Genomic DNA, 56136 nt, shown 5'->3' on the forward strand with positions numbered 1-56136 from the left:
AAGCCAGTTCAACTGAACTTGGCTTTTTAAAATACGCGATAAACATAGGGATTGTCAGGTTGACCGACCTCTTTAACCTCAGTCAAATTGAGGATAGGGAGGCTCTGTTTAAGATTTTGATAATAATCCACAGTGATGGTACCAGTGACTTTTACCCAGGTATTATCCTTGAAGGTTTGGTCACTTCCTGTTGTCGCCAGTCCGTAAACACCTGAATCGGCGATACAGTGGATAATACCGAAACGGAAGATGAACTGATAACCCTTGGTCTGTGGATCATTGTAAACAAAGCCAGTATAGGTGACCTTCTTGCCCACAAAATCGTTAGGATAGAGGTAGATGAGCTCCATAACTTCCATGTAATTTTCCGTGGTAATCTGGATGGTCTCACGTCCCTTGTACTTGGCTAGCTCCTTGGTCATCTCCTTCTCATAAGCAGAGGAGGTGAAGTAGGAGCTGGTGTCTGGCTTCAAGTACTGGATAGTCGTTCCCTCTTGGTCGGCCTGATTAGGATCACTCCCTGCCGCCAGTGGAAAATGATACCCCTTAGCTGACACGGTATTGGCATCTAAGGTAACTGTTGGCACCAAGAGTCCCGTAAGGACTGGAAAGGCCAAGAGAACGATGCTGGCTACCTTGGCTACTCGACCTGACAAATGCGAGTGAACCTTCATCTGCTTCATCCAAACAATGAGTTGAACCACAGCGAGGATAAAGGAAAGCACCATGGAAATGTAGGCCAAGTAGGAGTAGTGGATATTAATGTACTGGTTGAGCTTGCCAGAAACTTGCAAGTACATGACCAGCTCAAAATACCCAGATAAGATGAGAAAACGTAACATTAAATCACCCCCAATACCAGACAGTAAATGATTGTCACCAGACTTGCGGTTCCTACGAAGAGACCAACAAAGCGTGTCTTAAACTGGTGTTTCATCATGATTAGGTTCTTGATATCAACCATAGGACCGATGATGAGAAAGGCCACTGTTGGTGCCACTCCAAAACTAGAGAGTAAGGAAGCCCCGATAAAGGCATCCGCCTCCGAACACAGTGAGAGGATAAAGGCCAAAAGCATCATGATGAGGATGGCTGTCACCGAATTATGACCGATGGTCGTAAGAATACGGGTCGGTAGGTAGGTCTGCATCCCTGCGGCCACCAGGCTCCCGAAAATCAGGTAACGCCCAGTGTCGAAAAATTCATCTACCGCATGAATCAAGGCTTGAAAAACTTTCTTACCAGCTGACAAACCACTATAGTCGTGCACATGACTGGCCTTACGATTGTCCTTAAGAATCTGGTCATCCACCACAAAGCCAAGCAAGATTCCCAAAATCATGGCAATCAAGAAAGCTCCGACGAAACGTAAAAGCACGTAGTACCAAGAGTTCCCAAAGGCCGTATAGGTCGCAAAAAGAACGACTGGATTAATGATAGGAGCAGTCGCCATGAAAGGAATAGCCGTGTAGCTAGGCACTTTTTTCTCTAAAAAGCGCGTGATAATGGGAACAATCCCACACTCACAAGAAGGGAAAATAAAACCAATTAGAGTTCCAAAGAGAATAGCCAGGATCTTGTTTTTCGGCAGGAAGTTTTGGACCTTTTCAGGAGTCACGAAGACTTCGATAAAGCCAGACAAGATGCTTCCCAGTAAAACGAAGGGCAGGGCTTCAATAATAATAGATAGAAAAACTGCCAGAAGCTGCAAAACGCTATCTGGTAGTTGATGAAAAATAGCCATAACTATTATTTCTTCTTATCTTCTTGAAGACGTTTGTCCTTCTTAGGATCAGTTCCCGCCTTCTCAAAATCAGGGATAGCCGCAAAAGATGCCATCATACTTTCAAGTTCATTTGTTTTTTTCTGAATAACCGCCATAAAAAGCCTCCGAGTTAAAATAAGATACTAAGGGCGTCATTTCTAAGAGAAAATTAGGGCATCGGCCGAAGAAGCTCTGCTTCTAGGAAGATGCATCTATTTTCCGAAAGAAATAGCCCGAGTTCAGTTGCAAAAAGATACTAAGGGCGTCATTTCTAAGAGAAGATTAGGGCATCGACCGAAGAAGCTCTGCTTCTAGGAAGATGCATCTATTTTCCGAAAGAAATAGCCCCTAACAATAGGTCTACCTTTCTATTATACTACCTCTTGCTTAAAAATTCTCGCTTCAGCTACAAGGTTTTCTACCCAAGCAAATCTCCTATCGTGGTATAATAGAACTTATGGAAAATCGTAATCTAGACACATTGGCTCAGGAATTGGGCTTAAAAAAACAACAAGTTGAAACAGTTTTGGAATTGACCGCAGAAGGCAATACCATTCCTTTCATTGCCCGTTACCGTAAGGAAAAAACAGGCAATCTGGATGAAACGCAAATCAAGGCCATCATTGATATGGACAAGTCCTTGACGGCTCTTCAAGACCGTAAGGAAACAGTTCTGGCCAAGATTGAGGCTCAGGGTAAATTGACTGACCAACTCAAGTCAGCCATTGAAGCGGCTGAAAAGTTGGCGGATGTGGAAGAACTCTACCTCCCCTATAAGGAAAAACGCCGCACCAAGGCGACGGTTGCTCGTGAAGCAGGTCTTTTCCCATTGGCTCGTCTTATCTTGCAAAATAGTCCCAACCTCAAGGCTGAAGCTGAAAAGCTGATATCTGAAGCCTTTCCAACAGCTGATAAGGCTCTTGCGGGTGCTGTGGATATTTTGGTTGAGGCCTTTTCTGAGGACAATAGCTTGCGCTCTTGGACCTACAACGAAATCTGGAACAACAGTGACATCACTTCAACCCTCAAGGATCAATCGCTGGATGAAAAAGAAACTTTCAAGATTTACTATGATTTTGAGGATAAGGTGTCTAAACTTCAAGGTTACCGTACGTTAGCCCTTAACCGTGGGGAGAAACTAGGCGTTATCAAGGTAAGCTTTAAGCACAATCTTGAGAAAATGCACCGTTTCTACAGTGCTCGTTTCAAACAAAAAAATGACTATATCGAGGAAGTTATCAATCAATCTCTCAAGAAGAAAATCATTCCAGCTATGGAGCGTCGTATCCGAAGCGAATTGACTGAAGCAGCAGAAGATGGTGCTATTCAACTTTTCTCTCAAAATCTTCGAAGCCTCCTTCTAGTATCGCCACTTAAAGGCAAGATGGTACTTGGTTTTGACCCAGCCTTTCGTACAGGGGCTAAGTTGGCCGTGGTTGACCAAACTGGTAAGCTCATTACAACGCAAGTTATCTATCCAGTAGCTCCAGCAAGTCAGGCTAAAATCGCACAGGCTAAAAAAGACTTGGCTGACCTCATCAAAAAGTATGCCATTGAGATTATTGCGATCGGTAATGGAACAGCAAGCCGTGAAAGTGAAGCTTTTGTAGCAGAAGTCCTCAAGGATTTCCCAGAAACTTCTTATGTCATTGTCAATGAAAGTGGTGCCTCTGTCTACTCTGCATCAGAGTTGGCCCGCCATGAGTTTCCAGATTTGACGGTTGAAAAACGCTCTGCCATTTCTATTGCTCGTCGTCTCCAAGACCCATTGGCCGAGTTGGTTAAGATTGACCCTAAATCAATCGGAGTAGGCCAATACCAGCACGATGTTAGTCAGAAGAAACTGTCTGAAAATCTTGATTTCGTCGTTGATACCGTGGTTAACCAAGTCGGTGTCAATGTCAATACGGCAAGTAGTACCCTCTTGTCACACGTGTCAGGACTCAACAAGACCATCTCTGAAAATATCGTTGCCTACCGTGAGGAAAATGGTGAGATTGCATCACGTGCTGAAATCAAAAAGGTCCCACGTCTCGGTGCCAAGGCTTTCGAACAAGCAGCTGGTTTCCTCCGTATCCCAAATGCCAAGAATATCTTGGATAATACAGGGGTCCACCCAGAGTCTTACCCAGCGGTAAAAGACCTCTTCAAGCAGTTGGATATCACAGATTTGGACGACTCTGCCAAAGAGAAATTGAAGGCTCTTAATCTTAAAGAAACAGCAGAAGAGCTAGTGCTTGGACAGGAAACCCTTAAAGATATCATCGCTGACCTTTTGAAACCAGGTCGTGACCTCCGTGATGATTTTGAAGCACCAGTACTTCGTCAGGATGTTCTTGAACTCAAAGACTTGTCAGTCGGACAAAAACTTGAAGGGACAGTCCGAAATGTTGTGGACTTTGGTGCCTTTGTGGATATCGGTGTCCATGAGGATGGACTTATCCATATCTCTGAGATGAGTAAGAGCTTCGTTAACCACCCAAGTCAGGTCGTTTCTGTTGGGGATTTGGTTACCGTGTGGGTATCAAAAGTTGATTTGGAGCATGAAAAACTCAACCTCTCCTTGGTGAATCCACGTGAATCTAACTGATTATGTTAAGACTGTTTCTATAGAAGATTTTGGCTGGGAATTTAAGCATCAAGCCTTGTGGAACAAGCGTCTCCGGACCACTGGAGGGCGGTTCTTTCCCAAGGATGGACACTTAGATTTCAATCCAAAACTCTATGAGGAACATGGTCTTGAGACCTTTCGAAAAATCGTCCGCCACGAGCTTTGTCATTATCACCTTTATTTTCAAGGTAAGGGCTACAAGCATGTTGATAGAGATTTTAAGGACTTACTAGCCAAGGTTGAAGGCCTTAGATACGCTCCAAAGATGCAAGGTCAAAAGGAGAAGTACTACCTCTATCAGTGCCAATCTTGTGGTCATATCTACCGTCGCAAACGCCGTGTCAATACACAGAAGTTTGGATGCGGTCTGTGTCGAGGCAAGCTCATTTTTCTAAATCAGTCCTAGGGCTGATTTTTTTAATTTAAAAAAATCATATAATTAAATCAAAGAAATGATGGGAGAAGAAGACCATGTCAAATCGTTTTTATAAAACACGAAAAAATAGACTCGTCGCCGGTGTTGTTGCAGGTTTGGCAGATAAGTTTGGTTGGGACCTAGCTTTGGCTCGTATCTTGGCTGTTATTCTAATGGTTTCAACGCAGTTTGGAATCTTTCTATACTTGGTTTTAGCCTTTCTCCTTCCTTACAAAGAAGATATTTATCCCGAAATCAAACTCAAGGATGGACGTAAACGTAAAAACGCTGAACCTGTCGAAGACGAGTGGAATTGGTGAGTAAATTATAATAGAAAAGATCTATGATTGGCCTTAGTGCTAGTCATAGGTCTTTTTTGCTTTGAGAACCGCATTGAAAACCTTTTTATGATACAATGAAACTAGTAAATAATCGGAGGAAATAACATGATAGTAACTGTTAAAATGCTGGTTGATAGGCTTAAACTCAAGGTTGTCTATGGAAATAAGGAGCTTTTGGCAAAAGCGATAACAACAGCTGATATCTCTCGTCCTGGTTTAGAAATGACGGGGTATTTTGACTATTATTCACCTGAACGACTTCAGTTGGTTGGGATGAAGGAGTGGTCCTACCTTAAAACCATGACTGATTACAACCGTTATTCTGTTTTTGCGAATATGTTTAAAGCGGAAACTCCAGCTGTTATCGTGGCGCGTGGTCTTGAGATTCCGGAAGAGATGCTTCGAGCTGCTAAGGAAAATGGTGTAGCAGTTCTTCAAGGACGAAACGGCACATCGTCGCTTTCAGGTGACATGTCTTGGTATCTTAACTCGCAATTAGCTGAACGAACTAGTGTCCATGGTGTTTTGGTAGATATCTACGGGATGGGAGTTCTTATTCAAGGAGACTCTGGCATCGGTAAGAGTGAGACAGGGCTTGAGTTGGTGAAACGTGGTCACCGTCTTGTCGCTGACGACCGTGTGGATGTTTATGCTAAGGATGAGGAGACTCTCTGGGGTGAGCCCGCGGAAATCCTCCGCCATCTTCTTGAAATTCGTGGGGTTGGGATCATTGACGTTATGAGCCTTTACGGAGCTAGTGCTGTCCGTAATTCCTCTCAAGTTCAGTTGGCTATTTATCTTGATAATTTTGAAAATGGCAAGATCTTTGACCGTCTTGGAAATGGCAATGAAGAAATTGAATTGCAGGGCGTTAAGATTCCACGTATCCGCATTCCTGTTAAGACAGGACGTAACGTTTCAGTCGTTATCGAAGCTGCAGCAATGAACTATCGTGCTAAGCAAATGGGATTTGATGCAACCAAAACCTTTGAGGACCGTTTGACCAACCTCATTAGTAAGAATGGTGAAGACTGATGTTAGCTACCATTGATCCAATTGCCCTAAGACTTGGTCCAATCAGTATTCATTGGTATGCCATCTGTATTGTATCTGGTCTTTTACTAGCCGTTTATCTGGCTCAGCGTTGGGCTCCCGAAAAGGGAATTGACCCTGAAAACATCCTAGATTTTATTCTTCTTGCCTTTCCTATAGCCATTGTTGGTGCAAGGCTCTACTATGTGATCTTCCAGTGGTCTTACTACAGTCAGAATCTTTCAGAAATTGTTGCGATTTGGAATGGCGGAATTGCCATTTATGGTGGCTTGATTGCAGGTGCAGCTGTCCTCTATTGGTTTTCGAAACGTCATGCCATTGCTGTCTTGGATTTTCTTGATATTGCATCACCTGGCGTTATGATTGCTCAGAGTATCGGTCGCTGGGGAAATTTTGTTAACCAAGAGGCTTACGGAAGAGCAGTTAGTCATCTGAATTATGTCCCAGAATTTATTCGCCAGCAGATGTTCATTGATGGGAGTTATCGTGTACCGACCTTTCTTTATGAAAGTCTTTGGAACTTAGTCGGATTTATCACTATCCTAGGACTAAGACGCTTTTATAAGAAACTACGTCAAGGAGATGTGACCTCATTTTACCTTATCTGGTATGGTCTTGGACGTTTTGTCATTGAAGGTATGCGTACCGATAGTCTCATGTTTGCTGGCTTGCGTGTTTCTCAATGGGTCAGCATCGCCATTATCATCTTGGGTGCTATCTTACTATATTTGCGAAAGCAACGTCCAGAGGCAGATTATAAAATGAAAAACTAGTCATACCGCTCAGACTTTGTTATAATATAATGAAAATTATCATAACAAAGGTTACTGGAAACTGAAGAATCTATTTCAGTTTTCTTGTAGTAACCTTTTAAAAAGGTCAAAGGAGTCCTAAACTATGGCAGAAATTGCATTTCTTATTATCGCAATCGCACTTGCTGCGTTCCTCATTGCATTAATCCCTACCCTACTTCGTACCCGTCATGTGGTTAAAGAAGTTGAAGAAACAGTTGCTGTGCTTCGTACAGATATCAATGTAACCCTTCATCAAACAAATGAAATCTTGGCTAAGGCAAACGTCTTGGTTGAAGATGTTAATGAAAAAGTTCAAACCATCGATCCTCTCTTTGTAGCAGTAGCTGAGCTTTCAGAAAGTGTCTCTGACTTGAATACTGAAGCCCGTTACCTCGGTGCTAAAGCAAGTGCAGCAGGAGCAAGTGTCGGTAAGGCAGGTTCAGCCTTTGCTATCGGTAAGGTTGCCTCAAAACTTTTTGGTAAAAAAGACAAGAAAAAATAAGGAGATCTTTTCATGAGTAAATTTTTAAATACCCTAATCATTGGTGCAGCTTCTGGAGCTGCAGCAGCATACTTCTTTACAACTGAAAAAGGTAAAGCTGTTAAAGCACGTATTGATGAAGAAATCGCTTCATTCAAAGAAGATCCTAAAGCTTATCAAAATCAAGTGGTGGAAAAAGCTAACGACTACAAAGATTTGGCAGTCGATACTTTCCAAGACTATAAAACAAAATTTGAAAATGGCGACATCACTGCGGATGATTTGACAAAAGCTGTCCAAGAAAAAACAGCTCAAGTTGCTGACTTTGCAAAAGAGAGCTTTGAACTTATCAAAGAGAAAACTGCTCAAGTAACTCCTGAGCAAGCAGATGTTGAAGCAGAAACAAAAGCTATCGTTGATGATATCGTCATTGATATCAAAGATATCTCTGAAGAAGCAGCAGAAGCAAAATAAAAAGAAAGCCCATGAGGCTTTTTTTAGTACGAAAAAAACGTTGACCAAACAGTCAACGTTTTTGTGCTTTATAATACTCGATTAGGACATAAATGCCTATCTGACCAATGACGCTGATGGTAATTGCCCAGAAGAAGGCCCAGAAGGTAGCCACCTGTGCTACCAAGAAAAGGAAGGCAACTAGGACTGTTGAAACACAGAAGCTTGAGATACGTCCAAAGAAAATCATATCTTGTAGCTTAATACTATTACTATTTAAAGTTTGATAATCTTGGTAATTCGTCGTTTGAAGACGCTCAGTCTCGAAATCTTCGATGTGATCAAATTGACGGTGTAAGTTGTCAGCCATGTCTGCCTCCTTTCTATATAAAATATCTAAATCACTTTTTCGTGTAGGTTAAAATACTTAGTCAGTATTTCACTATTTAGAATCTCATTAATAATACCATAAAAAATTTATATTGCAAAGTTTTTTTTGATTTTTGTGAAAATTATAGTATTTAAAAACTAATTTAAAATATTGAGATACATAGTTTTGAACCTAAAAATTCTAAAAAAATCAAATCATTTGTGCTATAATGTGAGTTATGGAAAAAATTGTAATTACAGCGACTGCTGAGAGCTACGAGCAAGCACGTGAGCTCCTAGAACTTGGCGTAGATCGTATTTATATCGGCGAAAAAGCCTTTGGCCTTCGTTTGCCTAAGCCTTTTTCATTCGCAGAAATGCGAAAGATTGCAGAGCTGGTACATGAGTCAGGCAAGGAATTGACTGTTGCCGTTAATGCCCTCATGCACCAAGGTATGATGGATGCTCTTCCAGACTATCTTGATTTTCTTGAAGAAATCAAGGCAGATTATATCACGGTTGGTGATGCAGGAGTTTTCTACATCTGTAACCGTGACAAACGTCCCTTCAAAATGATTTATGATGCTTCAACTATGGTAACCTCTAGCCGTCAGATTAATTTCTGGGGCAAACAGGCAGGAGCATCTGAAGCGGTTTTGGCTCGTGAGATTCCATCTGCGGAACTATTCATCATGGCTGAAAATCTTCAGATTCCAGCTGAGGTTTTGGTTTATGGTGCAAGTATCATTCACCACTCAAAACGTCCACTTCTTCAAAACTATTACAACTTTATCAAAACGGATGAAGCTGTTACCAAAGAACGTGACCTCTTCCTTTCTGAGCCAGGAGATCCAGATTCTCACTACTCAGTTTATGAAGATATGCACGGGACACATATCTTTGCCAACAATGACTTGGATATGATGACTAAACTTTCAGAACTCGTTGAACATGGTTTTGACCACTGGAAGTTGGACGGCGTTTATTGCCCAGGTGAAAACTTTGTAAAAATCACTGAGTATTTTGTGAAGGCTCGTGACCTCATCGAGGCTGGCGAATTTTCACAAGACCAAGCCTTCCTCTTTGATGAGGCTATTCATAAATTACACCCAGCCAACCGTGGTTTGGACACAGGTTTCTACGACTATGAACCTGACCGTGTAAAATAAAAATACTTCCTCCTTCGTTTGAGAGTTTTCCATTTTCAGGGAACGAAGGAGTTGTTCAAAACTTAAAATCGACAATCTTGCAAATTGGAGAAATTATGACTACAACTAAAAAACGCCCAGAGGTACTTGTACCTGCTGGAACTTTGGAAAAATTGAAAGTCGCTGTAAATTACGGCGCAGATGCTGTTTTCGTTGGTGGACAAGCCTATGGTTTGCGTAGCCGTGCCGGAAACTTTACCATGGATGAGCTTCGAGAAGGTATCGAATATGCTCACGCTCGTGGTGTTGATGTGCACGTTGCTTCAAACATGGTTACCCATGAAGGAAATGAAAAAGGTGCTGGTGAGTGGTTCCGTGAATTGCGTGACATGGGACTCGATGCTGTTATCGTATCTGACCCAGCCTTGATTGAAATCTGTTCAACCTACGCACCAGGACTTAACATCCACTTGTCTACACAAGCATCTGCGACAAACGTTGAAACCTTCCATTTTTGGAAAGAGTATGGTTTGACCCGTGTCGTTTTGGCACGTGAGGTTACCATGGAAGAGTTGGCTGAAATCCGTAAGCGTACGGATCTTGAAATTGAGGCCTTTGTCCATGGCGCTATGTGTATCTCATACTCAGGTCGCTGTACCCTTTCTAACCACATGTCAGACCGTGATGCCAACCGTGGTGGTTGTTCACAGTCTTGTCGTTGGAAATATGACCTTTACGACATGCCATTCGGCCAAGAACGTAAGAGTATCAAAGGTGAAGTTCCTGAAGAATACTCTATGTCAGCCGTTGACATGTGTATGATTGAAAATATCCCTGACCTTATCGATAATGGCGTTGATAGCCTTAAAATCGAAGGTCGTATGAAATCTGTCCACTATGTCTCAACAGTTGCCAACTGTTACAAGGCTGCTTGTGACGCTTACATGGAAAGTGCAGAAGCCTTTTATGCCATCAAAGATGATTTGATTAACGAACTCTGGAAAGTTGCCCAGCGTGAATTGGCAACAGGTTTCTACTACAAGACACCAACAGAAAACGAACAACTCTTTGGAGCTCGTCGTAAGATTCCACAATACAAATTCGTTGGTGAAGTCGTAGACTTTGATCCAGCAACTATGACAGCTACTATCCGTCAACGTAACGTTATCCTCGAAGGTGACCACGTTGAATTCTACGGACCAGGCTTCCGTCATTTCGAGTGTGATATCAAAGACCTTCACGATGCCAATGGTAACAAGATTGACCGTGCACCAAACCCAATGGAACTTCTTACAATTACCGTGCCACAAGAAGTTAAACCTGGTGACATGATTCGTTCAACTAAAGAAGGTTTGATTAACCTCTACCAAAAAGACGGTTCAAGCAAAACTGTTCGTGCCTAATGACAAGTCAAATCAATGGGCTCCTGGTAGATGATCAGAGTAGGTGTCAACACTACCATTCTCCACTAGATATAGTTGCCCTAAAATGCTTCGAGTGCCAGAAGTATTATGCCTGTTATCAGTGTCATGATTGCTTAGAGAAACATAGCTTTCGAGCTTATCCTTGTCAATTGAAGCAGGACAAGATCCTTATCTGTGGCGTTTGTAGGCATGAGATGACAATTGAGGAGTATCAAGATGTAGAAGCTTGTCCCAATTGTCACAGTGCCTTCAACCCAGCTTGTTCAAAGCACTATGATATTTATTTTGAAAAATAAAAAGATTGAAGATTCTGTTCACATGAACAAAGTCTTCAATCTTTTTTAGTTAAAGTAACTATGATTTTTAAGAGCTTTTAAGACTGGCTTAGTCACCAAAGCGACGATGAGACCTTTTAAGAGGTCAGGAATAATAAAGGGTGTCAAGCCAACAGCTACAGCTGCAGACCATCCCATTTTTCCGAGAAAGTGCAGGCTGAGGATACCACCAACAAAGACAAGTGCATCTCCCAAAACAAAAGCCACAAAGATTTTCCAGATAGGAGTCTCAGCATGAGTTAGTTTTGAAGTGACAAAGGCGAAAAATGGATAGGCCAACAAATAGCCAGCTGAAGGTCCAAAGAAGGATTGGAGCCCACCGCCTCCACCTGCAAAAACTGGTAGACCAATGGCGCCTAGAATCAGGTAGAGGGTAGCAGCAAGTGTCGCCTCTCTTGGCTTAAGGATAGCAGCAACAAGTCCGACAGCAAAAGTTTGCAGAGTAATGGGAACTGCACCGATAGGAATAACAATTTGAGCTAGGGCAGCAATGATGGCAGCACCAAAAGCTGGAAGAATAAGTGACAGTGTACGATTTTGTGTCATTTTTAGTTAACCTTTCGTAAATAAATAGTTAACTTATTATAGCAAGTGGTTTCAAAAAAGTCAACCTAATAATAAAACGAGGTTAACTGATAAACTTAACCTCGTTGTGATATGATTTTTAGACGTTTGATTTCATCAAGTTCAATCATGCTGATGATCTTATCCTGCTCGATAAAGATGGCTTGTCGCTCCCTGTCATAACGGTTGATGTAGCCCTTATAGGTCTTCTGATTGGATGTCAGCATGACCATTTGATTATGATCAATAGCATGATAGATATCGTTAATAAGTTGATTCTGCATTAGGTGGACAGGTTTGCTGTGACCTATTTCCACAAACTGATGAAGCTGATGCTTTACGGCTTCTAAAAAGTTTATCATGGTCATTTCCCTCGTTTCTTGATAAAATAATTATAGCATGAAAGGTGAATTTTTGTGGATAACTTCATTCTAAAACAGACAATTTTCACAGAAAAAAACGAATAAAGCTAGTGGAGGTAAGCAAATGGCAGAATTTTCATTTGAAATTGAAGAAAAACTCTTGGTCTTGTCTGAGAATGACAAGGGTTGGACTAAGGAACTCAATCGTGTGAGTTTCAATGGCGCACCAGCTAAGTATGACATCCGTACATGGAGTCCAGACCATACCAAGATGGGCAAGGGGATTACCCTCAGCAACGAAGAATTCCAAGTTCTCGTTGACGCCTTCAAAAACTAAAACAAGGTCAGCATGGCGCTGGCCTTATTTTTTTGTTTAAAACGTATCAAAGATAAGTTTGAGATTGAGAATGGTTAGGACAATAGCGATGGCATAACCAAGGAAGGTATTCCACTTGGCATTGACGTGTTTTCCCATGAGTGATTTCTTAGAAGTATAGTAAATCAAAGGGAAGATAGAAAATGGCAAGGCAAGTGAAAGGAAAACCTGTGAATAAACCAGCAGTTGATCCAGAGTCTTTTCTTGATCACCGTAGAGAATAGCTACAACGATAACAGGTAGCAAGGCGAAGAGACGTGTGAATAAACGAATTACCCACTGCGGTAACCTCATGTGGAGAAAGCCTTCCATGACAATTTGGCCAGTCAGAGTACCAGTAATGGTAGAGTTTTGACCACTAGCCAAGAGCGCCAAGGCAAAGAGTGTTGAAAGTGTCGAACTAGCTACCGCACCAGCAATCTTAGAGTCCTGAAGAGCATTGTACATCTGTGAGAAAGCTGAAATATCAGAAGCATGACCAAAGAAGAGAGCTGCTCCCAAAATCAAGAGGAGGGAGTTAACCACAAAGGCCAAAGTCAACTGGATGTTAGAATCCCAGGTCATGAAACGGACAGCCTTAGTCACGTCTTTGCCATCAGAATAGTCAACCTTACGAGTCTGTGACAAGGATGAGTGCAAGTAGAGGTTATGTGGCATAACGGTCGCACCCACAATCCCAAGCGCCAAGGTCAACTGGTTGGTATGTCCAGCAGCATGTGGCTCGAAGAGCGCTGGCGTAGGGAGATAACCCTCTAGGATTCCCGTAATACTAGGTTCAGACAAGGCTACCAGATAGACAAAGATAACCAAGATAGTCAAAATCAAGGTTGAAACAATAGCCTCGATTTTTTTGAATCCCAGCTTCATGATGAGCAGTAGCAGGAAGACATCAAGGACTGTCACCAGAATGGCAACCATAATTGGAATACCAAAGAGCAGGTTAAGAGCAATGGCAGAACCAAGCACCTCAGCCAAATCCGTTGCCATTAAGGCAAGCTCCAGAATCACCCAAAGTGTGTATCGCAACCATTTGGGCGAGTGATAGGCAGTCGCTTGAGCTAAGTCCATTTGGGTCACAATCCCTAATTTCCCAGCCATTTGTTGCAACTGCATAGCGATTAAAGATGAAATTAAGATGACAAAAAGCAGACTATACTTGTAGGTCGCCCCACCGACGACACTGGTAATCCAGTTCCCTGGATCCATGTAACCCACGGCCACAAGAGCCCCAGGTCCCAAGAAAGCCTTAAGATTTTGCCAAAAACGATTATTATTTGGTGTATCTATGGATTGGTTTACCTCAGAAAGGGAAACCTTCTTTGAATATGTCATAAACACCTCTTTCTAAGTCATATCTGCCTAAAAGTGTATTATTTCTAGACAGACCGACATCTTTATTATAGCACCATGAGGAAGATGTGCAAGGTTTTGACTTATCTTACATTGGTGTCATAGAGGACTTTTCAGAATTGCCTTTTTATACTAAACTATATGAGTAGATTATTTCATAAATGAGGGAGAAAAATAATTGAAAACATTTCAACTAACAGCTAAGAAAAAGATTACCCTGGCACTCCTAGTTGTCATTGCGCTTGCTTTGGTTATCTTTATCGTTAACGTGCAGATGAATCAGCCTGATAACCTACCTGCCAATTACATGGAGCGCCTTAAAAATCCTGGAATGACGGGCGATTACATTGGCCTCTGGAAGTCTCGCTGGCATGAAGAAAACAAAGCCTGGCTTTATCCTACGAAACAATACGCTATCTATGCAGTAGTAGCCCTTGCTTGTTTGTCAGCTTGGGTCGCAGCTTCAAAAGCAAAATTTTGGAAATAAGAAAATGCTTCTCTCGATTGAGGGAAGCGTTTTTAAATATTATCTGATGTGAGTCTTATATTGACTAAACATCTCGTCAATATCATCTTCAACCAAGTGATAGATTTTCCAGTCAAATTCAGTTCTAGCAACATCATCAACCAAGACTGTATAACAGAAATCCATGTAATCTTCATAAAAATCAGAGATGAAGGGAAGGAGTGTGTTACTGATATCAGTTGAATAGAGTTTTTCATCAAGATGTTTAAAGAGATAGTCTGTACCCGTAATCGTTTCATTCTTGAGTTTTTGTTCATCCTCAAGGTTAAATCCATCACTTTGGGGATTCAGAAAATCATGTTTTGCTAGCCAGGCGACGAAGATACTGAGATGAAAAGCAGCTCTTTTACTAATCTCTAGCATGTCTGATTGGCTTAGTTTTTCTGAAGGGATATTATTTTCTTCACAATAAAATACAAGTGCGTGATCGAAAAAATAATCTGCACGGTCTATGGGAAAGTCTAATTGGCTTTCTTCTATCTTTGTCTCAGGCTGTTCACCCACAATTGATTTTTTCTTAAATAGGGACTTCAGTTTTTTGAACACGTTTATACCTCATATAAAAATATCCCATTATTTGACTAATGGGATATCACTTTTTATTTCATCGTTGGGAACAACAAGACATCACGGATGGTTGTTGTGTCAGTGAGAAGCATGCAGAGACGGTCGATACCGATTCCGAGTCCACCTGTTGGTGGCATACCGTATTCGAGAGCTTCAACGTAGTCGTAGTCGATGCCTGTTGCTTCGTCGTCACCGAGTTCTTTAGCAGCAGCTTGTGCTTCGAAACGTGACAATTGATCGATTGGGTCGTTCAATTCGGTGAAGGCATTTCCGTACTCTTTTGTCATGATGAAGAGCTCGAAACGGTCAGTGAAGCGTGGATCTTCTGGGTTTTTCTTAGCCAATGGAGACACAGCAACTGGGTGACCGTAAACGAAAGTTGGTTGAATCAATGTTTCTTCAACGAATTCTTCGAAGAAGGCGTTGATAATGTGACCAACTTCAGTGTAGTGTTTTTCAAATGGAACATTCTTTTCAGTAGCGATAGCTTTGGCTTCATCCAAAGTCATGTCTTGCCAGAAGTCGACGCCAGTGATTTCCTTGATTGCGTCAACCATGTGGATGCGTTTGAATGGTTCGTTGATTTTGATTTCAGTTCCTTGGTAGTTGATAGGTCCATCACCTTTAACCGCTTTAGCAGCGTGTTGGATGATACCTTCAGTCAAGTTCATAATATCGTGGAAATCAGCGTAAGCTTGGTAAACTTCGATAGATGTGAACTCAGGGTTGTGAGTGGCATCCATACCTTCGTTACGGAAGATACGTCCGATTTCGTAAACACGTTCCATACCACCAACAATGAGACGTTTGAGGTGGAGCTCAGTCGCGATACGAAGTACCATGTCGATGTTTTGTGCATTGTGGTGAGTGATGAAAGGTTTAGCAGCAGCACCACCAGCTTCATTGTGAAGAACAGGTGTTTCGACTTCAAGGAAACCTTGAGCATCGAGGTAGCGACGGATTTCAGAAATGATTTTTGAACGTGTGACAAAGCGGTCAAAGCTTTCACGGTTAGAAATCAAATCGAGGTAACGTTTACGGTAGATGGTTTCAACGTCTGAAAGTCCGTGGAATTTCTCAGGCAATGGGCGAAGGGCTTTAGACAAGTGCGTGATATGAGTAGCCTTGATAGAAAGTTCTCCCATATCTGTACGCATAACTTCACCTTCGACACCGAGGAAGTCACCAAGGTCAGCTTTCTTGAAGATGTCGTAGTTCTCTTCACCGACAGCATCTTTACGCACGTAGATTTGGATTTGACCATCGCGGTCTTGGATGTGGGCGAAGCCAACTTTACCTTTACCACGTTTAGTCATCAAACGACCTGCGATTGTAGCAGTTTCGTTGATTTCGTGCAATTCTTCTTTTGTTTTGTCAGCGTATTTTTCTTTTAATTGACCAGATGTAGCTGTGCGTTCGAATCGCTTACCAAAAGGATCGATTCCTTGTTCAGCCAAGGCCGCCATTTTTTCACGACGGACAATCTGTTGATCGTTCAATTCTTCCATGTGTTGATTTGACATGTTAGTCCTCCATAAAATAGTCGTAATTATTGTATCATAAATCACCTTCTAAAGATAGGACAAATGATTAAATGTCAGATAAATAAAGCTAGGATTTGTCTATTTTTAGGACAAATCGTTAACTAGCATTAATCTTTGATTAGAAAGTTATAGAATTTATTGACAAATATAATAAAAAGGGTGTACAATAGCAAAGTAAGTTTCGTATGATATAAGGAGGAAATACGATGAAAAAGAAAAATTATGTTAGTAAAGCCGTGATGCTTGGCGCTTTACTAGCACCTATTGGGATGCCTACGGTATCTGTGTTAGCAGATAGCTTTTATCAAAATCAAACGAGTGCCCACGCTGCTGATATTACAAACTGGATTGCCAGCACACCTGAACAAATTACAAATAATTTGACAACTCAGAACATCAATCCACAGCAGTTAGATGGTCAACAGTACGTGATTCAATGGGGAGATACCTTGTGGGGAATCTCTCAAGCGACTGGAATTTCTATTGAAAAATTAGCCTACGATAACAATATTCAGAATATTGATCTTATCTTTGCAGGTGATGTCCTCATCTTGAAACGTGATGGTGATGTCCCAGCAGGTTACCATGTGACTGGTAATGGTTACCGTTGTGCACATTCTAAGATTGTTATCAACAACTACTACGGTGATAACAACCGAGTGATTATCAATAACAGCACTTTTGTCTCTGATGACCATTCTAAGAATACAGTGATTTACGCTCCAGATAATTCTGACAATAGCGTTTCATTCTCAAATAACACGACTAACAATAATAACGATAAAGACAAAGATACTAAAGATTCTAAAGATGGCAAGGACTCATCTTCGTCATCATCAGAATCTAAAGATGCTTCATCAAGCTCAACAAGTGGATCTTCATCATCATCTTCTGCATCAAGCTCAACAGCAAGCAGTAGTGAAAGCAAAGCAAGTACAGAAAGTTCTAAAGAAAAAGAATTGACTGATGATGCTTTCCAAGACAAGGTCCAAAGTGAATTCGAACAAGTTTACCAACAAAAACGCTCAGGTAGTCCTGCATGGACTTTCTTCTCACATGAAGGTGATAAGACTGGTGCAAATGCTACAGCTAAGAAGGACACTGAAAGCACAGCTCTTTACCGTCAAGGTGAAACTGCTAAAGATGAAGATATTGCTAATGCTCCTAAAGATGGTGCCAAAACTGAAGCTAATGCCAAAGCTCTCGCTGAAAAGATTTACGACACCCTTAACAATGGTGGTAAAATGTCAGAGCTTATCAAGGCAAAATATGCCCAAATTAAGGTAAGTTATAAGGGTGATAAGTGGGCTTTCAACGTTGATGTTTACAAAGAAAAAGAAAGTTCATCATCAAGCACTGAAAAATCATCTGAATCTAAGGCTTCATCAAGTGATGATTCTCAAACAGAAACACGTATGAGTTCAAGCTCATCAAGCATTGAACGCTCTTCATCAAGTTCTTCAAGCCACACTGAAACAGACTCAGAGGCAACTTTCTCTGACCTAACTGGTGACGAATAGAGAGGGGCAGCACATGTCAAAGAGAAATATCATTATTAGTGTCGTTCTCGCCTGTCTCTTGGTTACGGGAGCTGGATTTGGTGCTTTCTATTACTGGGGAACACACCATTTGGATAGTGTCGTACCTGGTAAGGTTTACCAATACTCAAGTACTCTAAACGGTGAGGTCAATAATCGTGTCATGTATGTAGCCTTCCAAGAAGGTGGGAACAAGGCGCTTGTGAGTCAAGATCGTACGACAGTGGTTAATGCTGCTAAGAGTCAGACTGATTTTGACAAGGCCTATGATGACCAAACAGCTAAGTGGGAATACAGTGTGACAAAAACAACATTGACACTCGGTAAAAAAGAGGACGATCAATTGTCACAATGGCAGTACAACAAGGTCTTTGCTTATGGCGACCACTTCACATCAAAAGATTTCTATTACCAGATTGCCAAAGGTGGTCAGGGTGAAGTCAAACAAAAAATGACCTTTAAAGAAATTAAATAAGCGTCTAAATATGACAAGATGCATTAGGTTTGGGACAAATTGTTCCAAACCTTTTTCTATCTTCAAAACACGAATAATCTTTCCTTAAGTTGGGGTCGAAAATTGAAAAGAAAGGGTAAAAACGGTATAATAAGACTGTTTGGGCAATTGCATCTTAGTTAAAAAACAGACGAGTAAGATTGCCCTAGACAGTTGACTAAAAGCTTACTTTTGCAAGACTGAAGATTAAATGAGGAGCTGACTTATGTAGTAGTTTAGTTGTTAGTTTCCTAATTTATTTAAGTCTCTGACAAGAGAATGATATAAGAAAGAACGGACAGATGATTACTTCTATTGTTTTTGACGTTGACGATACTATTTATGACCAACAGGCACCTTATCGTATTGCCATGGAAAAATGTTTCCCTGACTTTGATATGAGCCACATGAATCAAGCCTACATTCGTTTCCGCCACTATTCTGATGTTGGTTTTCCACGTGTAATGGCCGGTGAGTGGACAACTGAGTATTTCCGTTTTTGGCGCTGTAAAGAGACCCTTTTGGAGTTTGGCTACCGTGAAATTGATGAAGAAACGGGTAACCATTTCCAAGAGGTTTACGAGCATGAGTTGGAGAATATCACCATGCTTGATGAGATGCGCATGACCCTTGATTTCCTCAAGGAAAAAAATGTTCCTATGGGTATTATTACCAATGGACCAACAGAGCACCAACTTAAGAAGGTCAAGAAGTTGGGACTTTATGATTATGTGGACCCTAAGCGTGTCATCGTCAGTCAGGCGACAGGTTTCCAAAAGCCTGAGAAGGAAATCTTCAACCTCGCAGCTGAGCAATTTGATATGAATCCATCGACGACGCTCTACGTTGGAGATTCTTATGACAATGATGTCATGGGTGCCTTCAATGGTGGCTGGCATTCTATGTGGTTTAACCACCGTGGACGTAGCCTCAAACCAGGTACTAAGCCAGTCTTCGACTTGGAAATCGACAATTTTGAGCAACTCTTTGGAGCGGTAAAAGTCCTTTTCGATCTTCCAAATAACAAATATATCTTTGATATCAATGATAATGAAAATCCAGTCCTTCAACTAGGTATCAATAATGGTCTTATGATGGCGGCTGAACGTCTTCTTGAGAGCAATATGAGTATTGATAAAGTGGTTATCCTTCTTCGTTTGAATGCGAACCAGGAAAAAATCCTTCGTATGAAATATGGAAGATAATAGAGCGGCCTCGTATGGCCGTTTTATTGTCTAGAACGTGAGATAAGGAGTTTGAAAATGGTAGAAATCAACAACTTAAAACATGATATTGAAGCACTAAGTGCTGAACGTGAGGCTTTGAGAAAAGAGGTAGAAGCACTCGAAGCCAAACGTGACGATCTCTTCGAAGGTATTAGAGATGCAGAGCAGATGAAGGGCGTTGCTTGGGATTCCTATTATGCATTAGTGGACCACCTTAATGCTGAGGAAAAGCAAAGAGGGTTTGCTAACAACTATTGGGAACATGTACACAGAACGGTCCAAATAGAAATGGAATTTGTTTTGAGTCGTGGTCTTCGTTTTAAGCGTTTATTGTCTGAGGGACAGTATGAACTTGTCTTACAGGAACTAGACGTTTTTGAAAAGGAATTGGATGACTTGGCCCGAGGCTTTGGTGTAGAATTAGACCGTTTGCCAGAGGAACCGAAGTGGAAATAATGGAAGTGAAGCTCTTAAAGTAATAGATTTAAGGGCTTTTTGACTGCTAAAAAGCGACCCTTGTTTAGGATCGCTTGTCTTATGAAGTCAGTCGCTGATTTAGCTGATCTTGTTTTGTTCATCCATATAGGACGTATCATTCCAACATTTAAGAGTGAAGTGCTCGAAATCATTGGTTTCGAGAATAGTGACAGAAGCATTGTCAAGACCGCCTGCCTTACGAAGAAGACCAGGTTCAAAACCAAGGAGTGTACGGATAGAAGCCGTTAAGTTAGCTCCGTGACCGACGATGAGGACATTTTTAGCATCACTATCTTTAAGTGTTTTAACAAATTCGGCCACACGTTTGGTTGTCTGGTAGACAGACTCAGCTTGGAAGTCATTAGCACGGAAGTTGGCTAGGTTATGACGGAAAGCATCCATTTCTTTTGGATAGATGGCCTGAACGAGTGCAATTTTTTGCCCTTCCAGTTTACCAAGTTGCCATTCACGCAGAGCTTTAGTGTAGGTAACTTTAGCTTTAGGCTTTTGAGACTCCATGATGAGTTCAGTGGTTTTTTTAGCACGTGGTAGGTCACTTGAGAAGATCAAGTCAAAATGTGTGTCACTGAGATAGTGACCTAACTCACGTACTTGTTCGATAGATTCTTTAAGCAAAGGCGAGTCTCCCTTGGCGCCTTGAAGTCGGCCTTCCAAGTTCCACTCGGTTTTACCGTGACGTACAAAATACAGTTTCATGATTACTCCTTAATATCAGCAAATTCAGCATTAACAAAATCAGCAAGATCTTGACTATTGATACGGATAGAACGCCCAATTTCCCCCGCTGAGACAATAAGGAAGCCAGCTTCTCGGGCAGATTGATCGATATAAATAGGGAAATTGTGCTTTTGGCGAATTCCCACTGGGTTGTTAGCTCCGTGAACATAGCCAGTTGTTTTTTGGAGATCCTTTTGTGGAATCATTTGAACTTTCTTGTTCCCTGAAATTTTAGCTAATTTCTTTTCAGACAGGTGTTCGGTGATAGGGACGATGCCGATGACTGGTCCTGTCTTATCTCCCTTAAGCGCGAGGGTTTTATAAATGCTCTCACGCGCCACATCTTCTGGAAGCTCTCCTTCTAAACCATTGAAGGATAAGCTATCATGGTCAATATTAGCTTTATCAAGAATTTGGTCAACCAAGGTCTTCTTGACTTTGCCTTTCTTAGCCATTGTCATATCTCCTTTTAAAGTTATACATTTCTACCATCCATTATAACACATTCGTCCGAGCACGCCTAAGCCAATTTGACAAGAAGAAAACCAGTGTCTAAGGCACTGGTTTTTACTGACTACTAGATGAACTTGTCGAAGTAGTCTTCTTATTTTTAGTTGGTTTTTGCTTAATCTTACCAAAGAGTTTTTCAAAGGTTTTACGTTTGTTTTTCTCAGGATTGATTTGGTTAAGATCTAGGATATTATCGAAACCAGGCAGGCTTCCTTGTGACGTATACTGGTGAAGGTCATAGTCGATTTCAGTATTTGGTAGAGCCTCATAATAACCAGAATCGGTACCGTAGGCTGGAATCCAAACAGCATCAAAATTTTTAGTTGAAACTTCTTGCTCAAGCATGAAGTAAGCACCAATATAGAGACCAACGTTTTCAGCTCCTAGACGTTTGAGCTCAGCGAGAAAGGCTTGAACACCTTGCTCCATGTTGGACATGGTTTCTTCTTCAACGTCGATCCAGTAATAAGTAGGTTTGTATGGAGAAGCATTTTTGTAGAAAATACGAGCTTCTTCCTTCATCTCTTTAACAGAAGTACCTTGAGCGTAGGAATAGACGGCAACTGGAACGTCACGTTTTTTGAGTTCTTTGATATGTGTTTTAAAAGATTTGTCGACCCCATTCGAACTAGCGGCATTGCTATCCTTACTAATCTGTGATCCACCGAAGACGCGGATAATAGCACCAGAAATATGATTTGACAAGACATCGTAATCGATATCCTGAGGTAGTTGCCACCCCGAAAGGTCGATAATGGGATTGAGTATCAGCTCCTCGTCGGAACTGCTAGATGTACTACTGGTTGTTGTTTTTGGTGTAGTAGCATAAGGAAGAGCAGATTTCACGTTTTGAAGATGCGCCTGCTGTTTGGACGTATTGTGAATATTTGCAATAACTAATGCTAATCCTAAAAGAGCTAGAACCACGTAAACAACGATCGGTTTTATTCTTTTTCTCATTACTCCCATTTTACCTTAAATAGTGCAAAAATGCAAAATAGAGTGTTTATAAATTCTGTGAGAGATATTAAAGTGACTGATTTCCAAAAAGCCTTTGTAGTACTGACTTAGGCACATTTTATGAATAAGGGTGTTTTGAGCTAGTCTTGAATTAAGTGAATTTTTCATTTATTAAAGCAAGAAATTTAGCTTAAAAGTCAGTTTCCTCCTTGAAACTAGCGCTACTAGTGGCATCCGACCAGGCTACAAGAGCTTGAGCAGAGTTATCTAGATAGGTTTTGAGAGGCTGCTTCAAATCATAGATGGTCTCCCAAAATCCCAAGACATTTCCATCTTTGTCTATAGCAGCTTGGTAGGTTTGGATGAGGACTTGATCAAAACTGTCTGTTGGAATCTGATAACTTCTTTCTTTGGTAGGAGAGGCTAGCACTTCAGACATGATCCAATCAGGCAGATTTTCAGACTCACGGGGGAAGAAACTACCGTCAGCGCCACCATTGTCATAGAGAAAGTTTCCTTGGGCATCATAGGCTGCTAATTTATAGGGCAGGTGATCCAGTAGTGTTTTTAAATCATTCATACTTTCATCATAGCTTCTTTCATGCAAAATGGCAATGCATTGGATTGAGAAGCATACTATCGTAGGATAGTATCAGTTTGTCCAAGGATAATACTATCTCTTAAATCAATATAAAAGGTATAATAAGGGAAAAGAATACTTGAGGTAATATCATGTCAAAACTTATTTTTTTAGATGTCGATGGGACATTGGTGGATTATCATAATCGCATTCCGGAATCAGCAGTAAAGGCTATTCGTCAGGCCCGTGAAAACGGCCATCTGGTCTATGTTTGTACTGGTCGTAGCAAGGCAGAAATGCAGCCAGAATTATGGGAGATTGGCTTAGATGGGATGATTGGTGGCAATGGCTCTTATGTGGAGCATCATGGCCAGGTCCTTATGCATGAGCTGATTTCTAAGGAAGACGCTACTAAGATTGTGGATTGGTTGACCCAACGTCATCTGGCCTTTTATCTGGAAAGCAATAATGGTCTCTTTGCTAGTCCTGATTTTCGTGAGCGAGCACTTGAGCCAATGAAGACTTACGCCATTCAAAAGGGGCAGTCAGAAGAGTCTGTCGCTGGTAAGAAAACAGAAGATTTTTTTCATGGTCTTAAGTTTGGTGGGGAACTCTACCGTAATGACCTAAACAAGGTCAGTTTCGTTTTAGAATCCTATCAGGACCATCTAGATTCAAAAGAAGCTTTTCCACAGCTTGAAGCCCATACTTGGGGAGGTCGAGGTGAAACAGCCTTGTTTGGTGATCTAGGTGTTAAGGATATTAACAAGGCCCATGCTATTGATGTCCTTTTGGAACATTTGGGGGCTGAGCGTTCGGAGACCATTGCTTTTGGCGATGCAAAGATTGATATCCCAATGTTGGAATACTGTGAGGTTGGGGTTGCCATGGGAAATGGTGGGCCGGAAATCTTGGCTATGGCAGACCTTGTAACAGACGATGTTGAAGCTGATGGCCTCTACAAGGCTTTTGAGAAATTGGGTTTATTGCAATAGAAAAAACTGAGTTCCGTTTGGGAGCTCAGTTTGTGTTTTATGCTGGTTTACGACCGATAAATTTTTTCAAGAGGTACAAGAGATAGCCAACAGCGATATACCCGGCACTGATGACTAGGACATTTACCAAGACCTTGTTCCAACCAAATTTATTGACATTGATAAAGAAGTAGGCGAAGGGGCTATCTTTGGCACCTGGGATTGGGAGTTTTAGAACCAAGCCATTTAGAAGGGCAAAGGCAAAGTAAGACAGAGGGACCACGGACCAGTAAATTGGTTCACGGAGACGGTAGGCTTTCTTAGCATCGAAAATGAGGGTATCAAGCACCAATCCCCAAGGGACAATATAGTGAACCAAGAAATTGCGGAGAGTCCAGAATTTCTCAGGTTCTGTAATAGGAGCCAAGAGGATGTGATAGATGACTCCAGTGATGAGGATGGCCATGGTTACGCCACCCTTGTAACGCAAGAGTTTTGTGTTAGTCGTCGCATCCCCTTTTTTGAAGTCATAGATGATAAAGAAAATCAAACTAGAAAAGACGAGGATATTGGACAAGACGGTGTAGTAGAGCAACATGCCCCAACCATCATCATGGATTTGGATAGAGACTCCTATCAGTCCACAAAGAGCTAGTAAAATACGGTAAAATCGTGAAATAGTCATAAGCTTCCTTTTCCTAATAAATAATCTCTCTTATCATATCACATTTTTCACTAACAATTTTTTGAAAATTCTAGTAAAATCAAAGTAAGAAAGACTTCAAGGAGATTACTATGTCCAATCTAATCGATTATCTTGAAAAGGTTAAGGATATGCCTTTTGACCAAGAGCCACTTAATATCTTGGATAAAGTTTGCATCAATGAAATTGGCTACCTGACTTATGAAAAATGCCTCACAGCAAGTGATTTACAGAAAACCATCAATTTACATGACTATGCCGAGGGTAAAGAGCTAAATCCTGAGTATACCTTCATGGTGACTAAGGAACGGGTAGATTTGGCTGAAGCCATGGTCAGGTCGAAGCGTTTCGCTGGACTTAATCTAAGTGACTACTGTAGTGTCTTGGACAAGGAAGTCGAAAAGCAGTTTGCAGCCATGATTTTTAGCCTGCCTGAACTGGACTACCAGCAGATTGTTTTTCGTGGGACAGATGATAGTGTTATTGGCTGGAAGGAGGATTTTCAGCTGACCTACAGTCGGGAAATTCCTGCCCATCGCTCAGCTATTGCCTTTCTGTCTGAGCACTTGCCAAAACTCAGTGGCTATATCGCTGTTTCTGGACATTCCAAGGGTGGTAATCTTGCCCTCTATTCGGCTGTTCAAGGCTCGACTGCTCTACGCGAGCAAATAGCAGAGCTCTTGCTCCTAGATTCTCCAGGGTTGATGAAATCACTCTTAGAAAAGCCTTCTTACCAAGAGGTGAAATCCAAGATGACTGTTATCAGACCTCAAGATTCTGTTGTGGGGGTTATGCTCTATTGGGATAGGCCTGCCCAGCTAGTCGCAGCAGAAGGCATTGGATTTGCTCAACATAACGCCTTGACTTGGGAGGTTGATTTAGTGACAAATGATTTTGTTTATGAGGACCAGCCAACAGAGTTGAGTCAACGTTTGGAAGAAACCTTCCAAGAATGGATTGAGACCTTGCCAAATCAAGAACTCAAGCAAGTTTGCGATTTGGTTTTTGATACCATCCTTGATTCAGGTATTGAAAGCCTCGATGATATTGGCATCCAAGCCTTGCCACAGATAGGTCAGATGCTGCAAGAATTTGGCAATCTCTCGGACAAACAAAAGAAGGTCTTGCAAGACGGTTTCAACCAGTTACTCTGGATATTTTGGAAGTCAGGAAATAAAAAATCTACCCTGCCCAAGCTTGAACTTCCTGATTTTATCAAGAAGTTGGGTGAATTGACAAATAACGATTAGGGGCAGCTGGACTATAGGAGTGGAGGATATCATGCCTAAAAACGTACTTATTACAGGAGCAACATCAGGAATTGGCGAAGCAACGGCGCGTGCCTTTGCTAAAGAGGGAGAAAATCTCATCCTAACAGGTCGCCGTGTGGAGCGTCTTCAAGCCTTGAAAGAAGAGCTCCAAGCAACCTATCCCAATCAAAAAGTTTGGACCTTTGCACTGGATGTTACCGATATGGACATGGTCAAGGATGTTTGCCAAGCCATTCTCAAAAGTGTGGGGCAAGTACATGTCTTGGTCAATAATGCAGGCTTGGCACTAGGCCTAACAGCCTATCAAGACTATGAGGAGTGGGACATGCTGACTATGCTCGACACCAATGTCAAGGGCTTGATGATGGTGACACGTCAGATTTTGCCAAGCATGGTAGCTACCAATGTGGGCCATATCATCAATATGGGCTCTACGGCGGGCATCTATGCCTATGCAGGTGCAGCTGTGTATTCAGCTACAAAAGCCGCAGTGAAAACTTTCAGCGATGGTTTGCGTATTGATACCATTGCCACAGATATCAAGGTGACAACCATTCAGCCCGGTATCGTTGAGACCGACTTTTCACAAGTTCGCTTTCACGGGGACAAGGACAAGGCAGCCAAGGTCTATCAAGGTTTGGAAGCCCTCCAAGCCCAAGATATTGCGGATGCAGTCCTCTATGTCACCAAGCAACCACGACGCGTCCAGGTTTCAGACATGACTATCATGGCTAACCAACAAGCCACAGGGTTTACGATTTATAGGGGGGGATAAATAGAAGATAAAAACATGGCACCAAGCTGTGTTTTTTTGTTTGAATTTTCCCAAAACTATGAAAGAAACTCTGAAAATGCTATAATGTAAGGGATTACGACAATATTGAGGTAACAAAATGAAGGAATTAATGAATAGAATCAATCAATTTAGAGATGAACGTGATTGGAGAAAGTTTCATAATGAAAAGGATTTAGCTATCTCTATATCATTGGAAGCAAGTGAACTCCTAGAGTTGTTTCAATGGAAAAAATCAGAAGAAGTAGTTGAAAAGTCACTACAAGAAATTAGAGAAGAGCTTGCTGATGTATTTATTTATTCTTTTATGATGGCAGATAACTTGAACCTGGATGTAGAAGAAATTATAAAAGAAAAAATTGAAATAAATGCAAAAAAATATCCTGTGGAATTAAGCAAAGGAAATAATAAAAAGTATACGGACTTGGAGAAAAAATGAGTAAAATTCAATCACCCGTAGTATTAGAAATCGACTATTCCAGTCGAACATTTGATCAATTAAAAGAAACTATCGCACCAAAACATTCTAAGCTTATTTTTGATTATCCAACTGTATATATCGTAAATGATGAAACTAAAAACAAATACAGCGTATATGTTGGAGAAACAACAGATATTATTCGAAGAACAAATCAGCATTTGTCAGATGATATAAAGAAGGATAGAGAAGACTGGCGACAATTTGAACAATCTAAAACATCAAAAATGTTTGTCATTGGGCATAACCATTTCAATAAATCTTTGACCTTGGATATTGAGAATAGGTTAATGCTCTACCTATCAAGTGTTGACCAAGTTGAAAGGGTTCAGAATAGAAGAGGAAATCCTCAAAATCAATATTATACTTCTGAAGAATTAGACGAAATTTTCTCAAAGATATGGAGAACCCTAAATCGGAAAAACCATTATTTATTCCCAGCAGAAAGTTTTATTCGAAATTCAGCGATATTTAAATCCTCTCCATTTCATAAGTTAACAGATGAACAAGTGAGAGCCAAAAATGAAATATTGTTCAAAATTACATCAGTCATCAGTAAGAATGAGACAGGTGTTTTAATTTTAGTAAAGGGTGATGCTGGTGCAGGAAAAACAGTTTTGATGAGTTCTCTCATCGATGATTTGTTGAATTCAGAAGACACACAGATGATTCGTGAAAACAATGATATCAATTTGGTTGTGAATCATGATGATCAACTCAGTGTTTACCAAGAAATTGAGAAAAAATTAGAATGGAAGAGTGGTTCGAATATTAATGTTGTGATGAAACCAACTCAATTTTTGAATGCTATGAAAAAAGAAAATAGCGATGCTGGAATTGTAGTGGTTGATGAAGGCCATTTATTGTTGACTGCAAAAAATCAAGCTTATTTAGGTGGGAATCATTTAAATGATTTACTTGCTAAATCAAAAGTAGTCGTACTTGTTTATGATGAGAATCAAATTATGAACAAATCTCAAATATGGACAGATGATTCTTTCTTGAAATTAGAACACGATGCTAATTTAAAAGGAAATCTCATTACGCTACATAATCAAATGCGTATCCATGCAACAAAGGAGACGGTTGAGTGGATAAGAAATCTGATTGATGCTGGAGTTGTGGGTGAAGTTCCGTTTGATAATGATTATGATATTAGAGTTTTTGACTCTCCTGAAGAGCTTCAAAATGCAATCATAAAAAAAGATGATAATAAGCATTTTGGAATTTCACGCTTAACAGCAACATATGATTGGGAATATAGTAGTCAGTCAAAACCTACGAATTCTGACTATTGGTGTGTCCGTATCGGGGACTGGTCTTGTCCGTGGAACAGACAACTTGCAAAAGAAAAAGACTCTAAGCGTTTATCCTGGATAGAACAACCTCAAACAATTAATGAAATAGGTTCTACGTTTACAGTTCAAGGATTTGACTTGAACTATGTTGGTGTTATTATCGGACCATCCGTGAAATATAGAAATGGCAAAATCGTATTTGATATTACTAAGAGTAAAAATAAAGGTGCTGTTCAAAACAGAAAACTTGAAACAGGTGAAATGATAAACTATGGAGAAACATTATTAAGAAATGAGTTAAATGTTTTGTTGACACGTGGGGTAAACGGGCTATACGTCTATGCGGTTGATGAAGAACTTCAAAAAGCATTAAAAAATGCGATAAAATAAGATAACTTACATATTCCAAAGCTTTTTCCGAATAATAGAAGTAGAGGGGCCAACCCTCTATTTTTTCTTAAGGAGAGGTAAATGGAAAAAAGACACAAGCATGTCTCACCGACCTTGGATATCATGGCCAAGAAGATTTTCAGTCTGCCTGAGGTGACGGTTGCTTTCATTCGAGATATTTTAAATTTGGATGTTGTGGATGCTCAGATTTTGGAGGGGACACAGCTTCATAAAAAGGATTTTGACGAGGATGAGCTCTTTTCAACCTCGGTGGATGTTCGGGCTAAGTTGAATGATGGAACTGAGGTCATTATTGAGATTCAGGTGCGTAAGCAGCATTATTTTCTTAATCGTTTTCATTATTATTTGGCTAACCAGCTGGTGGAAAATGTGCAACAATTACGCCAACAAGGACAGACGCATAAGATGTATGAGCAGATGGAGCCGGTCTATGGTATAGCTATCTTGGAGAAGACCTTGTTGCCAGATGAGGAGTCCCCGATTAATACTTATTGGATGGCCAATAGTCGGACGGGCAAGCCTTTGTATTCTTTCTATAAGGATGGGAAACGGCAAAACCTTCTTCAGATTGCCTTTTTAGAGTTGGATAAGTATAATAAAGGTAAACATATTACTGATGAAGGGCGGCAGTGGCTAGAGTTTTTTGGAAATCTCCCATTTTCTAAGGAACCTAGTCAAGCGGTCACGCATGCCGATTCATTACTGGATTCATCCAGCTGGACACAGGAGGAAAAGGCGATGATTGATGAACGCATACGTATTCAAGAAAATTATGACATGACTATGGAAACAGCTATCGATAAAGCACGTGAAGAAGGCTTGGAACAAGGGTTAGAGCAAGGACTAGAGCGTGGACTTAAACAAGGGTTAGAACGAGGTCGTTATGAGGGACAACTAGAACTGATTCGTAAGATGCTGTCAAAAGGTCTGTCGTTAGAAGTAGTATCGGATGTGACTGGTTTATCGGTTGAAGAATTAGAGACATTGTTATCGTAAGAATCAGTTAGGAATAAACATTTATTTGAAAAGTCAGAGGCAGTTTTTGTCTCTTTTTTTATTTTTGGGTATTTAACATTTGTAATACTTAAACATTCGGAAAATAATACTTTGAATCGTAAAATTAAAAAAGACTGTCAAACGTTTGACATAAATCTGAGAAAACAGATTTAATACAATTTGATTGTTTTAGCCGATAAATCTTGCTAAATAAGCCTTTATGGAAGTTTAGAGTTTTCTCTTTCTTACACGTGAAAGAAATTACCTTTTTGTGCGACATTTTTAGACTATAATTTAGAAATGAATAACTGAACTTTCTAATATGACATTTTTGTTAAGGCCTTGTTAAAATGGATTACTTAGCCTTTTATTTTGTGTTCTCATGACTTATAATTTGTTTTGGTTTGTTTTGGATTAAAGAAACAACAGCATCATTAAGTACATCAAATATTTAAGAGTCTCTGTTTTTAGTTCGAGAATAGCTTAAAACTAAAATGGAGAGATTGTGAAAAAAAGTATCGGGAGAATTAACTTGTTTAGAGAAAGTAAAACAAAACCAAAGTACAGCATCCGAAAATATTCCATTGGGGCAGCATCGGCTTTGATTGGCTTCATGGCTCTTGCCAATGGGCAAGGGGCTCAGGCCGATGAGGCACAATCGATTAGTGATTTGACTGATGCCTCAAATCAGGCACAGACACCTCAAACAGCTTCAACGGCACAATTGGCGACTTCCGAACCAGCATCAGTTGAGACTGTGCAAGCGTCACAGCCTGCCAACATTGCTCCAGTTCAGCCTCAGGTAACAACTGTTCAAGCAGCTGAACAGACTCCGACCATTGATCAATTGGTTGAGGCAAACAACCCTCAAACTCAAGAAACTTCAGCAAATGTCTTAACCAATGCGAGTGAGAACCAAGGTCAAGGTAAGGAGTACAGCACTGATGGTTACGGTGCAAAGATGCCTTATACGACTCATGAGGCAGAGAATGCAAGTGTTGAAAATGGTGCTACAATCCAACAGTCAACGGACATGGAATCTACGGCTGTGGAAGCGACTAACCAAACTTATGTTGAGCTTCTTAAAAAGGATGCGGCAGTTACTTTCAATGTCACTGAGCCAGCCAATGCTTTGAATGTCCGTTATACAATACCTGATGGTGCATCAGGTCAGTTGGATGTGCAGGTCAATGGTTCAAGCGTTGGTAATCTTGATTTGTCATCTCACTCAGCATGGCAGTACCTTAAAGGGGACCATGAGTATGATCAAGCCATTGATGGTTCCAGTGCACGTTTTCGTTTTGATGAGACACGTCTCCTCCTCAAGGATATTCAATTGAAATCTGGTGATAAGATTTCTCTAGTTAAGAAGAAAGATGACAATGTCCCTTACGGTATTGACTTTATTGAGCTAGAGCAGGCTCCAGCGCCTGTTGCTCAAGGTGAAAATAGTATCAGTATCGTGGATAAGGGTGCCTCTGCCAATGATGATAGTGACGACACAGCTGCCTTACTTGCGGCTGTAGAAGAAGCTAAAGCCAGCGGAAAATCTGTCTATATTCCAGAAGGACGTTTCAATTTTGATAAACAGGTTAATATCGAAGCTGATAATCTAAAAATCTCAGGTGCCGGTGTTTGGCATACACAACTACACTTTACAAGTGACAAACGCTATGGTGGTGGTATTGTCTTCGGTCATAATAGTAATGGCATTGAGTTGAGCAATCTTTACATGGATTCCAACTTGACGTCTCGTTATAACGAGGATGCACAGTACAAAGCTATTTCGGGAACACTTGGTAAGGATTCGAAAATTCACGACATTTGGGTTCAGCATTTTGAAGTCGGTATGTGGATTGGAGACTACGACCAGACGGGAAATATGAAGTATACGGATGGTCTTGTCGTTGAAAATGCTCGTATCCGTAATAACTTGGCTGATGGTATTAACTTTGCCCAAGGAACCAAGAATTCAACAGTTAAAAACTCTAATATCCGTGGGAATGGTGATGATGGTTTAGCTATCTGGTCAAGTATTTCAGATGGTACAAATGCCGCAGCTGAGGAAAATAATAAATTCCTCAACAATACCATTGAATCAGGCTGGCGTGCGGCTGGTATCGGTATTTTTGGTGGTAAGGGGCATGAAATTTCAGGAAACCTCATCAAGGACGTCTTTGCTGGAGCAGGTATCCGTGTAAACACTGTCTTTGCAGGTCACAATTTTGACCTCAATGATTCTGGAATTAAGATTCATGACAATACCATTCTACGTTCAGGGACAACTAATGACCTCTATAACCTCCATCGTGGTGCCATTGATTTCCAACAAGTTCGTGGAACAATCAAGAATGTCGATGTCTACGATAATAAGCTATTGAATACCTTGGCTGATCCAGTGATTACCAAAAACTTTGAGATGGGTGACAATGGTAATGGAGAAATCCGTTTATCTAATAATACGATTGACAATAAGGCGACGATTGTTGGGGCTGTCTCAGTAGTTTCTCCAACAAAACCTGTCAATAATCCAGTCTCAGAGACTTCAGTTTCCGAATCGCCAAAGAGTGAGGTAAGTTCATCAGCACCAGTTTCAGAAACACCAAAGAGTGAGGAAACCTCAAGCGCCCCAGTTTCTGAAGTATCTAACAGTGAAGTGATCTCCGAGACCTCAGTTTCAGAAACACCAAAGAGTGAGGGAGGTTCAAGCACTCCAGTTTCTGAAGCATCAAACAGTGAAGTAGCTTCCGAGACTTCAGTTTCAGAAACCCCAAAGAGTGAGGAAAGTTCAAGCACTCCAGTTTCTGAAGTATCTAACAGTGAGGTAATCTCCGAGACTTCAGCATCAGAAACACCAAAGAGTGAAGCAAGTTCAACTGCTCCAGCCTCTGAGTCACCAAAGAATGAGGCAACTTCAGTAGCTTCATCTACTAGTCAGGTTGACGTAGCAATTACTTCTGACAGCCCAGAGACATCTCCAACTTCAGAAAGTACACAAAAGGATCCGATTAGCGAGGTTTCTTCAGAAGTTATTGAAAAGGGTTCAACAAGTCAGGTTGATGTCAAAGTTTCTGAAGCTCCAACAACAGCACGTACATCTGAAGTTGTCAGCATCTCGCCAAATAGTCAGGTCGCTTATAACAATGACCTAAAAATCTCTGTAACAAGTAGTCAGCTCGCCTCAGAAGCTATTCGCTTTAATTCTCTTTTGAATGAGAAGTCTGTGGATGTGATTGCAAGTAAAGTTATGGCGGTTATGGCCTCTGAAACATTAGCCTCAGAAGCGGCATCACTTACAAGCTCTGAAGGTGTTGCCAAAGAGATTAGCAGTGATTTGTCAGAATTGGCGGAAAGCAAGAAGGATGACACACCTAAGAATGTCGCCCGTATTGATAAAGCAACTGAGGCAAAACAGGTGGCCAAGAGTTCTGAAAGCCAAGCTAGCACTTCAAAAGAAAAAGGTAAGTCTAATACGACAACGGTCTTCCTTCTTGTCGGAGTTGCTGCGGCACTAAGTATATCTACAGTTTACCTTACAAAACAAGGTAAAAAAGCAGGTAAATAATAGGTAAGAAGGATCCAAGAAAATGGATGTTTCTTGTTTTTTAAGCAAGTTCTAAGATGGCTAATATCATTATTCTTTATTTTTAATCATCCACTTTGATTTGGTCCTGTATAATTAAAGTGATAAAAAATTAAGGAGTTAAGATAATGAAAGAAAAAAGAAATAGTAGGATTCGTTTATTTGCTCTTCTTGTTTTAGTATTTACTTTAGGTTTCGGATTTTCAGTAGATACTAGCAAACAATCGTTGACTGTAAGCTCTCAAGTAGCTCAAGCGGATGAGAACAATGGTATATTAGCTTTTAATGGTCAAAAGCAGTTTGTCATGGAGGAAAAGGACCAGTTAGGACGTGCCCACAGTGCTCATATACAGTTACAAGATAAGGACGAGCCAAAGAATAAACGCCCCGGTAAAATAAAATATGATCCTGTAGGATGGCATAACTATAAGTTTTATTATGGCGATGGTAAATCAAAATCTTGGTTAATGAATCGAGGACATTTGATTGGCTATCAGTTTTCTGGAGTCAATGACGAGGGCAAGAATTTAGTACCTATGACTGCCTGGTTGAACTCTGGAAATTATAAAGGAACCGATGAAGGTAATCAGTCAGGCATGCTTTATTACGAGAATCGCTTGGATAACTGGCTGGCACTCCACCCTAACTATTGGTTAGATTATAAGGTAACAGCTATCTACAGTGGAGACGAGTTGTTGCCTCGTCAAGTGGAACTTCAGTATGTTGGTATCGATAGTTCTGGAAATCTCTTGGAAATTAAACTTGGTGGAGATAAGGAGACTCTTGATAGTCAGGGAGTCACACATGTTGTCTTAGATAACCAATCACCAAATGCAGAAATCAATTATGCAGATGGGACAGCAACAAATACGGTAACTGAATTTACTGAAGCACCATCTGAGCCTAGTTCTGAGAGTTCACAGGTGACTGAACAACCAAGTTCTGAACCAGAGCCTGTGCAACCTATACAAGAAGAGAATAGAACAGTTTATGTGGCGCGTCATGGAACAGCAGATGTTTATTGGTATGACATCAATAGTATGACTAGCAACACCAACAAAGCAAATGTCGTTACTATGACAGAAGCAGATGCCCTAGCCCAAGGCAAACGACACACGTCTAAAGAGTAATAAAAGAAAGCTGGACAAGATGTCCATTTTTTTTGTAAAACGGCTCACATTTTACCACTTTTATCTGAAAATTTGATATACTGAGACTATCAAAATATTTGTAAGAGAAGTCGTACTGACTCTTTTTAAGCATAAGAAAGGAAACTAAATATGATTTGGATTATTATTGCCATTATTGTTGTTCTTGTGATTTTTATTATTGCAAGTTATAACGGCTTGGTTAAAAGCCGTATGCAAACCAAGGAGGCATGGAGTCAAATTGATGTTCAATTGAAACGTCGTAATGACCTTCTTCCTAACTTGATTGAAACAGTTAAAGGTTACGCTAAATATGAAGGTTCAACGCTTGAAAAAGTAGCAGAACTTCGTAATCAAGTAGCAGCTGCGACTTCTCCTGCAGAAGCTATGCGTGCCAGTGATGAATTGACTCGTCAGGTTTCTGGAATCTTTGCCGTAGCTGAAAGTTACCCTGATCTTAAGGCTAGTGCCAACTTCAGCCAGCTTCAAGAAGAGTTGACGAACACTGAAAATAAAATTGCCTATTCGCGCCAACTCTATAACAGTGTGACAAGTAACTACAATGTGAAATTGGAAACTTTCCCAAGCAATGTTATTGCTAAAATGTTTAGCTTTAAGGCTGCTGAATTCCTTGAAACACCAGAAGAAGAAAAAGCTGTTCCTAAGGTTGATTTCAGTGGACTAGGTAACTAATATGTTATTTGATCAGATTGCTCGAAATAAGAGAAAGACTTGGCTTTTGCTCCTGGTCTTTTTCCTCTTGTTGGGTCTTGTTGGTTACGGTGTCGGCTATCTTTGGTTAGGTTCAGGCTTCGGTGGTCTGATTCTTGCTCTAGTTATCGGTTTTATCTATGCTGTTACCATGATTTTCCAATCAACCAATGTCGTTATGGCTATGAATGGTGCACGAGAGGTTGATGAACAAACCGCTCCGAACCTTTATCATGTGGTCGAGGACATGGCTATGGTGGCTCAAATCCCAATGCCACGTGTCTTTATTGTCAATGATCCTTCAATGAATGCTTTTGCAACGGGATCTAGCCCTAAAAATGCTGCTGTAGCTGCTACAACAGGTCTTCTTGCGGTTATGAATCGTGAGGAACTTGAAGGAGTTATTGGACATGAAGTGAGTCATATTCGCAACTACGATATCCGAATCTCTACCATAGCAGTTGCCTTAGCATCTGCCATTACCATGCTAGCTGGGATGGCTCGTAATATGATGTTCTGGGGTGGAGGCCGTCGTAGAAATGATGATGACCGTAATGGAAGCAGCGGTTTGGAAATTATTCTTCTCATTATTTCCTTGATTGCCATTATTCTTGCGCCTTTGGCAGCTACCTTGGTTCAGTTGGCTATTTCACGCCAGCGTGAATTTTTAGCTGATGCTTCTAGCGTCGAATTGACACGTAACCCACAAGGTATGATTAATGCTCTGCTTAAACTTGATAATAGTGCGCCAATGCAACATCATGTGGATGATGCTAGCGCAGCCCTCTTTATCAATGACCCTAAAAAAGAATCTGGTTTGCAGAAGCTCTTTTATACCCACCCCCCAATTTCAGAACGGGTGGAACGCTTGAAACAAATGTAAAAAAAGTGAGGCTGATGACACTTCTAAGTGTGTTCATCAGCCTCGCTTTTTTAGTTTGATTCAATATAAAGGTTGCTAGCAACAGTTTCTGGAATTTGAATTTCTTTTCCATCAATATTCAGGCGGTATAGTAGTGTAAAAGGGTCAAAGCCTTCAAAGGTAAAAGGTGTTCCAATTTTAAGACCGACAGTCTTCAAATAATGGAGTAGATCAATTTGATCTTGAACTCGACGAAGGACATAGTCTCCAGGAGCAAGGTCTTGTGTAAAAGTCTGGTTGTAGATTTCCTCTATGAGCTGACCTGATTTAGGAATCTGCCCACCGTGTGGACAGGTTTTGGGGTAATTGAGTAGGCGGTCAAGGGCATTGATAAAGTGATCAGAGACAGTATGCTCTAAAATTTCTGCCTCTTGATGAATTTGATCACAAGTGTATTGCAAGTGGTCCACCAAAAAGGCTTCGATGAGGCGATGTTTCCGATAGAGTTCAGCAACGTTGATTGTACCTGTTTCCGTTAGGAGGTAGCCCTTGGCTTTATCTTTGATGATAAGGCCTTCTGAAATCAATTTCTTAATCATTTCTGTCACAGCAGGTGGAGACACCTGCATGCGGTTCGCAATTTCCTTATTACTAATTTTGCCTTCTTCAGTACCAATCTCATAGATACATTTGAGGTAGTCTTCTTTATTAGGTGTCATTTCTCTTCCTTTGAAAATAGTCTCATCTTAGTATAACAGATTTATCAGAAGAATACAGAACATATCTTAGATAAGATTTTTACTGATTCAAGCCTTGGGTGATTTTATCCAGATTATATTTCATCATGTTGTAGTAGCTGTCACCGTTTTGCCCTTTTTCAGCAATAGAATCTGTAAAGATCTTTGCATAGATAGGAATATTGGTATCCTTAGATACTGTTTTCATAGGGCGTTCATCGACACTAGATTCGACAAAGAGAGCTGGTACCTTTGTTTGACGTAGTTTTTCCACGAGTGTTTTGATTTGGTCTGGTGTGCCTTCTTCTTCTGTATTGATTTCCCAGATGTAGGCAGATGGTACGCCATAGGCTTTTGAGAAGTATTTGAAGCATCCTTCACTAGTGACAATCAGTTTTTTCTCATCGGGAATCTTGTTAAATGTTTCTTTAGCTTCTTGGTCCAGTTTACTAAGTTTGTCAGTATAGGATTTTAGATTCTTTTCGTAGTAGGTCTTGTTTTTAGGGTCCTTAGCAATCAGTTGCTTGGCAATATTTTGAGCATAAATAATCCCATTTTCCAGATTAAGCCAAGCGTGGGGATCCTCTTTACCTTTTTCTGACTGACCTTCAAGATAAATCACCTCAACACCATCACTAACTGCAAAATAATCTTTATTTTCTGTCTTATGAGCATTCTTGACTAACTTAGTAAACCAAGCATTTCCACCAGTTTCTAAATTGATACCGTTGTAAAAAATCAAGTCAGCTTGCGATGTCTTCTTTACATCATCAGGAAGGGGTTCGTATTCGTGAGGATCCTTACCAACGGGGACAATACTGTGGAGAGTGATTTTATCTCCGGCAATATTTTTGGTGATATCAGCAATAATGGAATTGGTCGTAACGACTCGTAATTTATCCTTGTTACTGCCTTGTTTATTGGTACAAGCTGTTAGAGTAACTACCGCTAAAAGTAGTAGTACTATTGTTGATAGTATTTTTTTCATATTATTTTCATCCTATTTTTTATTGTTTAGAAGTTTTATTCATGCCACTTTGTTTTGGGGCGATGAAAAAGCTGATGAGAAAGAGTAGAGCAGACGTTAATACAATGCTCGAACCAGCTGCAATATTAAAACTATAGCCGATAAAAAGACCTAGAACAGATGCCAGAGCCCCCAATCCTGATGAGAGAAGAATCATTGTTTTTAGGCTATGAACATAAAGGTAGGCAGTGGCAGCCGGTGTAATTAAAAGTGCCACAATAAGAATAGTGCCAACACTCTGCATGGCAGTTACAGAAACCAAAGTTAGAATAACCATAAGTAAGTAGTGGTAGAAGGTGACCTTAACTCCCATAGACTTGGCCAAAATTGGATCAAAGGATGTTAGGAGTAGAGGGCGAAAGAAGATTGTAATAGTTGCTAGTACGAGAAGTGAAACGATAATCGTTATCCACATATCCATGTCTTGTACAGCTAGAATATTCCCGAAGAGAATATGAAAGAGATCTGTGGAACTATTAGCAACACCGATGAGAATAATACCGAGAGCTAGAAAGCTCGAAAAGGTAATCCCAATTGCCGTGTCACTCTTAATAATGGAATTGCTTTTGATATAGGTAATCATTGTAGAAGCTAAAAGTCCAAAGATGATGGCTCCTATGAAAAAGTTAATACCCAAGATAAAGGAAGTAGCTACGCCGGGTAAAACCGCATGTGAAATCGCATCACCCATAAGCGACATGCCTCTTAGAATAATAAAACAACCAACAGCCCCTCCGACAATTCCAATAACTAAAGCCGTTATAAGAGCATTTTGTAAGTAGTGGAAATTTAGCAAACCATCAATAAATTCAGAAATCATTTACATCTCCTTTATAAAATAAACTGTTACCGTAGGTTTTACGGAGATTATCCTCATTAAAAACAAGATTAGTAGGCCCACTAGCAATCAGTTTACGATTTAGGAGGATAACTTGGTCAAAATAATGAGGAACTTTGCTCAAATCATGGTGGACAATAAGAATAAGCTTACCTTTGTCCCTAAGTTCTCTCAAGGTGTTCATGATAATATCTTCGCTAACAGAGTCAATCCCTACAAAGGGTTCATCTAATAAAATAATATCAGCCTCTTGTACAAGACAACGAGCGATTAGAACACGTTGAAATTGCCCTCCTGATAATTGGCTTATTTGTCGATGGGCCAAATCATTTAGACCAAGTAGTGTTAAAGCATCTGTGACCTTAGACCAATCACTCTTAGATAGACGTTTAAAGAACTTGGTTTTGGGATAGAGTCCTAGAGAGATGCACTCTCTGACAGTAATCGGAAAGTTAAAATCAATATCAGCCTTCTGTGCAACATAGGAAATACGATTCAATTGCTGACGAATAGGTTGTTTATTGAAAAGGATTTTTCCAGAGTGAGGAATAATACCAATTAATGCTTTAATTAGAGTTGATTTACCAGCACCATTTGGTCCAATAATCCCAGTAATACTAGGTCCCTCCAAGTTTAAGGTGATATTATCCAGAGCTAATGTCTGTTGGTAAGACACATTAATATTTTCAATTTGAATCATTAGCTACCTCCTTGAGTTTAATATACTTTAAAATAAAAAATAAGTCAAGTTAACTTTTATAATTAATCAAACTTAATTATTTACTGTTGTCAAGATGACAGAGGATAGTGAATGAGAGTAAACTTTTTATATCAAATATTCAGCCTGCTCAAACCGTTTGATATTTGGGAGAGGCAACAAGGGACATTATTTTCTTCAATTTGTACGATCTTACTCTGTATTTCAAGAAATCTTTAGTTTTTATTTTGAAAAACTAGTCATATTTCCTTATTTCTGGCATAATATATGTATGAAACTAACGATTCAACGAATGGCTCGAATAGCCATTTTGTCAGCTCTGGCAGTAGGATTGCGGTCGGCATTTATAGGATTGCCAAATATTCAGCCTATTACAGCTATGTTTTTTGTGGCTGTTCTTTACTTGGGTTTGGTAGATGGTCTCTTGATTATGGCTTTAACCATGTCCATCTCAGGATTCATCTTTGGTTTTGGTCCTTGGGTCTTTAATCAGATTCTTGCCTTCGGCGTCTTGATGGCTCTTTGGAGTTTGATTGCACCTAGGTTGTCACTTGTTTGGCAGATTGCTTTGGTAACTCTCTTGTCCTTTCTCTATGGGGTTCTCATGGATTATAGCTATGGCCTCCTATTTAGAAGTGGGATTACCTTTGTTATTTCTGGTCTGCTTTACGACACCTATCATGCAGTATCGACGCTTCTATTCTATCCATTCATCCAGTCTATTTTTAGGAGGTTTTTGAAATGAAAAAATTATTGACATATATTTTTCTTGCTTTATCACTTGTTACTCTAGCAGCCTGTGGAAAAAATGAGGCAGCTAAACTTACTAGCAGCACAAATAATCATCAGTCTAAGGTTCAAGGTCAAGTGACTTTGATTTTGAAAACAGATAAGGAAAGTAAGAAAAAATCAGTAGAAATCCAAAAAGGTGATACAGTGCTTGATGTATTGGAAGAGGTATATCCTGTTCAAGAAAACGATGGCTTCATCACTGAGATTGATGGTATTTCTCAAGATAAAGATAAGGGGATCTATTGGATGTTTGATGTCAATGGTAAACTAGGTGAAAAAGCAGCCAACCAACTTAAGGTTGAAGATGGCGATGAAATCAAATTCTATCAAGAAAAGTATAATTAAGATTCTGAACTCTGTTTCAGAGTCTTTTTTAATAAAGTTCGGAAATAGCCTTGAAAATTTATTTGAAAAAGTCGGAAAATTGCAAAATAACTGACGATTTAAAGGAAAATAGTTTACTTTTGTTTTAAAAGTGATATGATAAGAGGGTACTACATAAAGTAAGGAGAATAAGGTTTGGCTTTTAATAAATTGGAAAGCAGTAACAACCAGGAAATCATCTCTGAAGAAGTTGGTATCTTGAAAGAATTGTTGGATGATGCAACACGAGGCATGGCTGGAGAGCAAGGTCTCACAACTATCCAACATTTGGTTGAACTTTATGATGAAGGTGACTATGTGGCCCTTACACAAGCCATTTCAGAAATGACAAATGACGATATGGTCGTTGCATCACGTTATTTCTCTTTGTTACCTCTTTTGATTAATATCTCTGAAGACGTGGATTTGGCTTATGAAGTCAACCACAAGAACAATATTGATGAATCTTATCTAGGTAAGTTGTCTGAAACCTTTGATGTTGTCGCTGAAAGTGAAAATGCACGTGACATTCTTGAACATGTCAATGTCGTGCCAGTATTGACAGCCCACCCAACTCAGGTTCAACGTAAAACCATGCTTGAATTGACTAACCACATTCACGAACTTCTCCGTAAGCATCGTGATGTTAAGGCTGGTCTTATCAACAAGGATAAATGGTATGCGGATTTGCGTCGTTATGTAGAAATTATGATGCAAACAGATATCATTCGTGAGAAAAAACTTAAGGTTAAAAACGAAATCACTAACGTTATGGAGTATTATAACTCCTCATTGATTAAGGCGATTACGAACTTATCGCATGAATTCAAACGTTTAGCGGTTGAAAAAGGTATCAAACTTGACAATCCAACACCTATTACTATGGGGATGTGGATTGGTGGTGACCGTGACGGGAACCCATTTGTAACAGCAGAAACTCTTAAACTTTCTGCAACAGTACAAAGTGAAGTTATCCTCAATTACTATATCGAAAAAGTTGATAATCTTTACCGTTCATTCTCCCTCTCATCACGCTTGACTGAGGTTTCAGATACAGTAGCAGAGATGGCGAAACATTCTCCGGATACATCTGTTTATCGTGAAAATGAACCTTACCGTCGTGCTTTCAGTTACATCCAGTCTAAGTTGATTCAGACACTTCTTTTCTTTAAAGAAGGAAACTTTAGCAAGGAAAGAGTTGCCAAACGTCTTTCTGAAAATGTTCGTCTAGGCTCAGCTTCAACGGGTGAAGTAGTAGCTGATTACGTGCAACAACGTCTCAGCCAAAGTCTTCAAGCTGTCTCACAACAAACGACTGAATTTTATGAAACAGCTGAGGATTTCCATGATGATCTTTTGGCAATCAAAAATTCACTTCTTGAAAACGACGATGCTGTCTTAATTTCAGGTGATTTTGAAGAGCTTCTCCAAGCTGTAGAAGTCTTTGGTTTCTATCTTGCTACAATCGATATGCGTCAGGATTCAAGCGTTCATGAAACTTGTGTGGCAGAATTGCTTAAGTCTGCTAATATTGTTGATAACTATAGTGAATTGACTGAGGTTGAAAAGGTTGCGGTTCTTCTCAAAGAATTGCAAGAAGATCCTCGTACTTTGTCATCAACTAATGTGCCTAAGTCAGAAATTCTTGAAAAAGAATTGGCAATCTTCCGTACAGCTCGTCTCTTGAAAGACTATATTGGTGAAGATGTCATCAAACAACATATTATCTCTCACACTGAGAGCGTTTCTGATATGTTTGAGTTGGCTATCCTTCTTAAAGAAGTTGGCTTGGTTGATACAGAACGTGCGCGTGTCCAAATCGTTCCACTTTTTGAAACTATCGAAGACTTGGAAAACTCTAATGATATCATGAAACAATACCTTGGTTATGATATCGTTAAACGTTGGATTAAGAATAGCAATAACTACCAAGAAATCATGTTGGGTTACTCAGACTCTAACAAAGATGGTGGTTACTTGTCATCTGGTTGGACCCTCTACAAGGCTCAAAATGAATTGACTAAGATTGGGGAAGAGCGTGGTATTAAGATTACCTTCTTCCATGGTCGTGGTGGTACTGTTGGTCGTGGTGGTGGCCCATCATATGATGCCATTACTTCTCAACCATTTGGTACAATCAAAGACCGTATCCGCTTGACTGAACAAGGTGAGGTTATCGGTAATAAATATGGCAACAAGGATGCTGCTTACTACAATCTTGAAATGCTTGTTTCAGCTGCTCTTGACCGTATGGTGACACGTCAAATTGCCGATCCAGAAGAATTGGTTGATTTCCGTGAGGTTATGGACGGAATTGTTCACGATTCAAATGTTATTTATCGTGACCTTGTCTTTGGAAATGAACATTTCTACGATTACTTCTTTGAAGCTAGTCCTATCAAAGAAGTGTCAAGTTTGAATATTGGTTCTCGTCCAGCTGCTCGTAAGACTATTACTGAAATTTCTGGTCTTCGTGCGATTCCTTGGGTATTCTCATGGTCACAAAACCGTATCATGTTCCCAGGTTGGTATGGTGTGGGTTCTGCCTTTAATCGCTTTATCCAAGCTGAAGAAGGCAACCTCGAGAAACTTCAACATATGTTTGAAACATGGCCATTCTTCCGTTCACTTTTGTCAAACGTAGACATGGTGCTTTCAAAATCAGATATGAATATCGCCTTCCACTATGCACAATTGGCAGAAAGTGAAGAAGTTCGTAGTGTCTTCAATATTATTTTGGATGAGTGGCAGTTGACTAAAGATGTCATTCTTGCGATTGAAAAACATGATGGCTTCCTAGATGAGAGTCCGTCACTTAAAGCAAGTTTGGACTTCCGTTTGCCATACTTCAATGTCTTGAACTACATCCAAATTGAATTGATTAAACGTCTTCGTAACAATGATTTGACCGATGACGAAATTAGCCTTATTCACATTACCATCAATGGTATTGCAACAGGTCTTCGTAACTCTGGTTAATCAAGTAAAGTTCATCACTTTAGTGGTGGGCTTTTTGTTATGGGAAAATTTCTGTTATAATAGGACCATGATTGCTATGGAAACGATTGAAAAGCTGTCCAAAGAAAAGCTTCCCATGATAACTGTCTTGGCTGGTGAGGATTTAGGGCAGTATAGTCAAGCTAAAGAAAAATTTTTAAAACAAATTGGTTTCGATCCCAGTGACTTGACCTATTCTTATTTTGATATGTCAGAGACTGATTATCAAGATGCTGAGCTCGATTTAGAAAGTATGCCTTTTTTTGCAGATGAGAAGGTGGTCATTTTTGATCATTTCGCAGATATGACTACTGCTAAAAAGTCGTATCTGGATGAGAAAGAGTTGAAGCGTCTTGAAAATTATCTTGAGTCTCCTGTTGAAACAACTCGTCTTGTCTTAATGTCTGCAGGAAAGCTAGATGGAAAGCGTCGTTTAGTCAAACTTCTCAAACGTGATGCCATGGTGCTTGAAGCTAGTCCTTTAAAAGATGCAGAACTTAGAACCTATTTTCAAAAGCAGGCGCATCAAGAGGGGCTTACTTTTGATACAGGAGTTTTTGAGGAACTTTTGATCAAGTCGAATTTTGATTTTTCAGATGTTCAAAAAAACTTAGCTTTTCTAAAGGGATATAAAACTGAAGGGAATATCTCATCACAGGACATTGCGGAGGCCATTCCGAAAAGTTTGCAAGATAACATTTTTGATATGACGCAACTTCTTATACGAGGACAGATTCAGAGCGTTCGTGAATTGGTTCATGATTTACGGCTGCAGGGTGAAGATGAGATTAAGTTGATTGCTGTTATGTTGGGACAGTTTCGTACCTATTTACAGGTTAAACTTTTATCTGCTCAAGGTAAAAGTGAGCAGCAAATTGTTTCAAGTCTCTCAGATTATCTAGGGCGTAAAGTTAATCAGTTTCAGGTTCGTTTTGCACTGAGAGATAGCCGTCCCTTATCAGTAGCATTCTTAAAGATGACGATTAAGATTTTAGTAGAGACAGATTACCAGATAAAAACAGGAACTTTAGATAAAGACTACTTGTTTGATTTAGCACTTTTAAAAATTCTATCAAACCGCTAGAGATTTAGAGTTTTCTATGATTTTGTAAGCAAAATTTTTGAAAGCTCTACCACTTTGCGGTAAAATGAATAAAAAATGAAAAGAGGACCTTTACTATGGCAATTATTCTTCCAGACCTTCCTTACGCATATGATGCTTTGGAACCATACATTGATGCTGAAACAATGACTCTTCACCACGATAAACACCATGCAACTTATGTAGCAAATGCTAATGCTGCTCTTGAAAAACACCCAGAAATTGGTGAAGACCTTGAAGCACTTTTGGCTGACGTGGAACAAATTCCAGCAGATATCCGTCAAGCACTTATTAACAATGGTGGTGGACACCTTAACCACGCACTTTTCTGGGAACTCTTGTCTCCTGAAAAACAAGAACCAACTGCAGAAGTAGCAGCTGCTATTAACGAAGCTTTCGGCTCATTTGAAGCCTTCCAAGAAGCTTTCACAGCAGCAGCAACAACTCGTTTTGGTTCAGGTTGGGCATGGCTTGTTGTTAACGATGAAGGTAAACTTGAAGTTGTTTCAACTGCTAACCAAGACACTCCTATCTCAGACGGTAAGAAACCAATCTTGGCGCTTGATGTTTGGGAGCATGCTTACTACCTAAACTACCGTAACGTACGTCCAAACTACATCAAAGCTTTCTTTGAAATCATTAACTGGAATAAAGTTGCTGAGCTTTATGCAGCAGCTAAATAAGTTTAAAATTATCCTCAATAAAAGAGGATAATTTTTTTGTAATATGATTGTAAAATCTCCTTGCTTTTTAGTGAATTATAGCTTAAACTATTATTGTTATGAAAAAAAAGAAAAAACATTCAAGCAAGAAGTACAGTGGAAGTCGCCGAAAAACTAAAGATAAAAAGAAAGATTCGGTAAAACAAGACCTTCAACAAGACGTCAAGAAAGACACTAAAGATACTAAAAAAGATGTCAAAAAAGGCGCTAAAAAGGCCAACAAAAAAGAAGCGAAAAAAGATACAAAAAAGGTTTCTAAAAAATCAGCAGACAAAAAAGTAGCTGAAGAAACAGTAGTACCAGTTGAGCACAAGGAAAAAGAAACAAAAACTGAAACCTTGGCACTTAGAAGTAGACGCTCTAAGAAATCTAAATCAAAATCATCTCGTGATGATAAAAAAGCATATCTTATCTTAGCCTTCCTAGGTGTTCTGGTAATACTTTTGTTTGTTGCCATGCTTGCTTTAGCAGGACGTGGTAAACAAGCTGGTCACACCGGTAGCCTTGGAAATATCTTCGGCTCTAGTTCTAAAGTCACTAAAAAAGAAGACAAAGAAAAAGAGGAAAAGGTAACTCCAACTAATAAATCAGCCGAAGCTAAACAAGCAGTCATGGAAGCAGATGCAGATACCATGTATGGTAATGGATTGTATTATGATTATGCTAACATGACATTGAACCAAGTGGTTGAAGCTTTTATGGCTGACCAAGGTATCGAGTCTAGCCAAATTGCCTTTTCATATAAAAATACCAAGACAAATGAGCAATTCTCTATGAATGATACTCAGCCAATGACTGCAGGATCAACTTATAAATTGCCACTAAACATGCTTGTCATGGATGAAGTTAATAAAGGTAAACTTTCTTTAACTGAACGTTTTGATATTACTAATACTGAGTATGAGTATCAAGGCGAACATGATAATTATGTTGCTGCTTTCGGCGGTTCAATGACTATTCCAGAAATGCAAGAGTATTCTCTTGTTTACTCTGAGAATACTCCAGCCTATGCTTTGGCGGAACGCCTTGGTGGTATGGAAAAATTCTATGGTATGCTTGATAAATATGGTAAATCAAAAGGTGAAGTGAAAACTATCCAAATGCATGGTAATAAGACAACGACGGATTATTACATCCAAGTTTTGGATTACCTTTGGAAACACCAAGATAATTACAAGGATATTCTCCACTACATTGGTGAGTCATTCCCTAATGAGTACTACAAGACATATCTTCCTAATCTGACAATTTATCAAAAACCAGGTTATGTCCGTGAAGCACTTAACGTTGATGCTATCGTTATGGAAGATACACCTTATATGGTTGCAATCTATACACGTTATCTTGGTGGATCAACTGAAAATTCAGATGAAATCAGCGGTTGGGGTCTCCAACAATTAGGAATGCTCTCTTATGTTATTAATGAGTGGCACCGTGTTAATATGAACTAATAAAGAAAGCCGAGTTTATCGGCTTTTTTCTATACAATTGAATAAAAGGTAAGAAGTACAATCCCTAGAAAAAGAAATGGGACAAATGCGATACATTCCTTAAGATTTCTTCGTATAAGGAAGTACGCTAGTCCTAATAGGCACGCAAGCTCGATAGTTAGAAGTATTTTTGAAAATGGGAAAATAAGTGAGGCACTTGCTAAGTAGAGAAAATCACCTTCCCCAATATTTAGATGTTTTATAAAAGAAAGGAAAGCGAGGATTATCCCTATGGCAAATGTGAGGTAATAGTTGCCCATGAATAGAAGTGGGACTGTTCCAACTATCCAGATTAGAAGTGGATAGGATTTCTGTTTCAAATCAAAAATAGATAAACAAAGGCTGAAGTAAAGAAAGTAGGTTACTTCCAGACTTAAAAAGTCATAGAAATATAGAAGACATATCACCCCACAAAATATTTCCATAAAGAAGTAACGAAAAGGGATAGGAGACTGACATGAACGACATCTAGATCTTAAGAAAAGTTGTGAGAGGATAGGAATCATCTCGGAAAAACGCAACTGATGCTTGCAATGGCTACAGTGACTACTAGGAATAATAATCGAGTTCTCAGGAAAACGATCACAAACTAGTCCGATAAATGAGCCTAAAGAGGCTCCTAGAAAAAAATAAATAATGCTTAACATACCTAATTATTCGAAAAAGAATGAGAAAAAGCATTTCACTTGCATATTATTTAGAAATATTCTAAAATAAAAGTGTAAATAATAGTAATTCTAAATAAGGAGAATTAATATGGTAGATTCAATTAAAGAAACAATCAATGAAACAGTTAACCAACAAGCTGAAACTCCAACAAATACAAAAACTAAAGCAGTTTTGAATCAAGCAGTTGCTGATTTGTCTGTAGCAGCTTCAATTGTTCACCAAGTTCATTGGTATATGCGTGGTCCTGGTTTCCTCTATCTTCATCCAAAAATGGATGAATTGATGGATAGTTTGAATGCTCATCTTGATGTTATTAGTGAACGTTTAATTACTATCGGTGGGGAGCCATACTCAACTTTGGTAGAATTTTCATCTAACTCAGGCTTGACTGAAACTACTGGCACATTTGATAAACCGATGTCTGATCAAATTCAATTATTGGTTGATACATACAAATATTTGTCAGTATTGTTCCAAGTTGGTTTGGATATCACAGATGAAGAAGGAGATGCTCCTTCAAATGATATCTTCACTGCAGCTAAATCTGAAATTGATAAGACAATCTGGATGTTGACTGCTGAACTTGGACAAGCACCAGGCTTGAAATAATCAGATTTTGAGTTAAGATGATTGTCAAGAGTTCCTCTAAAAGTGTATAATAAACGTAAAATACTTTTAGAAGAAGGGGGGCGGCGATATGTCTGAGCATCGACGTAGTCTAGGCGTTTATGAAGATGTCCTAAATCAGTTAAAAGCTAAGGGAATTCGGTTGACGGAATCTCGTAAAGCTGTTATTCGTTATTTGATGATGTCTGATCAACACCCTAGTGCAGATGTGATATATTATGACCTTCTCCCTGATAATCCTGGGATGAGCTTGGCGACGGTCTATAACAACCTGAAGGTGTTGGTTGAAGAAGGGATTGTCTCTGAAATTAAGGTTAATAATGATAATACAACCTATTATGATTTTATGGGACATGATCACTTAAATATTGTTTGTGAAAAATGCGGTCACATTACCGACTTAGACCTACCAATTCCGTCTTTCAAGGAAGAGGTAGAATCACAAACTGGTTTTCGCATTACTCGTGAACAGATGATATTACATGGGATTTGCCCAAACTGTCAATAACCTGAGTCTTAATGACTTAGGTTTTTTAAGTCTTGAAGTATACAATAATCTGTAAAGGTTTTCAAAACTATCTTGTCATGGCAGAAGCTTTTTGCTAAAATATTGCTATGAAAACTTTATATGACGTTCAACAGTTGTTGAAACAGTTTGGCATAGTGGTTTACCTAGGGAAAAGGCTCTATGATATCGAAATGATGAAGATTGAATTAGAAGCCCTCTACCAGAATGGTTTAGTTGACAAGGACAACTATCTTACTGCTGAAATGATTTTACGACGTGAACATCGCATTGAAATGGAGAAAGAAAATGGCTAAAAAACTCTTAGGAATTGACCTTGGTGGAACAACTGTTAAGTTTGGTATTTTGACTTCGGAAGGTGAAGTGCAAGAAAAATGGGCTATTGAGACAAATACGCTTGAAAATGGTCGCCACATCGTTCCTAACATTGTAGAATCTTTGAAACACCGTTTGGAAATGTATGGACTTACTGCTGAAGACTTCATTGGAATTGGTATGGGATCTCCAGGTGCAGTTGACCGTGAAAATAAAACAGTAACGGGTGCTTTTAACTTGAACTGGGCAGAAACTCAAGAAGTTGGCTCTGTCATTGAAAAAGAACTTGGTATTCCATTCGCTATTGATAATGATGCTAATGTGGCTGCACTGGGGGAACGTTGGGTTGGTGCTGGTGCTAACAATCCAGATGTTGTCTTTGTAACATTGGGTACAGGTGTTGGTGGCGGTGTTATCGCTGATGGTAATTTAATTCATGGTGTTGCCGGTGCTGGTGGTGAAATTGGTCACATTATTGTTGAACCTGAAACAGGATTTGAATGTACATGCGGAAACAAGGGGTGTTTGGAAACTGTAGCTTCAGCAACAGGTGTTGTACGTTTAGCACGTCATTTGGCAGAAGGATACGAAGGGAACTCTTCTATTAAAGCTGCTGTAGATAATGGTGAGCAAGTGACAAGTAAAGATATCTTCGTAGCTGCTGCTGAAGGTGATAAGTTTGCTAATAGCATTGTTGATAAAGTCTCTCAATACCTCGGACTTGCAACAGCAAACATTTCAAACATTCTTAACCCAGATTCAGTTGTAATCGGTGGTGGTGTTTCAGCAGCTGGTGAATTCTTGCGTAGCCGTGTTGAAGGATACTTTACACGTTATGCATTCCCACAAGTTCGCCGTACAACAAAAGTGAAATTAGCAGAGCTTGGAAATGATGCTGGTATTATTGGAGCTGCTAGTCTTGCACTTACAATTGATAACTAATGACAGAAGGTGTGTCTGACCAATTATAGGTGGACAGCACCTTTTTCTTGTTGAAAAACGTTTACAATCAGCTGAGCTCTGCCATTTTGTTGAAAATGTGGTATACTTTAAAAGTTGAAATAAAAATTAAAGAGGAAAAAATGACTAAACTTAGAGAAGATATCCGTAACGTAGCCATCATTGCCCACGTTGACCACGGTAAAACAACACTTGTTGATGAATTGTTGAAACAATCACACACTCTTGATGAGCGTAAAGAGCTTGATGAGCGTGCAATGGACTCAAACGATCTTGAAAAAGAACGTGGAATTACAATTCTTGCCAAAAATACAGCCGTTGCTTATAACGGTACACGTATCAACATCATGGATACACCAGGTCACGCGGACTTCGGCGGCGAAGTTGAACGTATCATGAAAATGGTTGATGGGGTTGTTCTTGTTGTCGATGCCTACGAAGGTACAATGCCTCAAACACGTTTTGTGCTGAAAAAAGCACTTGAGCAAAACTTGACACCTATCGTTGTTGTTAACAAGATTGATAAACCATCAGCACGTCCTGAAGAAGTTGTTGATGAAGTTCTTGAACTCTTCATCGAGCTTGGTGCCGATGATGATCAGTTGGAATTCCCAGTTGTGTATGCGTCAGCGATTAACGGTACATCATCATTGTCAGATAACCCTGCTGATCAAGAGCACACTATGGCTCCAATCTTTGACACTATTATTGATCACATCCCAGCTCCTGTAGATAACTCAGATGAGCCTCTTCAATTCCAAGTGTCGCTTCTTGACTACAATGATTTCGTTGGTCGTATCGGTATTGGACGTATCTTCCGTGGAACTGTAAAAGTTGGTGACCAAGTTACCCTTTCAAAACTTGACGGAACAACAAAGAACTTCCGTGTTACTAAACTTTTCGGTTTCTTTGGTTTGGAACGTCGTGAAATTGAAGAAGCAAAAGCTGGTGATTTGATTGCCATCTCAGGTATGGAAGACATCTTCGTTGGTGAAACAATTACACCAACTGATGCTGTTGAACCATTGCCAGTTCTTCGTATTGACGAACCAACACTTCAAATGACTTTCTTGGCGAATAACTCACCATTTGCCGGCCGTGAAGGTAAACACGTGACATCACGTAAGGTTGAAGAGCGTCTTTTGGCAGAGTTGCAAACAGACGTTTCTCTTCGTGTTGATCCAACTGATTCTCCAGATAAATGGACTGTATCAGGTCGTGGTGAATTGCACTTGTCTATCCTTATTGAAACAATGCGTCGTGAAGGATACGAACTTCAAGTGTCTCGTCCAGAAGTTATCATCAAAGAAATTGATGGCGTTAAATGTGAGCCATTTGAACGTGTTCAAATTGATACTCCAGAAGAGTACCAAGGTTCTATCATCCAAGCCCTTTCAGAACGTAAAGGTGACATGCTTGATATGCAAATGGTTGGTAACGGTCAAACTCGCCTTATCTTCCTTGTACCAGCTCGTGGACTTATCGGATTCTCTACTGAATTCTTGTCTATGACACGTGGTTACGGTATCATGAACCATACCTTCGACCAATACTTGCCAGTTGTTGCTGGTGAAATTGGTGGACGTCACCGTGGTGCCCTCGTTTCTATCGATACAGGTAAAGCGACAACTTACTCAATTATGCGTATTGAAGAACGTGGTACAATCTTTGTTAACCCAGGTACTGAAGTTTATGAAGGTATGATTGTTGGTGAAAATGCTCGTGAAAATGACCTTGGTGTCAATATCACTACAGCAAAACAAATGACAAACGTGCGTTCAGCAACTAAGGACCAAACGGCTGTTATCAAGACTCCACGTATCTTGACTCTTGAAGAATCACTTGAATTCTTGGATGATGATGAATACATGGAAGTAACGCCTGAATCTATCCGCTTGCGTAAACAAATTTTGAATAAAGCAGAGCGCGATAAAGCCAATAAACGTAAGAAAAAAGCAGCAGAAGCTGAATAATATATAGAGAGGAGAAGAGATGTTTTATCTGATTGTTGCTGTATTGATTGCATCATTCTATTTCTTTATTGCACCAAAGTCGGTAAAAAACACCATGAATCTTCTCTTTGTCATGGCTACCTTAGCATTGCTCCTACTTTTAGCAGTGCTATCAATCATTAAATTCTTCAGCCTACCTGGTGAGTTCTTTGTTACAGTTGGAATGCTTGTATTGAGCTATTTCACCTTGAAAGATTTTTTCGCCATGTCGGAGCTTAATCATGAAAAAGCTGAGCATGAAGATAAATAAGTAGCATGAGATTAAAAGTCAGTCTGATAGATTGGCTTTTTCTTTTACCAAGAAGAGGTAACTCCTTGAAATAGCTTGGGATAAAGGGTAAAATGATTATGATACAATTTGAGAGAATGGACGAATTATGAAATCAGTAACACAATTTGAAAATAAAAAAGTTTTGGTCCTTGGCTTGGCTAAATCTGGTGAAGCAGCTGCCCGCCTATTGGCTAAGTTGGGTGCTATTGTCACAGTAAATGATGGTAAACCATTTGAGGAGAATCCATCGGCGCAAGCCCTTCTTGAAGAAGGCATTAAGGTTGTTTGCGGCGAACATCCTCTTGAACTTTTGGATGAAAATTTTGAATTAATGGTGAAAAATCCTGGAATTCGTTATGACAATCCAATGGTAGCTCGTGCTCTAGAAAAAGGTATTCCTGTTTGGACTGAAGTGGAATTGGCCTATCTAGTATCTGAAGCACCTATTATCGGTATTACAGGGTCAAATGGTAAGACAACAACGACAACTATGATTGCTGATGTCCTAAATCATGGTGGTAAATCAGGTGTCTTGTCTGGGAATATTGGTTTCCCTGCGTCAGAAGTTGCACAGTCAGTAACTAATCAAGATACCTTAGTTATGGAATTATCTTCTTTCCAATTGATGGGGATTGACAGCTTCCATCCACATATTGCTGTGATTACTAACTTGATGCCGACACATATTGACTATCATGGTAGTTTTGAAGCATATGTGGCTGCCAAGTGGAATATTCAAAATCAAATGACTGTGGATGATTTTGTTGTTTTGAACTTCAATCAAGATTTAGCTAAGGAATTAGCTACACAAACTAAGGCACAAGTAGTTCCATTCTCAACAGTGGAAAAAGTAGATGGTGCCTATCTTGAAAATGGTGCTCTTTACTTCAAAGGTGAATTAGTGATGCAAGCTGATGAGATTGGCGTTCCTGGTAGTCACAATGTTGAAAATGCCTTGGCAACTATAGCTGTAGCAAAATTGTCAGGTGTTTCAAACCAAGCTATCAAGGAAACCCTCGCAAGCTTTGGTGGTGTTAAGCACCGTCTCCAATTCGTTGACACTATCGATGAAGTGAAATTCTATAATGATAGTAAGTCAACTAATATTTTAGCGACACAAAAAGCACTTTCTGGTTTTGATAATAGTAAAGTTATTTTGATTGCTGGTGGTTTGGACCGTGGTAATGAATTTGATGAACTCATTCCTGATATTACTGGTCTTAAGAAGATGGTGATTTTAGGGGAATCAGCTCCTCGTGTCAAACGTGCTGCTGATAAAGCGGGAGTAACTTATCTTGATGCCAAAGATGTGGCAGATGCGACACGTATTGCTTTTGATCAAGCCAGTGCAGGAGATGTTGTCTTGTTGAGCCCTGCAAATGCAAGCTGGGATATGTACAAGAATTTCGAAGTGCGTGGTGACGAATTTATCACAACTGTTGAGCAATTGAAGGGATAGGCTATGGCAAAAGCGAAAAAAATTGTTTTTACCGGTGGTGGAACTGTTGGACATGTGACTTTAAATCTTATCTTAATTCCAAAATTTCTAAAAGATGGATGGGAAGTGCACTATATTGGTGATAAGCACGGAATTGAACACGAGCAAATTGATAAGTCTGGCTTGGATGTGACATTCCATAGTATTGCTACAGGTAAACTACGTCGTTATTTCTCATGGCAAAATATGTTGGATGTCTTTAAAGTTGGTTGGGGGATTCTACAGTCAATTGCAATTATTGCCAAGATTCGTCCTCAAGCACTCTTTTCAAAAGGTGGATTTGTCTCAGTGCCACCGGTAATTGCTTCTAAGTTATTAGGCGTTCCTGTATATGTTCATGAGTCTGATCTTTCTATGGGCTTGGCCAATAAGATTGCCTATAAATTTGCGACTACTATGTTTACGACTTTTGAACAATCTAAAGGATTGGCGAAGACAAAACATATAGGTGCTATTACAAAGGTAGGGATGGCAACGTCCAATCAGTCTGATGCTCTTGATAAGATTAAAGTACAGTTTGATGACAAGTTAAAAACTGTCCTTTTCATAGGTGGATCAGCTGGTGCAAAGGTATTTAATGATTTTATTAGTAATACTCCACAACTGACTGAAAAATATAATGTCATTAATATTTCTGGGGACTCTTCATTGAATACCTTAGAACGTCATCTTTATAGAGTTGATTATGTGACAGATTTGTATCAACCTCTTATGGATACGGCAGATTTAGTTGTCACTCGTGGTGGTTCAAATACGATTTTTGAATTGTTAGCTATGAAAAAACTTCATTTAATTATTCCTTTAGGGAAAGAAGCTAGCCGAGGAGACCAACTTGAAAATGCTGCCTATTTTGAACGAAAAGGTTACGCACGTCAATTACAGGAAGCAGAGTTAAGTTGGGAAACCTTAAATCATGAGCTTGAACAACTTGTTGAACATGCAGAGACTTACAAAGAAGCTATGGCTAAATCTGAGGAAATTACTTCTCCTGATGATTTTTATAACCTATTAGTGACTAGTATTTCAAAAAAATAAAGGAATTTCATGGCAAAAAAGGATCAAGAATCACAAGAAAAACAAGTTCTCACAGAGTGGCAGAAGAGAAACCTCGAATTTTTGAGAAAAAAAGAAACCGAAGATTCTGAAGAATTTGCGAATGGAAAGGTCGTTCATTCAGTAGGAGCGACTTCAAATGAGAGCCAACCACCAGTGAAAAAGAAGGTTAGAAAGAAAAAAAAGACCAAAAAGAAGAAACGAAAAAAAGGGAATACGAGTAGTAATATTCCAATTGCACAACAAAATCTTGCGGGACTAGTTATTTTTATCGCTGCAATCCTAATCGTATTTTCACTTTTCTTTATTTCACCTTGGTCAAAACAAAAGGTTCTCACTGTATCAGGAACAAAAAATGCTCTACCAGAAGATGTGAAAGTTGCAAGTGGAATTCTTGATACAGACTATATCACTCATGTCTTTTTCAACCAAGGAAAGGTTGCATCAACTGTTGAAAAAACCAATGTTTGGGTTAAAAAGGCTACAGTAACTTATAGTTTTCCAAATCAATTTAATATTGCAGTAAAAGAATACCCAATTGTTGCTTATCGTCAAACTACAAATGGTTATGTTTCTATTCTTGAAAGTGGTAAGACAGGAGGAACGGTTTCAACTAGCAATCTACCTGATAAATTCATCACTTTAAAGATGGATGACGAGAAGAAAATCGAAGATTTAGTAAAAGAATTAAATAAACTTGATTCAAAAATCAAGAATAATATTCAAATTATTAATCTTACGCCAACTAAAGCAACTTCAGATTTATTAACAATTGAGCTGTATGATGGCAATTCCATTCGTGTTCCTCTTTCTCAATTAACGGTTAAGCTCCCTTACTACGAGAAAATTAAGAGCCAACTTTCAGATGGAAGTATTGTTGATATGGAAGTTGGACTTTATACAACGACTCCTGAGGTTGAATCATCAAAAACTGATGGGGATAAAAAGAAAGACAAAGATAAGACTGATAAAAAGGAAGAAAATACAACTTCTGAAGAAGATCAAGATACTACAACATCAACTGAACAGCATTCTGAAGAAGGGTCTAATTCTGAAAATCCGGGTATTCAAGGACAGGAAAATCCAACTGTTGGTCAAGAAACAACTCTTCGTCCTTCCCCTGCTCAAGGCTAATATTGAATAATAAAAAACGTAAAATGCTGACATTTTACGTTTTTTTATGGTACAATA

The 56136-nt window shown here is 39.7% G+C and carries 60 protein-coding genes; 41 read left to right on the forward strand and 19 right to left on the reverse strand.

The window, feature by feature from the left end; translation table 11 throughout:
• Positions 1-26 precede the first annotated feature (26 nt).
• Genes HMPREF2867_RS00250 through HMPREF2867_RS11480 form a run of 3 tightly spaced genes read right to left on the reverse strand, consistent with a single transcriptional unit; the run spans position 27 to position 1881 of the window.
• Complete coding sequence (locus HMPREF2867_RS00250) at positions 27-842, reverse strand: TIGR03943 family putative permease subunit (protein ID WP_070574905.1); 816 nt, start codon at positions 840-842, stop codon at positions 27-29.
• Positions 842-1744, reverse strand: a complete 903-nt coding sequence (locus HMPREF2867_RS00255) for a permease (protein WP_070574908.1) — start codon at positions 1742-1744, stop codon at positions 842-844. Before HMPREF2867_RS00255 ends, HMPREF2867_RS00250 begins: the two co-directional genes overlap by 1 nt.
• A gap of 5 nt (positions 1745-1749) precedes the next feature.
• Positions 1750-1881, reverse strand: coding sequence for an SPJ_0845 family protein (locus HMPREF2867_RS11480; RefSeq protein WP_002885949.1), 132 nt, complete (start codon positions 1879-1881; stop codon positions 1750-1752).
• A gap of 341 nt (positions 1882-2222) precedes the next feature.
• Between HMPREF2867_RS11480 and HMPREF2867_RS00260 the strand changes: the two genes are divergently transcribed.
• From HMPREF2867_RS00260 to HMPREF2867_RS00290, 7 genes are all read left to right on the forward strand, one after another.
• Positions 2223-4355 (forward strand): Tex family protein, encoded by a 2133-nt coding sequence (locus HMPREF2867_RS00260; RefSeq protein WP_070574911.1) that lies wholly within the window; start codon positions 2223-2225, stop codon positions 4353-4355.
• Positions 4342-4782: a SprT family protein gene (locus tag HMPREF2867_RS00265; RefSeq protein ID WP_002890560.1), complete on the forward strand. Its 441-nt coding sequence runs from the start codon at positions 4342-4344 to the stop codon at positions 4780-4782. Before HMPREF2867_RS00260 ends, HMPREF2867_RS00265 begins: the two co-directional genes overlap by 14 nt.
• Before the next feature lie 65 nt (positions 4783-4847).
• Positions 4848-5111, forward strand: a complete 264-nt coding sequence (locus tag HMPREF2867_RS00270; protein ID WP_002890561.1) for a PspC domain-containing protein — start codon at positions 4848-4850, stop codon at positions 5109-5111.
• 126 nt (positions 5112-5237) lie between these two features.
• A complete protein-coding gene (gene hprK / locus HMPREF2867_RS00275; RefSeq protein WP_048790721.1) occupies positions 5238-6167 on the forward strand; it encodes an HPr(Ser) kinase/phosphatase in 930 nt (309 codons plus the stop codon).
• Positions 6167-6958, forward strand: coding sequence for a prolipoprotein diacylglyceryl transferase (lgt, locus tag HMPREF2867_RS00280; protein ID WP_048790722.1), 792 nt, complete (start codon positions 6167-6169; stop codon positions 6956-6958). The genes hprK and lgt overlap by 1 nt, the downstream gene beginning before the upstream one ends.
• Before the next feature lie 124 nt (positions 6959-7082).
• Positions 7083-7481, forward strand: a complete 399-nt coding sequence (locus HMPREF2867_RS00285; RefSeq protein ID WP_002885965.1) for a DUF948 domain-containing protein — start codon at positions 7083-7085, stop codon at positions 7479-7481.
• A 12-nt stretch (positions 7482-7493) separates the two neighbouring features.
• Positions 7494-7934 carry a YtxH domain-containing protein gene (locus HMPREF2867_RS00290; protein ID WP_037603908.1) on the forward strand — a complete coding sequence of 147 codons (441 nt, stop codon included), beginning with the start codon at positions 7494-7496 and terminating at the stop codon, positions 7932-7934.
• Positions 7935-7986: 52 nt separating this feature from the next.
• On the opposite strand, the gene HMPREF2867_RS00295 is transcribed toward HMPREF2867_RS00290, so the two are convergent.
• Positions 7987-8283: a DUF3270 domain-containing protein gene (locus HMPREF2867_RS00295; RefSeq protein WP_037603906.1), complete on the reverse strand. Its 297-nt coding sequence runs from the start codon at positions 8281-8283 to the stop codon at positions 7987-7989.
• A gap of 238 nt (positions 8284-8521) precedes the next feature.
• Here HMPREF2867_RS00295 and HMPREF2867_RS00300 point away from each other — a divergent pair, with 238 nt between their 5' ends.
• The 3 genes from HMPREF2867_RS00300 (at position 8522) to HMPREF2867_RS10815 (ending at position 11150) form a co-directional block, all read left to right on the forward strand.
• Positions 8522-9451, forward strand: coding sequence for a peptidase U32 family protein (locus HMPREF2867_RS00300; RefSeq protein WP_037603903.1), 930 nt, complete (start codon positions 8522-8524; stop codon positions 9449-9451).
• A gap of 95 nt (positions 9452-9546) precedes the next feature.
• Positions 9547-10833, forward strand: a complete 1287-nt coding sequence (locus HMPREF2867_RS00305; RefSeq protein WP_002885971.1) for a peptidase U32 family protein — start codon at positions 9547-9549, stop codon at positions 10831-10833.
• Positions 10833-11150, forward strand: coding sequence for a CHY zinc finger protein (locus tag HMPREF2867_RS10815; RefSeq protein WP_083306734.1), 318 nt, complete (start codon positions 10833-10835; stop codon positions 11148-11150). Before HMPREF2867_RS00305 ends, HMPREF2867_RS10815 begins: the two co-directional genes overlap by 1 nt.
• Positions 11151-11195: 45 nt before the next feature.
• Here the strand turns inward: HMPREF2867_RS10815 and HMPREF2867_RS00310 are convergent, their stop codons facing one another.
• Together HMPREF2867_RS00310 and HMPREF2867_RS00315 are read right to left on the reverse strand one after the other, a co-directional pair.
• Positions 11196-11735, reverse strand: coding sequence for a biotin transporter BioY (locus tag HMPREF2867_RS00310; RefSeq protein ID WP_014634210.1), 540 nt, complete (start codon positions 11733-11735; stop codon positions 11196-11198).
• A gap of 95 nt (positions 11736-11830) precedes the next feature.
• On the reverse strand, positions 11831-12115 hold the full coding sequence (locus tag HMPREF2867_RS00315; protein ID WP_037603900.1) for a hypothetical protein: 285 nt from the start codon (positions 12113-12115) through the stop codon (positions 11831-11833).
• A 124-nt stretch (positions 12116-12239) separates the two neighbouring features.
• Here HMPREF2867_RS00315 and HMPREF2867_RS00320 point away from each other — a divergent pair, with 124 nt between their 5' ends.
• A complete protein-coding gene (locus HMPREF2867_RS00320; protein WP_002886106.1) occupies positions 12240-12452 on the forward strand; it encodes a YdbC family protein in 213 nt (70 codons plus the stop codon).
• Positions 12453-12488: 36 nt separating this feature from the next.
• Here the strand turns inward: HMPREF2867_RS00320 and HMPREF2867_RS00325 are convergent, their stop codons facing one another.
• Positions 12489-13823 carry an Nramp family divalent metal transporter gene (locus tag HMPREF2867_RS00325; RefSeq protein ID WP_049545282.1) on the reverse strand — a complete coding sequence of 445 codons (1335 nt, stop codon included), beginning with the start codon at positions 13821-13823 and terminating at the stop codon, positions 12489-12491.
• Positions 13824-14019: 196 nt separating this feature from the next.
• On the opposite strand from HMPREF2867_RS00325, the gene HMPREF2867_RS00330 reads away from it, so the two are divergent.
• On the forward strand, positions 14020-14328 hold the full coding sequence (locus tag HMPREF2867_RS00330) for a hypothetical protein (protein ID WP_049545283.1): 309 nt from the start codon (positions 14020-14022) through the stop codon (positions 14326-14328).
• 39 nt (positions 14329-14367) lie between these two features.
• Here HMPREF2867_RS00330 and HMPREF2867_RS00335 read toward each other — a convergent pair whose 3' ends face one another.
• Both HMPREF2867_RS00335 and lysS read right to left on the reverse strand, forming a co-directional pair.
• Positions 14368-14913: a DUF7832 domain-containing protein gene (locus HMPREF2867_RS00335; protein WP_045771833.1), complete on the reverse strand. Its 546-nt coding sequence runs from the start codon at positions 14911-14913 to the stop codon at positions 14368-14370.
• A gap of 53 nt (positions 14914-14966) precedes the next feature.
• Positions 14967-16457 carry a lysine--tRNA ligase gene (gene lysS / locus HMPREF2867_RS00340; RefSeq protein WP_070574914.1) on the reverse strand — a complete coding sequence of 497 codons (1491 nt, stop codon included), beginning with the start codon at positions 16455-16457 and terminating at the stop codon, positions 14967-14969.
• 227 nt (positions 16458-16684) lie between these two features.
• Here lysS and HMPREF2867_RS00345 point away from each other — a divergent pair, with 227 nt between their 5' ends.
• The 4 genes from HMPREF2867_RS00345 (at position 16685) to HMPREF2867_RS00360 (ending at position 20191) form a co-directional block, all read left to right on the forward strand.
• Positions 16685-17998 carry a LysM peptidoglycan-binding domain-containing protein gene (locus HMPREF2867_RS00345; RefSeq protein ID WP_070574916.1) on the forward strand — a complete coding sequence of 438 codons (1314 nt, stop codon included), beginning with the start codon at positions 16685-16687 and terminating at the stop codon, positions 17996-17998.
• A gap of 13 nt (positions 17999-18011) precedes the next feature.
• On the forward strand, positions 18012-18491 hold the full coding sequence (locus HMPREF2867_RS00350; RefSeq protein ID WP_070574919.1) for a hypothetical protein: 480 nt from the start codon (positions 18012-18014) through the stop codon (positions 18489-18491).
• Positions 18492-18811: 320 nt separating this feature from the next.
• A complete protein-coding gene (locus tag HMPREF2867_RS00355; protein WP_037600396.1) occupies positions 18812-19714 on the forward strand; it encodes an HAD family hydrolase in 903 nt (300 codons plus the stop codon).
• A gap of 57 nt (positions 19715-19771) precedes the next feature.
• The gene (locus tag HMPREF2867_RS00360; RefSeq protein ID WP_070574922.1) at positions 19772-20191 is read left to right on the forward strand and encodes a hypothetical protein; all 420 of its coding nucleotides are present in this window, start codon (positions 19772-19774) and stop codon (positions 20189-20191) included.
• 99 nt (positions 20192-20290) lie between these two features.
• Here the strand turns inward: HMPREF2867_RS00360 and HMPREF2867_RS00365 are convergent, their stop codons facing one another.
• The 4 genes from HMPREF2867_RS00365 to HMPREF2867_RS00380 form a co-directional block, all read right to left on the reverse strand.
• Positions 20291-20929, reverse strand: coding sequence for a histidine phosphatase family protein (locus HMPREF2867_RS00365; protein ID WP_002890596.1), 639 nt, complete (start codon positions 20927-20929; stop codon positions 20291-20293).
• Between the two features lie 2 nt (positions 20930-20931).
• On the reverse strand, positions 20932-21405 hold the full coding sequence (locus HMPREF2867_RS00370; protein WP_070574925.1) for an aminoacyl-tRNA deacylase: 474 nt from the start codon (positions 21403-21405) through the stop codon (positions 20932-20934).
• 112 nt (positions 21406-21517) lie between these two features.
• Positions 21518-22420 (reverse strand): glycoside hydrolase family 25 protein, encoded by a 903-nt coding sequence (locus HMPREF2867_RS00375; protein WP_037597645.1) that lies wholly within the window; start codon positions 22418-22420, stop codon positions 21518-21520.
• 190 nt (positions 22421-22610) lie between these two features.
• Entirely contained in the window at positions 22611-23000 is a 390-nt protein-coding gene (locus tag HMPREF2867_RS00380) for a sodium transporter (RefSeq protein ID WP_070574928.1), read from the reverse strand.
• Between the two features lie 152 nt (positions 23001-23152).
• Between HMPREF2867_RS00380 and HMPREF2867_RS00385 the strand changes: the two genes are divergently transcribed.
• Positions 23153-23995: a Cof-type HAD-IIB family hydrolase gene (locus tag HMPREF2867_RS00385; RefSeq protein ID WP_070574931.1), complete on the forward strand. Its 843-nt coding sequence runs from the start codon at positions 23153-23155 to the stop codon at positions 23993-23995.
• Between the two features lie 37 nt (positions 23996-24032).
• On the opposite strand, the gene HMPREF2867_RS00390 is transcribed toward HMPREF2867_RS00385, so the two are convergent.
• A complete protein-coding gene (locus HMPREF2867_RS00390; protein ID WP_070574934.1) occupies positions 24033-24659 on the reverse strand; it encodes a Pr6Pr family membrane protein in 627 nt (208 codons plus the stop codon).
• A gap of 110 nt (positions 24660-24769) precedes the next feature.
• Between HMPREF2867_RS00390 and HMPREF2867_RS00395 the strand changes: the two genes are divergently transcribed.
• The 9 genes from HMPREF2867_RS00395 (at position 24770) to htpX (ending at position 36249) form a co-directional block, all read left to right on the forward strand.
• Positions 24770-25927 carry an Mbeg1-like protein gene (locus tag HMPREF2867_RS00395; protein ID WP_070574937.1) on the forward strand — a complete coding sequence of 386 codons (1158 nt, stop codon included), beginning with the start codon at positions 24770-24772 and terminating at the stop codon, positions 25925-25927.
• Between the two features lie 31 nt (positions 25928-25958).
• Positions 25959-26723: an SDR family NAD(P)-dependent oxidoreductase gene (locus tag HMPREF2867_RS00400; protein WP_070574939.1), complete on the forward strand. Its 765-nt coding sequence runs from the start codon at positions 25959-25961 to the stop codon at positions 26721-26723.
• A 118-nt stretch (positions 26724-26841) separates the two neighbouring features.
• Positions 26842-27180, forward strand: coding sequence for a nucleotide pyrophosphohydrolase (locus HMPREF2867_RS00405; RefSeq protein ID WP_070574942.1), 339 nt, complete (start codon positions 26842-26844; stop codon positions 27178-27180).
• Positions 27177-28907: a DNA/RNA helicase domain-containing protein gene (locus HMPREF2867_RS00410; protein WP_070574945.1), complete on the forward strand. Its 1731-nt coding sequence runs from the start codon at positions 27177-27179 to the stop codon at positions 28905-28907. The genes HMPREF2867_RS00405 and HMPREF2867_RS00410 overlap by 4 nt, the downstream gene beginning before the upstream one ends.
• A gap of 81 nt (positions 28908-28988) precedes the next feature.
• A complete protein-coding gene (locus HMPREF2867_RS00415; RefSeq protein WP_070574948.1) occupies positions 28989-29924 on the forward strand; it encodes an Rpn family recombination-promoting nuclease/putative transposase in 936 nt (311 codons plus the stop codon).
• A gap of 505 nt (positions 29925-30429) precedes the next feature.
• Positions 30430-33489, forward strand: coding sequence for a YSIRK-type signal peptide-containing protein (locus HMPREF2867_RS00420; RefSeq protein ID WP_256263046.1), 3060 nt, complete (start codon positions 30430-30432; stop codon positions 33487-33489).
• A gap of 146 nt (positions 33490-33635) precedes the next feature.
• Positions 33636-34637, forward strand: a complete 1002-nt coding sequence (locus HMPREF2867_RS00425; RefSeq protein ID WP_070574950.1) for a DNA/RNA non-specific endonuclease — start codon at positions 33636-33638, stop codon at positions 34635-34637.
• A 150-nt stretch (positions 34638-34787) separates the two neighbouring features.
• Positions 34788-35348, forward strand: coding sequence for a LemA family protein (locus HMPREF2867_RS00430; protein ID WP_070438911.1), 561 nt, complete (start codon positions 34788-34790; stop codon positions 35346-35348).
• 1 nt (position 35349) lies between these two features.
• The gene (gene htpX / locus HMPREF2867_RS00435; RefSeq protein ID WP_048790736.1) at positions 35350-36249 is read left to right on the forward strand and encodes a zinc metalloprotease HtpX; all 900 of its coding nucleotides are present in this window, start codon (positions 35350-35352) and stop codon (positions 36247-36249) included.
• Positions 36250-36299: 50 nt separating this feature from the next.
• Here the strand turns inward: htpX and HMPREF2867_RS00440 are convergent, their stop codons facing one another.
• The 4 genes from HMPREF2867_RS00440 to HMPREF2867_RS00455 all read right to left on the reverse strand — a co-directional run bounded on the left by HMPREF2867_RS00440 (position 36300) and on the right by HMPREF2867_RS00455 (position 39530).
• Entirely contained in the window at positions 36300-36947 is a 648-nt protein-coding gene (locus tag HMPREF2867_RS00440) for a metal-dependent transcriptional regulator (RefSeq protein ID WP_048790737.1), read from the reverse strand.
• 79 nt (positions 36948-37026) lie between these two features.
• A complete protein-coding gene (locus HMPREF2867_RS00445) occupies positions 37027-37953 on the reverse strand; it encodes a metal ABC transporter substrate-binding protein (RefSeq protein ID WP_048790738.1) in 927 nt (308 codons plus the stop codon).
• 19 nt (positions 37954-37972) lie between these two features.
• Complete coding sequence (locus HMPREF2867_RS00450) at positions 37973-38812, reverse strand: metal ABC transporter permease (RefSeq protein ID WP_021147014.1); 840 nt, start codon at positions 38810-38812, stop codon at positions 37973-37975.
• Positions 38802-39530, reverse strand: coding sequence for a metal ABC transporter ATP-binding protein (locus HMPREF2867_RS00455; protein WP_002890643.1), 729 nt, complete (start codon positions 39528-39530; stop codon positions 38802-38804). The genes HMPREF2867_RS00450 and HMPREF2867_RS00455 overlap by 11 nt, the downstream gene beginning before the upstream one ends.
• A gap of 289 nt (positions 39531-39819) precedes the next feature.
• Between HMPREF2867_RS00455 and HMPREF2867_RS00460 the strand changes: the two genes are divergently transcribed.
• The 6 genes from HMPREF2867_RS00460 (at position 39820) to HMPREF2867_RS00485 (ending at position 46975) form a co-directional block, all read left to right on the forward strand.
• On the forward strand, positions 39820-40293 hold the full coding sequence (locus HMPREF2867_RS00460; protein ID WP_021147012.1) for a substrate-specific component CbrT of cobalamin ECF transporter: 474 nt from the start codon (positions 39820-39822) through the stop codon (positions 40291-40293).
• A complete protein-coding gene (locus HMPREF2867_RS00465) occupies positions 40290-40685 on the forward strand; it encodes a DUF4430 domain-containing protein (RefSeq protein ID WP_048790740.1) in 396 nt (131 codons plus the stop codon). Before HMPREF2867_RS00460 ends, HMPREF2867_RS00465 begins: the two co-directional genes overlap by 4 nt.
• A 174-nt stretch (positions 40686-40859) precedes the next feature.
• Complete coding sequence (gene ppc, locus HMPREF2867_RS00470; protein WP_002890650.1) at positions 40860-43682, forward strand: phosphoenolpyruvate carboxylase; 2823 nt, start codon at positions 40860-40862, stop codon at positions 43680-43682.
• A 67-nt stretch (positions 43683-43749) separates the two neighbouring features.
• Positions 43750-44784 carry a DNA polymerase III subunit delta gene (gene holA, locus HMPREF2867_RS00475; protein ID WP_037597662.1) on the forward strand — a complete coding sequence of 345 codons (1035 nt, stop codon included), beginning with the start codon at positions 43750-43752 and terminating at the stop codon, positions 44782-44784.
• 95 nt (positions 44785-44879) lie between these two features.
• Positions 44880-45485: a superoxide dismutase SodA gene (gene sodA, locus HMPREF2867_RS00480; RefSeq protein ID WP_049545964.1), complete on the forward strand. Its 606-nt coding sequence runs from the start codon at positions 44880-44882 to the stop codon at positions 45483-45485.
• 98 nt (positions 45486-45583) lie between these two features.
• Positions 45584-46975: a serine hydrolase gene (locus HMPREF2867_RS00485; RefSeq protein ID WP_082757383.1), complete on the forward strand. Its 1392-nt coding sequence runs from the start codon at positions 45584-45586 to the stop codon at positions 46973-46975.
• Positions 46976-47004: 29 nt separating this feature from the next.
• Here the strand turns inward: HMPREF2867_RS00485 and HMPREF2867_RS00490 are convergent, their stop codons facing one another.
• Entirely contained in the window at positions 47005-47661 is a 657-nt protein-coding gene (locus HMPREF2867_RS00490; RefSeq protein ID WP_070574953.1) for a prepilin peptidase, read from the reverse strand.
• Between the two features lie 109 nt (positions 47662-47770).
• Between HMPREF2867_RS00490 and HMPREF2867_RS00495 the strand changes: the two genes are divergently transcribed.
• The 9 genes from HMPREF2867_RS00495 to HMPREF2867_RS00535 all read left to right on the forward strand — a co-directional run bounded on the left by HMPREF2867_RS00495 (position 47771) and on the right by HMPREF2867_RS00535 (position 56079).
• Positions 47771-48292 carry a Dps family protein gene (locus HMPREF2867_RS00495; RefSeq protein ID WP_002890656.1) on the forward strand — a complete coding sequence of 174 codons (522 nt, stop codon included), beginning with the start codon at positions 47771-47773 and terminating at the stop codon, positions 48290-48292.
• Between the two features lie 88 nt (positions 48293-48380).
• Positions 48381-48818, forward strand: a complete 438-nt coding sequence (locus HMPREF2867_RS00500) for a Fur family transcriptional regulator (protein WP_002884117.1) — start codon at positions 48381-48383, stop codon at positions 48816-48818.
• Positions 48819-48925: 107 nt separating this feature from the next.
• Positions 48926-49132 (forward strand): YqgQ family protein, encoded by a 207-nt coding sequence (locus HMPREF2867_RS00505; RefSeq protein WP_002890657.1) that lies wholly within the window; start codon positions 48926-48928, stop codon positions 49130-49132.
• Positions 49125-50093, forward strand: coding sequence for an ROK family glucokinase (locus tag HMPREF2867_RS00510; protein ID WP_037600464.1), 969 nt, complete (start codon positions 49125-49127; stop codon positions 50091-50093). The genes HMPREF2867_RS00505 and HMPREF2867_RS00510 overlap by 8 nt, the downstream gene beginning before the upstream one ends.
• 140 nt (positions 50094-50233) lie before the next feature.
• A complete protein-coding gene (gene typA, locus HMPREF2867_RS00515; protein ID WP_002884130.1) occupies positions 50234-52084 on the forward strand; it encodes a translational GTPase TypA in 1851 nt (616 codons plus the stop codon).
• 19 nt (positions 52085-52103) lie between these two features.
• Positions 52104-52373, forward strand: a complete 270-nt coding sequence (locus HMPREF2867_RS00520) for a DUF3165 family protein (protein ID WP_002890660.1) — start codon at positions 52104-52106, stop codon at positions 52371-52373.
• Between the two features lie 127 nt (positions 52374-52500).
• On the forward strand, positions 52501-53853 hold the full coding sequence (murD, locus tag HMPREF2867_RS00525) for a UDP-N-acetylmuramoyl-L-alanine--D-glutamate ligase (RefSeq protein ID WP_070574956.1): 1353 nt from the start codon (positions 52501-52503) through the stop codon (positions 53851-53853).
• Positions 53854-53856: 3 nt separating this feature from the next.
• Positions 53857-54927: a UDP-N-acetylglucosamine--N-acetylmuramyl-(pentapeptide) pyrophosphoryl-undecaprenol N-acetylglucosamine transferase gene (locus tag HMPREF2867_RS00530; RefSeq protein ID WP_049545838.1), complete on the forward strand. Its 1071-nt coding sequence runs from the start codon at positions 53857-53859 to the stop codon at positions 54925-54927.
• 9 nt (positions 54928-54936) lie between these two features.
• Positions 54937-56079, forward strand: coding sequence for a cell division protein FtsQ/DivIB (locus tag HMPREF2867_RS00535; RefSeq protein WP_070574959.1), 1143 nt, complete (start codon positions 54937-54939; stop codon positions 56077-56079).
• The last annotated feature ends 57 nt before the right edge of the window (positions 56080-56136 follow it).

Source organism: Streptococcus sp. HMSC064H09 (assembly GCF_001812625.1).
Lineage (GTDB): Bacteria > Bacillota > Bacilli > Lactobacillales > Streptococcaceae > Streptococcus.

What these genes read in the sequence shown, in the direction of transcription:
- HMPREF2867_RS00315 (WP_037603900.1), bottom strand. Translation starts at nt 12,115, where the DNA reads ATGATAAACTTTTTAGAAGCCGTAAAGCATCAGCTTCATCAGTTTGTG.
- HMPREF2867_RS00250 (WP_070574905.1), bottom strand. Translation starts at nt 842, where the DNA reads ATGTTACGTTTTCTCATCTTATCTGGGTATTTTGAGCTGGTCATGTAC.
- htpX (WP_048790736.1), top strand. Translation starts at nt 35,350, where the DNA reads ATGTTATTTGATCAGATTGCTCGAAATAAGAGAAAGACTTGGCTTTTG.
- HMPREF2867_RS00385 (WP_070574931.1), top strand. Translation starts at nt 23,153, where the DNA reads ATGTCAAAACTTATTTTTTTAGATGTCGATGGGACATTGGTGGATTAT.
- HMPREF2867_RS00375 (WP_037597645.1), bottom strand. Translation starts at nt 22,420, where the DNA reads ATGAGAAAAAGAATAAAACCGATCGTTGTTTACGTGGTTCTAGCTCTT.
- hprK (WP_048790721.1), top strand. Translation starts at nt 5,238, where the DNA reads ATGATAGTAACTGTTAAAATGCTGGTTGATAGGCTTAAACTCAAGGTT.
- HMPREF2867_RS00390 (WP_070574934.1), bottom strand. Translation starts at nt 24,659, where the DNA reads ATGACTATTTCACGATTTTACCGTATTTTACTAGCTCTTTGTGGACTG.
- murD (WP_070574956.1), top strand. Translation starts at nt 52,501, where the DNA reads ATGAAATCAGTAACACAATTTGAAAATAAAAAAGTTTTGGTCCTTGGC.
- HMPREF2867_RS00260 (WP_070574911.1), top strand. Translation starts at nt 2,223, where the DNA reads ATGGAAAATCGTAATCTAGACACATTGGCTCAGGAATTGGGCTTAAAA.
- HMPREF2867_RS00400 (WP_070574939.1), top strand. Translation starts at nt 25,959, where the DNA reads ATGCCTAAAAACGTACTTATTACAGGAGCAACATCAGGAATTGGCGAA.
- sodA (WP_049545964.1), top strand. Translation starts at nt 44,880, where the DNA reads ATGGCAATTATTCTTCCAGACCTTCCTTACGCATATGATGCTTTGGAA.
- HMPREF2867_RS10815 (WP_083306734.1), top strand. Translation starts at nt 10,833, where the DNA reads ATGACAAGTCAAATCAATGGGCTCCTGGTAGATGATCAGAGTAGGTGT.
- lysS (WP_070574914.1), bottom strand. Translation starts at nt 16,457, where the DNA reads ATGTCAAATCAACACATGGAAGAATTGAACGATCAACAGATTGTCCGT.
- HMPREF2867_RS00430 (WP_070438911.1), top strand. Translation starts at nt 34,788, where the DNA reads ATGATTTGGATTATTATTGCCATTATTGTTGTTCTTGTGATTTTTATT.
- HMPREF2867_RS00425 (WP_070574950.1), top strand. Translation starts at nt 33,636, where the DNA reads ATGAAAGAAAAAAGAAATAGTAGGATTCGTTTATTTGCTCTTCTTGTT.
- lgt (WP_048790722.1), top strand. Translation starts at nt 6,167, where the DNA reads ATGTTAGCTACCATTGATCCAATTGCCCTAAGACTTGGTCCAATCAGT.
- HMPREF2867_RS00530 (WP_049545838.1), top strand. Translation starts at nt 53,857, where the DNA reads ATGGCAAAAGCGAAAAAAATTGTTTTTACCGGTGGTGGAACTGTTGGA.
- HMPREF2867_RS00270 (WP_002890561.1), top strand. Translation starts at nt 4,848, where the DNA reads ATGTCAAATCGTTTTTATAAAACACGAAAAAATAGACTCGTCGCCGGT.
- HMPREF2867_RS00290 (WP_037603908.1), top strand. Translation starts at nt 7,494, where the DNA reads ATGAGTAAATTTTTAAATACCCTAATCATTGGTGCAGCTTCTGGAGCT.
- HMPREF2867_RS00535 (WP_070574959.1), top strand. Translation starts at nt 54,937, where the DNA reads ATGGCAAAAAAGGATCAAGAATCACAAGAAAAACAAGTTCTCACAGAG.
- HMPREF2867_RS00305 (WP_002885971.1), top strand. Translation starts at nt 9,547, where the DNA reads ATGACTACAACTAAAAAACGCCCAGAGGTACTTGTACCTGCTGGAACT.
- HMPREF2867_RS00445 (WP_048790738.1), bottom strand. Translation starts at nt 37,953, where the DNA reads ATGAAAAAAATACTATCAACAATAGTACTACTACTTTTAGCGGTAGTT.
- HMPREF2867_RS00355 (WP_037600396.1), top strand. Translation starts at nt 18,812, where the DNA reads ATGATTACTTCTATTGTTTTTGACGTTGACGATACTATTTATGACCAA.
- HMPREF2867_RS00320 (WP_002886106.1), top strand. Translation starts at nt 12,240, where the DNA reads ATGGCAGAATTTTCATTTGAAATTGAAGAAAAACTCTTGGTCTTGTCT.
- HMPREF2867_RS00440 (WP_048790737.1), bottom strand. Translation starts at nt 36,947, where the DNA reads ATGACACCTAATAAAGAAGACTACCTCAAATGTATCTATGAGATTGGT.
- HMPREF2867_RS00300 (WP_037603903.1), top strand. Translation starts at nt 8,522, where the DNA reads ATGGAAAAAATTGTAATTACAGCGACTGCTGAGAGCTACGAGCAAGCA.
- HMPREF2867_RS00485 (WP_082757383.1), top strand. Translation starts at nt 45,584, where the DNA reads ATGAAAAAAAAGAAAAAACATTCAAGCAAGAAGTACAGTGGAAGTCGC.
- HMPREF2867_RS00310 (WP_014634210.1), bottom strand. Translation starts at nt 11,735, where the DNA reads ATGACACAAAATCGTACACTGTCACTTATTCTTCCAGCTTTTGGTGCT.
- HMPREF2867_RS00505 (WP_002890657.1), top strand. Translation starts at nt 48,926, where the DNA reads ATGAAAACTTTATATGACGTTCAACAGTTGTTGAAACAGTTTGGCATA.
- HMPREF2867_RS00345 (WP_070574916.1), top strand. Translation starts at nt 16,685, where the DNA reads ATGAAAAAGAAAAATTATGTTAGTAAAGCCGTGATGCTTGGCGCTTTA.
- HMPREF2867_RS00295 (WP_037603906.1), bottom strand. Translation starts at nt 8,283, where the DNA reads ATGGCTGACAACTTACACCGTCAATTTGATCACATCGAAGATTTCGAG.
- HMPREF2867_RS00405 (WP_070574942.1), top strand. Translation starts at nt 26,842, where the DNA reads ATGAAGGAATTAATGAATAGAATCAATCAATTTAGAGATGAACGTGAT.
- HMPREF2867_RS00365 (WP_002890596.1), bottom strand. Translation starts at nt 20,929, where the DNA reads ATGAAACTGTATTTTGTACGTCACGGTAAAACCGAGTGGAACTTGGAA.
- HMPREF2867_RS00520 (WP_002890660.1), top strand. Translation starts at nt 52,104, where the DNA reads ATGTTTTATCTGATTGTTGCTGTATTGATTGCATCATTCTATTTCTTT.
- holA (WP_037597662.1), top strand. Translation starts at nt 43,750, where the DNA reads ATGATTGCTATGGAAACGATTGAAAAGCTGTCCAAAGAAAAGCTTCCC.
- HMPREF2867_RS00460 (WP_021147012.1), top strand. Translation starts at nt 39,820, where the DNA reads ATGAAACTAACGATTCAACGAATGGCTCGAATAGCCATTTTGTCAGCT.
- HMPREF2867_RS00380 (WP_070574928.1), bottom strand. Translation starts at nt 23,000, where the DNA reads ATGAATGATTTAAAAACACTACTGGATCACCTGCCCTATAAATTAGCA.
- HMPREF2867_RS00495 (WP_002890656.1), top strand. Translation starts at nt 47,771, where the DNA reads ATGGTAGATTCAATTAAAGAAACAATCAATGAAACAGTTAACCAACAA.
- HMPREF2867_RS00510 (WP_037600464.1), top strand. Translation starts at nt 49,125, where the DNA reads ATGGCTAAAAAACTCTTAGGAATTGACCTTGGTGGAACAACTGTTAAG.
- HMPREF2867_RS00370 (WP_070574925.1), bottom strand. Translation starts at nt 21,405, where the DNA reads ATGGCTAAGAAAGGCAAAGTCAAGAAGACCTTGGTTGACCAAATTCTT.
- HMPREF2867_RS11480 (WP_002885949.1), bottom strand. Translation starts at nt 1,881, where the DNA reads ATGGCGGTTATTCAGAAAAAAACAAATGAACTTGAAAGTATGATGGCA.
- HMPREF2867_RS00325 (WP_049545282.1), bottom strand. Translation starts at nt 13,823, where the DNA reads ATGACATATTCAAAGAAGGTTTCCCTTTCTGAGGTAAACCAATCCATA.
- typA (WP_002884130.1), top strand. Translation starts at nt 50,234, where the DNA reads ATGACTAAACTTAGAGAAGATATCCGTAACGTAGCCATCATTGCCCAC.
- HMPREF2867_RS00415 (WP_070574948.1), top strand. Translation starts at nt 28,989, where the DNA reads ATGGAAAAAAGACACAAGCATGTCTCACCGACCTTGGATATCATGGCC.
- HMPREF2867_RS00450 (WP_021147014.1), bottom strand. Translation starts at nt 38,812, where the DNA reads ATGATTTCTGAATTTATTGATGGTTTGCTAAATTTCCACTACTTACAA.
- HMPREF2867_RS00395 (WP_070574937.1), top strand. Translation starts at nt 24,770, where the DNA reads ATGTCCAATCTAATCGATTATCTTGAAAAGGTTAAGGATATGCCTTTT.
- HMPREF2867_RS00490 (WP_070574953.1), bottom strand. Translation starts at nt 47,661, where the DNA reads ATGTTAAGCATTATTTATTTTTTTCTAGGAGCCTCTTTAGGCTCATTT.
- HMPREF2867_RS00500 (WP_002884117.1), top strand. Translation starts at nt 48,381, where the DNA reads ATGTCTGAGCATCGACGTAGTCTAGGCGTTTATGAAGATGTCCTAAAT.
- HMPREF2867_RS00360 (WP_070574922.1), top strand. Translation starts at nt 19,772, where the DNA reads ATGGTAGAAATCAACAACTTAAAACATGATATTGAAGCACTAAGTGCT.
- HMPREF2867_RS00410 (WP_070574945.1), top strand. Translation starts at nt 27,177, where the DNA reads ATGAGTAAAATTCAATCACCCGTAGTATTAGAAATCGACTATTCCAGT.
- HMPREF2867_RS00465 (WP_048790740.1), top strand. Translation starts at nt 40,290, where the DNA reads ATGAAAAAATTATTGACATATATTTTTCTTGCTTTATCACTTGTTACT.
- HMPREF2867_RS00285 (WP_002885965.1), top strand. Translation starts at nt 7,083, where the DNA reads ATGGCAGAAATTGCATTTCTTATTATCGCAATCGCACTTGCTGCGTTC.
- HMPREF2867_RS00455 (WP_002890643.1), bottom strand. Translation starts at nt 39,530, where the DNA reads ATGATTCAAATTGAAAATATTAATGTGTCTTACCAACAGACATTAGCT.
- HMPREF2867_RS00255 (WP_070574908.1), bottom strand. Translation starts at nt 1,744, where the DNA reads ATGGCTATTTTTCATCAACTACCAGATAGCGTTTTGCAGCTTCTGGCA.
- HMPREF2867_RS00350 (WP_070574919.1), top strand. Translation starts at nt 18,012, where the DNA reads ATGTCAAAGAGAAATATCATTATTAGTGTCGTTCTCGCCTGTCTCTTG.